Origin of the sequence: Photobacterium sagamiensis, assembly GCF_050337085.1 — a bacterium.
GTDB lineage: Bacteria > Pseudomonadota > Gammaproteobacteria > Enterobacterales > Vibrionaceae > Photobacterium > Photobacterium sagamiensis.
The window spans coordinates 57,672-104,950 of the sequence record NZ_JAKJSP010000027.1 but is presented as its reverse complement, the minus strand read 5'-3'; the positions used below and the strand labels follow the sequence as shown (position 1 = coordinate 104,950).

General features: G+C 47.8%; 45 protein-coding genes and 1 riboswitch (1 of these 46 only partly in view). Of the genes, 15 read left to right on the top strand and 30 right to left on the bottom strand.

What is annotated here, in order from left to right; genetic code table 11:
* The first annotated feature begins 394 nt into the window (after positions 1–394).
* Entirely contained in the window at positions 395–853 is a 459-nt protein-coding gene (locus tag L4D76_RS14325) for an RNA recognition motif domain-containing protein (protein ID WP_428441568.1), read from the top strand.
* On the opposite strand, the gene murI is transcribed toward L4D76_RS14325, so the two are convergent.
* The 3 genes from murI to L4D76_RS14310 all read right to left on the bottom strand — a co-directional run bounded on the left by murI (position 822) and on the right by L4D76_RS14310 (position 4,245).
* Complete coding sequence (gene murI / locus L4D76_RS14320; protein ID WP_428441573.1) at positions 822–1,613, bottom strand: glutamate racemase; 792 nt, start codon at positions 1,611–1,613, stop codon at positions 822–824. The genes L4D76_RS14325 and murI overlap by 32 nt on opposite strands.
* Before the next feature lie 88 nt (positions 1,614–1,701).
* Positions 1,702–2,364 carry a Dph6-related ATP pyrophosphatase gene (locus L4D76_RS14315; protein WP_428441567.1) on the bottom strand — a complete coding sequence of 221 codons (663 nt, stop codon included), beginning with the start codon at positions 2,362–2,364 and terminating at the stop codon, positions 1,702–1,704.
* 48 nt (positions 2,365–2,412) lie between these two features.
* A complete protein-coding gene (locus tag L4D76_RS14310) occupies positions 2,413–4,245 on the bottom strand; it encodes a TonB-dependent receptor domain-containing protein (protein ID WP_428441566.1) in 1,833 nt (610 codons plus the stop codon).
* Between the two features lie 37 nt (positions 4,246–4,282).
* A riboswitch (cobalamin riboswitch) is annotated at positions 4,283–4,506 on the bottom strand.
* A gap of 148 nt (positions 4,507–4,654) precedes the next feature.
* On the opposite strand from L4D76_RS14310, the gene trmA reads away from it, so the two are divergent.
* The gene (trmA, locus tag L4D76_RS14305; RefSeq protein ID WP_428441565.1) at positions 4,655–5,761 is read left to right on the top strand and encodes a tRNA (uridine(54)-C5)-methyltransferase TrmA; all 1,107 of its coding nucleotides are present in this window, start codon (positions 4,655–4,657) and stop codon (positions 5,759–5,761) included.
* A 94-nt stretch (positions 5,762–5,855) separates the two neighbouring features.
* On the opposite strand, the gene L4D76_RS14300 is transcribed toward trmA, so the two are convergent.
* Together L4D76_RS14300 and fabR are read right to left on the bottom strand one after the other, a co-directional pair.
* On the bottom strand, positions 5,856–6,230 hold the full coding sequence (locus L4D76_RS14300; RefSeq protein WP_428441564.1) for a YijD family membrane protein: 375 nt from the start codon (positions 6,228–6,230) through the stop codon (positions 5,856–5,858).
* Positions 6,231–6,253: 23 nt separating this feature from the next.
* A complete protein-coding gene (fabR, locus tag L4D76_RS14295) occupies positions 6,254–6,886 on the bottom strand; it encodes an HTH-type transcriptional repressor FabR (protein WP_428441563.1) in 633 nt (210 codons plus the stop codon).
* A 345-nt stretch (positions 6,887–7,231) separates the two neighbouring features.
* On the opposite strand from fabR, the gene sthA reads away from it, so the two are divergent.
* Positions 7,232–8,641 carry a Si-specific NAD(P)(+) transhydrogenase gene (gene sthA / locus L4D76_RS14290; protein ID WP_428441562.1) on the top strand — a complete coding sequence of 470 codons (1,410 nt, stop codon included), beginning with the start codon at positions 7,232–7,234 and terminating at the stop codon, positions 8,639–8,641.
* An 81-nt stretch (positions 8,642–8,722) separates the two neighbouring features.
* Here sthA and cysQ read toward each other — a convergent pair whose 3' ends face one another.
* The 14 genes from cysQ to gspC form a co-directional block, all read right to left on the bottom strand.
* Complete coding sequence (gene cysQ, locus L4D76_RS14285; RefSeq protein ID WP_428441561.1) at positions 8,723–9,556, bottom strand: 3'(2'),5'-bisphosphate nucleotidase CysQ; 834 nt, start codon at positions 9,554–9,556, stop codon at positions 8,723–8,725.
* Positions 9,557–9,565: 9 nt separating this feature from the next.
* Positions 9,566–10,117: an ADP compounds hydrolase NudE gene (nudE, locus tag L4D76_RS14280; protein ID WP_428441560.1), complete on the bottom strand. Its 552-nt coding sequence runs from the start codon at positions 10,115–10,117 to the stop codon at positions 9,566–9,568.
* Positions 10,118–10,234: 117 nt separating this feature from the next.
* Positions 10,235–10,993 (bottom strand): type II secretion system protein N, encoded by a 759-nt coding sequence (locus L4D76_RS14275; protein WP_428441559.1) that lies wholly within the window; start codon positions 10,991–10,993, stop codon positions 10,235–10,237.
* 2 nt (positions 10,994–10,995) lie between these two features.
* Complete coding sequence (locus L4D76_RS14270) at positions 10,996–11,472, bottom strand: type II secretion system protein M (RefSeq protein WP_428441558.1); 477 nt, start codon at positions 11,470–11,472, stop codon at positions 10,996–10,998.
* The gene (gene gspL / locus L4D76_RS14265; protein ID WP_428441557.1) at positions 11,469–12,743 is read right to left on the bottom strand and encodes a type II secretion system protein GspL; all 1,275 of its coding nucleotides are present in this window, start codon (positions 12,741–12,743) and stop codon (positions 11,469–11,471) included. Before gspL ends, L4D76_RS14270 begins: the two co-directional genes overlap by 4 nt.
* Complete coding sequence (gspK, locus tag L4D76_RS14260; protein WP_428441556.1) at positions 12,712–13,719, bottom strand: type II secretion system minor pseudopilin GspK; 1,008 nt, start codon at positions 13,717–13,719, stop codon at positions 12,712–12,714. The genes gspL and gspK overlap by 32 nt, the downstream gene beginning before the upstream one ends.
* Positions 13,719–14,393 carry a type II secretion system minor pseudopilin GspJ gene (gspJ, locus tag L4D76_RS14255; RefSeq protein WP_428441555.1) on the bottom strand — a complete coding sequence of 225 codons (675 nt, stop codon included), beginning with the start codon at positions 14,391–14,393 and terminating at the stop codon, positions 13,719–13,721. Before gspJ ends, gspK begins: the two co-directional genes overlap by 1 nt.
* Positions 14,380–14,739 carry a type II secretion system minor pseudopilin GspI gene (gene gspI, locus L4D76_RS14250; protein WP_428441554.1) on the bottom strand — a complete coding sequence of 120 codons (360 nt, stop codon included), beginning with the start codon at positions 14,737–14,739 and terminating at the stop codon, positions 14,380–14,382. Before gspI ends, gspJ begins: the two co-directional genes overlap by 14 nt.
* The gene (gene gspH, locus L4D76_RS14245; protein WP_428441553.1) at positions 14,736–15,317 is read right to left on the bottom strand and encodes a type II secretion system minor pseudopilin GspH; all 582 of its coding nucleotides are present in this window, start codon (positions 15,315–15,317) and stop codon (positions 14,736–14,738) included. The genes gspI and gspH overlap by 4 nt, the downstream gene beginning before the upstream one ends.
* A gap of 18 nt (positions 15,318–15,335) precedes the next feature.
* Positions 15,336–15,770, bottom strand: a complete 435-nt coding sequence (gspG, locus tag L4D76_RS14240) for a type II secretion system major pseudopilin GspG (protein ID WP_428441552.1) — start codon at positions 15,768–15,770, stop codon at positions 15,336–15,338.
* A 23-nt stretch (positions 15,771–15,793) separates the two neighbouring features.
* Positions 15,794–17,014 (bottom strand): type II secretion system inner membrane protein GspF, encoded by a 1,221-nt coding sequence (gene gspF, locus L4D76_RS14235; RefSeq protein ID WP_428441551.1) that lies wholly within the window; start codon positions 17,012–17,014, stop codon positions 15,794–15,796.
* Positions 17,014–18,516 carry a type II secretion system ATPase GspE gene (gene gspE, locus L4D76_RS14230; protein WP_428441550.1) on the bottom strand — a complete coding sequence of 501 codons (1,503 nt, stop codon included), beginning with the start codon at positions 18,514–18,516 and terminating at the stop codon, positions 17,014–17,016. Before gspE ends, gspF begins: the two co-directional genes overlap by 1 nt.
* Positions 18,516–20,522: a type II secretion system secretin GspD gene (gene gspD / locus L4D76_RS14225; RefSeq protein WP_428441549.1), complete on the bottom strand. Its 2,007-nt coding sequence runs from the start codon at positions 20,520–20,522 to the stop codon at positions 18,516–18,518. Before gspD ends, gspE begins: the two co-directional genes overlap by 1 nt.
* A gap of 41 nt (positions 20,523–20,563) precedes the next feature.
* Positions 20,564–21,457, bottom strand: coding sequence for a type II secretion system protein GspC (gspC, locus tag L4D76_RS14220; RefSeq protein WP_428441548.1), 894 nt, complete (start codon positions 21,455–21,457; stop codon positions 20,564–20,566).
* 296 nt (positions 21,458–21,753) lie between these two features.
* Between gspC and hslR the strand changes: the two genes are divergently transcribed.
* From hslR to pckA, 3 genes are all read left to right on the top strand, one after another.
* Positions 21,754–22,161 carry a ribosome-associated heat shock protein Hsp15 gene (gene hslR / locus L4D76_RS14215; protein WP_428441547.1) on the top strand — a complete coding sequence of 136 codons (408 nt, stop codon included), beginning with the start codon at positions 21,754–21,756 and terminating at the stop codon, positions 22,159–22,161.
* A gap of 20 nt (positions 22,162–22,181) precedes the next feature.
* The gene (gene hslO / locus L4D76_RS14210) at positions 22,182–23,060 is read left to right on the top strand and encodes an Hsp33 family molecular chaperone HslO (RefSeq protein WP_428441546.1); all 879 of its coding nucleotides are present in this window, start codon (positions 22,182–22,184) and stop codon (positions 23,058–23,060) included.
* 322 nt (positions 23,061–23,382) lie between these two features.
* On the top strand, positions 23,383–25,014 hold the full coding sequence (gene pckA / locus L4D76_RS14205) for a phosphoenolpyruvate carboxykinase (ATP) (RefSeq protein ID WP_428441545.1): 1,632 nt from the start codon (positions 23,383–23,385) through the stop codon (positions 25,012–25,014).
* Positions 25,015–25,022: 8 nt separating this feature from the next.
* Here pckA and L4D76_RS14200 read toward each other — a convergent pair whose 3' ends face one another.
* Positions 25,023–25,247, bottom strand: coding sequence for a hypothetical protein (locus L4D76_RS14200; RefSeq protein ID WP_428441544.1), 225 nt, complete (start codon positions 25,245–25,247; stop codon positions 25,023–25,025).
* On the opposite strand from L4D76_RS14200, the gene L4D76_RS14195 reads away from it, so the two are divergent.
* Positions 25,216–27,261, top strand: a complete 2,046-nt coding sequence (locus L4D76_RS14195; protein WP_428441543.1) for an AsmA family protein — start codon at positions 25,216–25,218, stop codon at positions 27,259–27,261. The genes L4D76_RS14200 and L4D76_RS14195 overlap by 32 nt on opposite strands.
* Here the strand turns inward: L4D76_RS14195 and L4D76_RS14190 are convergent.
* From L4D76_RS14190 to L4D76_RS14180, 3 genes are all read right to left on the bottom strand, one after another.
* Positions 27,216–28,136, bottom strand: a complete 921-nt coding sequence (locus L4D76_RS14190; protein WP_428441542.1) for a bifunctional GNAT family N-acetyltransferase/hotdog fold thioesterase — start codon at positions 28,134–28,136, stop codon at positions 27,216–27,218. The two genes, L4D76_RS14195 and L4D76_RS14190, sit on opposite strands and share 46 nt — an antisense overlap.
* 122 nt (positions 28,137–28,258) lie before the next feature.
* Positions 28,259–28,696: a D-aminoacyl-tRNA deacylase gene (dtd, locus tag L4D76_RS14185; protein WP_428441541.1), complete on the bottom strand. Its 438-nt coding sequence runs from the start codon at positions 28,694–28,696 to the stop codon at positions 28,259–28,261.
* Entirely contained in the window at positions 28,693–29,658 is a 966-nt protein-coding gene (locus tag L4D76_RS14180) for a virulence factor BrkB family protein (protein ID WP_428441540.1), read from the bottom strand. The genes dtd and L4D76_RS14180 overlap by 4 nt, the downstream gene beginning before the upstream one ends.
* A 105-nt stretch (positions 29,659–29,763) precedes the next feature.
* Between L4D76_RS14180 and L4D76_RS14175 the strand changes: the two genes are divergently transcribed.
* Entirely contained in the window at positions 29,764–30,405 is a 642-nt protein-coding gene (locus L4D76_RS14175) for a DUF2959 domain-containing protein (RefSeq protein ID WP_428441539.1), read from the top strand.
* Between the two features lie 4 nt (positions 30,406–30,409).
* On the opposite strand, the gene L4D76_RS14170 is transcribed toward L4D76_RS14175, so the two are convergent.
* On the bottom strand, positions 30,410–30,943 hold the full coding sequence (locus L4D76_RS14170) for an AAA family ATPase (RefSeq protein ID WP_428441538.1): 534 nt from the start codon (positions 30,941–30,943) through the stop codon (positions 30,410–30,412).
* 225 nt (positions 30,944–31,168) lie between these two features.
* Positions 31,169–32,998 (bottom strand): translational GTPase TypA, encoded by a 1,830-nt coding sequence (gene typA / locus L4D76_RS14165; protein ID WP_428441537.1) that lies wholly within the window; start codon positions 32,996–32,998, stop codon positions 31,169–31,171.
* A gap of 576 nt (positions 32,999–33,574) precedes the next feature.
* Between typA and glnA the strand changes: the two genes are divergently transcribed.
* From glnA to add, 6 genes are all read left to right on the top strand, one after another.
* Positions 33,575–34,984 (top strand): glutamate--ammonia ligase, encoded by a 1,410-nt coding sequence (gene glnA / locus L4D76_RS14160; protein WP_428441536.1) that lies wholly within the window; start codon positions 33,575–33,577, stop codon positions 34,982–34,984.
* A gap of 111 nt (positions 34,985–35,095) precedes the next feature.
* Positions 35,096–35,656: a DUF4124 domain-containing protein gene (locus L4D76_RS14155; RefSeq protein WP_428441535.1), complete on the top strand. Its 561-nt coding sequence runs from the start codon at positions 35,096–35,098 to the stop codon at positions 35,654–35,656.
* Between the two features lie 141 nt (positions 35,657–35,797).
* Entirely contained in the window at positions 35,798–36,853 is a 1,056-nt protein-coding gene (gene glnL / locus L4D76_RS14150) for a nitrogen regulation protein NR(II) (RefSeq protein ID WP_428441572.1), read from the top strand.
* Positions 36,854–36,923: 70 nt separating this feature from the next.
* Positions 36,924–38,339 (top strand): nitrogen regulation protein NR(I), encoded by a 1,416-nt coding sequence (gene glnG, locus L4D76_RS14145; protein WP_428441534.1) that lies wholly within the window; start codon positions 36,924–36,926, stop codon positions 38,337–38,339.
* Positions 38,340–38,515: 176 nt separating this feature from the next.
* On the top strand, positions 38,516–41,086 hold the full coding sequence (locus tag L4D76_RS14140; protein WP_428441533.1) for a bifunctional diguanylate cyclase/phosphodiesterase: 2,571 nt from the start codon (positions 38,516–38,518) through the stop codon (positions 41,084–41,086).
* A gap of 61 nt (positions 41,087–41,147) precedes the next feature.
* Positions 41,148–42,149, top strand: a complete 1,002-nt coding sequence (gene add, locus L4D76_RS14135) for an adenosine deaminase (RefSeq protein WP_428441532.1) — start codon at positions 41,148–41,150, stop codon at positions 42,147–42,149.
* A 113-nt stretch (positions 42,150–42,262) separates the two neighbouring features.
* Here the strand turns inward: add and hemN are convergent, their stop codons facing one another.
* The 5 genes from hemN to L4D76_RS14110 form a co-directional block, all read right to left on the bottom strand.
* Positions 42,263–43,636 (bottom strand): oxygen-independent coproporphyrinogen III oxidase, encoded by a 1,374-nt coding sequence (hemN, locus tag L4D76_RS14130; protein ID WP_428441531.1) that lies wholly within the window; start codon positions 43,634–43,636, stop codon positions 42,263–42,265.
* Positions 43,637–43,798: 162 nt separating this feature from the next.
* Positions 43,799–44,281 carry a DUF2489 domain-containing protein gene (locus L4D76_RS14125; protein WP_428441530.1) on the bottom strand — a complete coding sequence of 161 codons (483 nt, stop codon included), beginning with the start codon at positions 44,279–44,281 and terminating at the stop codon, positions 43,799–43,801.
* A gap of 3 nt (positions 44,282–44,284) precedes the next feature.
* The gene (gene yihI, locus L4D76_RS14120; protein ID WP_428441529.1) at positions 44,285–44,827 is read right to left on the bottom strand and encodes a Der GTPase-activating protein YihI; all 543 of its coding nucleotides are present in this window, start codon (positions 44,825–44,827) and stop codon (positions 44,285–44,287) included.
* Positions 44,827–45,468 (bottom strand): class I SAM-dependent methyltransferase, encoded by a 642-nt coding sequence (locus tag L4D76_RS14115; protein WP_428441528.1) that lies wholly within the window; start codon positions 45,466–45,468, stop codon positions 44,827–44,829. The genes yihI and L4D76_RS14115 overlap by 1 nt, the downstream gene beginning before the upstream one ends.
* Before the next feature lie 740 nt (positions 45,469–46,208).
* Positions 46,209–46,826: a c-type cytochrome gene (locus tag L4D76_RS14110; RefSeq protein WP_428441527.1), complete on the bottom strand. Its 618-nt coding sequence runs from the start codon at positions 46,824–46,826 to the stop codon at positions 46,209–46,211.
* Between the two features lie 157 nt (positions 46,827–46,983).
* Here L4D76_RS14110 and yihA point away from each other — a divergent pair, with 157 nt between their 5' ends.
* A protein-coding gene (yihA, locus tag L4D76_RS14105) for a ribosome biogenesis GTP-binding protein YihA/YsxC (protein WP_428441526.1) crosses the window boundary here: on the top strand, positions 46,984–47,279 show its start. Its footprint extends 382 nt past the window's final position; 296 of the gene's 678 nt are visible here — the first part of the coding sequence; it begins with the start codon at positions 46,984–46,986; its stop codon lies beyond the right edge, outside the window.

The window sequence follows — 47,279 nt, the reverse complement described above, 5'->3', positions numbered from 1 at the left end:
TAAATTGACTGTGTCATCTTGCGATGATTAAGGTCACTCAGTTCATTGATAAATCTTTCGACGAATCATTTCACGAGTGCCCACACAGATTGCATGGTCAAATTGTTAAAGAACATACTGACTGGTTACCGGCTTAAGTTGCCGCGCTCCGTGTCAGTGAGGCCGCATTATAGAGACTTCGATCACTCTGACAAGCGTTTTTTTTCAAAAAAAACTTCGCTTGATGATTATTTCATCTAATGTGAACTTATAGCTTGTAATTACAACATTAGAGGACCGTCACATTCACTAACTGGTAATTACAAGTCAATGAAAGTAATATCAATGTGACCTTGTTGTTAAAATAACCAATCACGCATTCTCTCTTACCCTTTATGACGATGTAGTTTTAAATATGAAATTTTCCAATCAAACAATAATGACGGTAATAGCTATTGCCATTATCGGTACTCTAGTTTTTAACTTCGTATCCGTTCCACCAGCGGTAGCATTTGCTATTGGCGTAATCATTACAGGCCTGGCTATACATTTTATGCCAGATTCACAGCCATCATTTAAAGATTCAATAGATTCATCCCAGAGCAGCAAAACCATCTATGTAGGCAACCTACCTTATCGTGCAAACGAAAATGATGTGAAAAACCTTTTTGCCGAACATGGTGAAGTGTTTGCCGTGCGTTTGATGAAAGATAAGCGTACCGGTAAACGTAGGGGGTTTGGCTTTGTTGTAATGAATAGTCAGGATGCGGATACCGCTATCCGCAATCTCAATAATAAAGAGTATGGTCAGCGAACTTTAAAGATTCGTGAAGCCAATGAACCTAAAAGTTTGGAAGATGAAGAGATTGAATAATCCCTAACTGCATTTTTCCTAAACTGTAATTTAGTGCCGCTGCATCTTTTGTCGCGGCACTGTTATATGTAAGGTTTTCAATCATCTCACAGGTCTCAACACACTCACCGAGTAACAATTTAACTCGGTTGGCAATTGCCTTTCCTGAATCAACAATTTGTACAGACGACTTGAAGGCTAATGCAATATCTTCTTTTATAATGGGAAAGTGAGTACAACCTAGAACGATACTGTCAACTTTACCTTGCCATGGTTGTAAAATCTTACCGAGCTCTTCTAACGACACGCTTTGGCCACGTAGCTTTTCTTCTGCCATTTCAACTAATCGTGTTGAACCAATCATCAGAACGTCACAATCACAGGCAAATTGCTGAACAAGATCATGAGTATAAGTACGCTTAACGGTTGCAGGTGTGGCCAGTAAACCAATCACTTTCTTTTTACTGATTGCGGCTGCTGGTTTTATCGCGGGCACCACACCAACAACAGGTATGGATAATGATTCACGTAGCGAAGGTAGAACGATAGTGCTCGCGGTATTACAAGCAATAACGACTAAATCGATATCATGACGAGCGACTAACAGAGAAACGATATGATGAGTGCGTTGGATTAACACATCTTCAGCTAACTCCCCATAAGGAAAAGCTGCATTATCAAAAGCATAGACATATTGAACTTGTGGTAAAAGAGCATGTATTTCCTGATAAACCGATAATCCGCCAACACCAGAATCAAAAACAAGTACTCTTTTCACTATTCACCACAGACCAGAAGTTATTATCAGGGCGCTTATCATACTGCGTTCTGCACCAGATAAAAAACATCTCCTGATAATGAGGTGATTATTAGAGTAACTGGTATCTCTGATAATGGAACCTTTCCTGTCGCTCACATTCCGTCTTGCAGATAGCCAGCTCACCGGAAAAGCACGGTGCTTTCACTACCAGGGTATGAAATTCACCTTCTTCACCGCAGGGATCAACACCATCAGGTAAACCCGCAATAAATTCAGCCGTATACCACTCGCCACAGTAACAGCCATCAAGTTGACTGGTATCAATTGTTGTCACCAGCGTTTTGATCCCGCACTCAATGATCTCTTGCGCCAGCTCTTTGCTGTCCCGCCCGAGTAATGGAAATACACATTGCCAGCCTGCGGGTTCAATATAGCTACGACGGTAATCGGCAATGCCGTTACAGAACATATCGCCAAACGCGACGGCTTCCACCTCTAACCCGCTTGTTTTTAATCCTTCAATAACTAACGACTGGTAAACGTCATTGGCGGGAAATACTTCGGGTAGCACAATAGTGACTAACGGTAATCCTGTTAGCCGGGCTTGCTGCTTAACCACCTCAATCGGTGTTGCCTGGAAAGGCACTTCATCTTCAAGATAAGTGGTATATAAACCAACCACCTCGTAGGCTGGGTCATTGAGCAGTTTTATGAGGGTTAACGTGGAGTCTTTGCCGGAAGACCAGCTGACAATAACTTTGATTGGATTCATAACGCCTCAATAAAGAAAGCCACCTGATGGTGGCCTTCTCTTAGTTGATTAGAACTGGTATGTCATTGTGGCGTAGTAGCTACGCTCCTGAACATTGTAAGTATCTTTTGCTACATAATCTTCATCAAACAGGTTCGCAATTCGTCCACGAACAGCCAGGTTATCAGTAACAAAATAACTCGCCGCGACATCTACTAGAGTATAAGCATCAAGCTCTTTCGTATTTGCTACATCGTCATAGCTCTTACCTTTATACAAGGCACTGACATCGAGCTGCCACTGTTCCGCCAGATAGGAAACATTCCATTTGGCGCTGTGTTCTGAACGACGCGCCAACTGTTTGTTTGTCTTTTTGTCTTCAGTATCCAGGTAGTCGTAGCTCAGATCATGGTACAGCAGACCTGTGGCAAAACCTGCCGTTAATTCAAGCCCTTTAATTTCAGCTTCATTCACATTCATTGGGATCCAGTTACTAAATGGATCACTTGCATCTTCAGGTGCCCATGCAATTAACTTATCAATATCTGACTGATAAGCTGTTGCCCGCCAATCCAAAATCTGATGAGCGCCAGTTAGAGAAACTTCATAGTTCTTTGACTCTTCAGGCTCTAAGTCCGGGTTACCGGCACCAGGCCAGTAGAGATCATTAAATGTTGGCGCTTTAAAACCGGTTCCTGCGTTAGCAGATAACTGCAATTCTGACGTGATGTTATAAGCCGCTGCGAGTTGCCAGGTATTATTGGTACCATAACTATCGTTATCATCGGTACGCACACTACCTTCAACCTGCCAATCATTGACCCGGTAAATCGAGGTCAGGTAAAGCGCAACGTTATCACGTTCGTCCTCAGCATAGTTTGTACCGGTACTCGAAACAGAGTCTCGATACCACTCAACACCGCCGCCGAACTCAACTGCGTTATTTAACTGATAATGGTTTTGCCAGTTAATAACTGTACGATCTGTTTTGATCGTATCGCCGTCGCTGATATCGCTATAGTCACGTGCCTCATCCTGATTCTGCGCAATCGTTAACTCACTGATCAAGTCAGATTTTGAGTAACCCGCTTTAGCCGCAACATTATAAAGTGAATTCTCTGTTTGTGAGTTCGGAATGATATTGCCGGAGAAATCATTACTGTCATAGTCACTATCACCATCATGATAATAACCTTGCAGGCTTAGCTTCCAGTTATTGCCAACATGCGTCCCAATCTCGGCGACAATGTTCTTATTCTCAAAACCATCATCATCTTGCTCAAACGGTTCTTTTCGAGCAGAGAAACCATCTCCACCTTCACTTTTCAGTGCCACTTTCCCCCAGCCAGAATCACCAATTCCCCCAGCAACAGAACCTCCTGCCTGGTAATAACCATCGCTACCACCACCAACAGTCAGTTCAGCCACTGTTTCTCCAGGCTGATAAGCAGTAATAATATTCAGAACACCGCCGATAGCATCGGAACCATACAGTGCCGCACGAGAGCCACGAATAAACTCAATACGTTCAATCCCCGTTAGCGGGATCTGACTGAAATCAGCACTTCCCAGAGTGGCACTGCCAATCCGCACACCATTGATCATCACCAATAAGTGTCGAGAGCTCGTACCACGAACATAGACTTCTGTTGATTGGCCATAACCAGCCGAAACAACTTGCACACCAGGAAGACGACGTAATACTTCAGCCAGAGATTTCGCCTGAATGGCATCGATCTCTTCTTTAGTCACGATCGAAATTGGGGCGATAACATTTTTGACTGGCTGTTCAAAGCGGTTAGCCGTAACCACCATGACTTCATCAGGAGAAGTTTCTGCTGCAAAAGCATAAGATTGAAGGCACAGCGGTGCTAATGCCACTGCTAGAAGCGTTTTTTTCATTTTGGGGATACCTTAAGTCGCGTTTATTGCTCAGCAATTATTGCTTGATACGCTGGACGGTCTTCGGACTTAAGAGCATGGTTGAACAACCACCTAAGGCACAACTTCCCACTTCCGGTTGATTGCATTGCGCAATGCTAAGAAGCAGTGTTTGGAACTTACGTCCGTGTGCTTTCGTTCTCTATTACCGCTGCGCGTCAGTCACGGAATCTCACCGTGTTCCCTGGCTATATTTAGCAAACCAGCGCACCGCAAATGCTAGTTATCAATGTGCTTCATGTCCAGCTTTTGTTTGCGATTGCTGATCAATAATTGGTTCCAACTACACTTTTATCAGGGACAACACTGGACATCGGTCACCAATACAATAGAATCTGCGCTCTTATTTTGAGCAGTTTGAGGCACACTAATGGCATCCACAGCAATTAACACCGCTGATTATCAACAGCAACTGGATGAAAAAGCAGAGCGTATTCAAAACATCTTTGAAGATTTTGAAACTCCCGAGCTTGAGGTGTTCGCCTCTCCTGCCGAGCATTACCGTATGCGCGCAGAGTTCCGAGTATGGCATGAAGGCGAAGATCTCTACTACGTCATGTTCAACCAGGAAACACGTGAAAAATATCGTGTTGATCAGTTCCCTGCAGCAAGTCGTTTGATCAACGATTTAATGCCACTGCTTATTGAAGCACTGAAGCCAAGTCATACGCTACGTCATAAACTATTCCAGGTGGATTTCCTCTCAACGCTTAGCGGTGAAATTCTGGTATCGCTGCTCTATCACCGCCAGTTAGATGAAGCATGGGAAGCAGAAGCAAAAGCACTGAAACAGCGTCTTAATGATGAAGGCTTTAACCTGAATATCATTGGCCGCGCCCGTAAGATGAAAATCATCATCGATCGTGATTTTGTGATTGAGAAGCTGAATGTCTTTGATCAGAGCCTGACCTACAAGCAAGTCGAAAACAGCTTTACCCAGCCAAATGGCGAAGTCGCCCAGAAGATGCTGGAATGGGCGGTTGATTGTACTCAGGACAGTGAAGGTGATTTGCTGGAACTCTATTGTGGTAACGGTAATTTCTCTTTAGCACTGGCTAAGAATTTCGATCGTGTTCTGGCAACAGAGCTTGCCAAACCATCGGTAGATTCAGCGCAGTACAATATCGCCGTGAATGATATTGAGAATGTACAAATTATCCGAATGTCTGCAGAAGACTTTACCGATGCGATGGAAGGTAAACGTGAATTCCGCCGCTTAAAAGATCAGAACGTCGATCTGCAAAGCTATAACTGCAATACTATTTTTGTTGATCCACCACGCTCTGGCATGGATGAAGGCACTTGTCGTATGGTGCAGGGATATGAGCGCATCATGTATATCTCATGTAACCCTGATACATTAAAAGAGAATCTGGATATTTTATCTCAGACTCACCGTATTACCCGTTTTTCGCTATTCGATCAGTTCCCGTATACCCATCATATGGAAGCCGGTGTATTTCTTGAACGTAAGTAATACCTGGCAGCGTTTGCCTACAAGCTGATTTAGCCGTAAATCAAGGCAACAAAAAAGGCGCTTAATAGCGCCTTTTTTATATGAAATCAGAAAATTATGCTTCCTTTGACTTCTCTGATTTATTCATAATACCCATTTTGTAAGCCACCCAGAACAACAGAGCCAGGGCAATCATAAGCGGCAGGAAGTTTGACCCCATATCTGGCAGTTGAGCACGTAAGAAGGCTGAATAAGCAAATCCACCTACCAGAAAACAGGCGAATGCAATTGCCGGTGTCCCTTCAGCCAGCGGCTTACTCAGGTACTCTTGATACAGGCAGTACACTGCCATACCAAATGCGATAATAGGGAAGACTGAAAATGCCACATGGCTAGACGTAAATACGGCTAACGTTGCATTACCACATAAGCCCGCTAACAAAGAAAGAATCAATGTCTTACGTTCCGATTTTACTTGTTCCTTGTCCATATCCTTCCACCAACACAATAAGGTTATAGTTTCTGCCTGAGCTCACGACGCTCACGCTCTTTACGGTACCAATAGGCACCTTTAGCAATCATTCTTAATTGCAATATCAATCTTTCAGCATGCTCAGCACGAGCATGAGTGTCAAGATCCAGCGCATCCGCCCCGGAACTGAATACCAGCGTCACTGATGCCTCAGCCTGAATGTAGGCCTCTTCATAAGTAACGCCCGTTTTGGCTTCCAGATACTCGCTCAACTCGGCAACAAAGTGCTGGATCTCACGGGCAACTGCGGCACGAAACGCCGTCGATGTACCGGAACGTTCACGCAATAACAACCTGAAGACGTTCGGGCTGCTTTCAATGAATTCCATAAATGTTTCAACAGAAGTACGAATTACGCTGCCTTCTTCAGCAATGCGCTGTCGCGCCTGTCGCATGAGCTGACGGAGGATCAAACCACCTTCATCCACCATAGTCAGCCCTAATTCATCCATATCTTTAAAATGGCGATAAAAAGATGTCGGTGCAATACCAGCTTCACGTGCAACTTCACGTAAGCTGAGGCTGGAAAAACTGCGATCTGCACTTAACTGACTAAATGCAGCATCGATAAGTGAGCGGCGGGTTTTTTCTTTTTGTTGAGCCCTGATCCCCATGAATCTACTGCTTCTCTATGATCTTTTTTGCAACTATACGCTGTTTTATCTATCGCTTCAGCGTGAATCGCCATTTTCCATATCCATCAGAGCATAGTAAATCCTGATAGAAGCTGAATCAAAGCAGTAATTGTGAATTTTAACTACCGGCTCACAAAGTCACTCACCAGAGAATTAAAGCCTGAAACAGCGTAATAAGCTTGCCAGTGGCGAATTTTCACTCAATTTCCAGTGAACAACGTGATCATCACCTAGCTATCGCGTACCTCTGATTCTACCAAACACGGGAAAAAGTTAAACTGTAGCTATGGTAATGTTGCACTGATGATAATAAAAGGCCAACCAATGACGAAGAATAAAAAATCACTCCACTTTGATGCCATCATTATTGGCAGCGGGCCAGGTGGAGAAGGGGCGGCCATGGGGCTTACCAAAGCCGGATTGAATGTTGCGATTATCGAGCGGGAAGAAAGTGTTGGCGGCGGGTGCACCCACTGGGGCACAATTCCATCCAAAGCATTACGTCATGCTGTCAGCCGTATCATTGAATACAACCAGAACCCACTGTATTGCAAAAATAATTCCAGCTTGCATAGTACGTTTAGTCAAATCTTAGGCCATGCTCAGGTTGTGATAAACAAACAAACCCGAATGCGCCAAGGGTTTTACGATCGCAACCAATGCAGCATCATCTTTGGTGAGGCCCGTTTTATTGATAGTCACACCGTCCGGGTCAAAAATCGTGACGGCAGTACTGAGACTTACAGTGCCGATAAATTCGTCATTGCAACCGGCTCTCGACCATATCGCCCGGATGGTGTGAATTTCAATCACCCGCGTATTTACGATAGTGATTCTATCTTGCAGCTCCAGCATGATCCTCGCCATATTATTATTTATGGCGCAGGTGTCATTGGCAGTGAGTATGCTTCTATTTTCCGTGGCTTAGGGGTTAAAGTCGATCTGATCAATACCCGCGATCGCTTGCTGGAGTTTTTAGATAACGAGATTTCCGATTCGCTGTCATACCATTTGTGGAACAGCGGTGCGATGATTCGCAATGGAGAGACCTTCAAGACAATTGAAGGAACTGAAGATGGCGTCATACTGCATCTTGAATCAGGTAAAAAAATGCGTGCTGATTGCCTGCTGTATGCCAATGGCCGAACCGGTAATACCGATAAGCTGAACCTGGCTACCGTCGGTCTGACCCCAGATTCCCGAGGCCAGCTCGCAGTCAATAAAAACTACTGCACCGAGGTTGATCATATCTATGCAGTAGGTGATGTGATTGGTTACCCGAGCCTTGCCAGTGCGGCCTATGATCAGGGGCGTTTTGTAGCACAAGCCATTACCACCGGAGAGGCACAAGGCAGCCTGATCGATCATATTCCGACCGGCATTTATACCATCCCGGAAATCAGCTCCGTCGGTAAAACCGAGCAACAGCTGACGGCAGAAAAAGTCCCTTACGAAGTCGGCCGTTCGCAGTTCAAACATCTCGCCCGCGCTCAAATCGCCGGTACCGATGTGGGAAGCCTGAAGATCCTGTTCCATCGTGAAACCAAAGAGATCTTGGGGATCCACTGCTTTGGCGAACGTGCTGCGGAGATCATCCATATCGGCCAGGCGATCATGGAGCAAAAGGGTGAAGGCAATACGATCGATTACTTTGTCAATACCACCTTTAACTATCCGACAATGGCTGAAGCCTACCGTGTTGCGGCACTGAATGGATTAAACCGCTTGTTTTGACGGTTTGGGTTTTAGCCAAATAAAAACGGAGCCAGCAGGCTCCGTTTTCGTTCAATCGTGGTTTAACACTTATCTAAGCAATCACTTCTCATCCAGCAAGCGATTATCTGGCGTCAAAATCGTCGCCCAAGGAAGCGATATATCCCCTAAGGCAATAAAATTAGGGTTTTCCAGCGTGTCACGCTCATTGTATGACAGGGGATCAAGATGCGTATTGAGAATACGCCCGCCCGCTTCTTCAACAATGCATTGCGTCGCCGCAGTATCCCACTCACCGGTTGGGCCTAAGCGTAAATAACAGTCTACCGCGCCTTCTGCTACCAGGCACGATTTCAACGCGGCCGATCCCAATGGGACCAACTCATAATTCAATGAAGGATCAAGACGTTCCGTAATCGTCCGAACATCCTGGCGACGGCTGATCGCAACCGCTATCGATTGTGTTGGCAACTCATGCGTATGCGTCGCGATACGTACCGTTTCACCTTCGGGGGTGATCTTCCAGGCGCCTTGACTGCGGTAAGCATAATAAACCACACCAGAAACCGGCGCATATACTACGCCCATAATTGGCGTGTTACCTTCGACTAAAGCAATGATCGTCGCGAAATCACCGCTACCAGCAATAAATTCCTGGGTGCCATCCAGCGGATCCACCAGCCAGTAACGCTGCCATTGACTGCGCTCTGACAGGGGTACTTCTGCATCTTCTTCTGATAACACCGGAATATCAGGAGTCAGTTCAGTTAATCGCGCCACCACCAGTTTATGTGCCGCTAAATCAGCGCTGGTCACAGGCGTATTATCTTGTTTAATTTCCTTTTCAAACTGGCCACACTGGTAAATATCGAGGATCACTTGCCCAGACTCACGAGCAATATCAATCACCGATGGTAAAAGATTCGATAACTCCATAACTCGCTCCTAGTTTGAAAGTTGCTTTAACGCGAGGAAAAGTGCCGTGATACTTCGGGCTTCAGCAAAGTCGAGATGGCTGATCAGCTCTTCGCCCTGATTGACAGGCCAGCGAACAATTTCTAATGGCTCCGGTTCATCACCTTCCAGCTGCTCCGAATACAAATCTTGTGCTAAGAACAAGGTCATCCGGCTGGAAAAATAAGAAGGAGCCAGGACCACTTCCTTAAGAAGCTGTAATTGTTTCGCACCAAAGCCAATTTCTTCTTTCAGCTCCCGATTGGCTGCCTGCTCAGCGCTCTCTCCGGCATCGATCAGGCCTTTGGGGAAGCCAAGCTCATAGCGATCAGTCCCTGCAGAATATTCTCTGATCAGCAACAAATCACCGTCAGCAGTAACAGGCACGACCAACACAGCATGATGATTGCTGGGTTTCATCCGCTCATAAGTACGTTCAACGCCATTGGAAAAACGTAAGCCAAGAGACTCGATTTTAAACAGTTGTGATTGGGCCACAACTTCGGTCGATAAGATTTCGGGTTTGTTTTTGCCAGCCGCCATGCCGTTTTCCTGTATCACCATAGTATGGCTATTTAAGGGCAATAGCCGGGTGAAATAAAGTAATTTCTTTGGAAACCTTTAACCTTGTTAAAATGTCAGCCGATCTCGGTACGATTATTATAAGCGCCCGCTATAGGCTATTTTGTAACGTCCTTTACTATCGGGGTTACCTAACCACTTTAATTGCTGGCCTAATTGAGGCGGAAATTCAGCGCCGGGCTTAAACCAGCCATTTAAGCTGTAGCTCTGGTTGACCGCTAACGATGCTTGCCAGTCGCTGGATATATCTGCTGAAGATTGGCTTGCCTGCGCTGTCAGTTGACCTTGTTCGCAGCCCAGATCCGCAATAACAGGGCCGGGATTGATCTCGCCCAGGGGAGAACGAATATTGGCGGATGTCCACGCCAGTGAGCCATCTAACGCGGAACAATAAGGAGCCTGATACTGATAATCACGAACGGTCAGTTCAAGATTACCTGTCACCGTTGCCGGAATAGGTGCACGAGCATATTTCAGGATATTCTGAGCCGGTACCGATACCAGTAAATTTTCCGCAAATGCACCGGATGTGCCGTAACCCACCGTCCCCCGACCATCGAACGCCAGATCGCTGCCCTTCCCGAAACGCACGGCAAATGAAGCTTTACCTGTCAGCAGAGCAGCCAGGCTCATGTCCCACTGCACTCGCCCCAGATTCTGCTCTTGCCATCTGACTTGTGATGCCACTCCCTGCCAGGGCGTACCACTGATCCCCGCAACCATTAATCCTTTAACTGGCGGCATCTGCTGCCATAACCAGCTGGCCGGAACATGGGCAATTAAGCTACCGATTAAGACGGCACCAAAGGTGGTACCTAATGCTAATTTAAACTTCACGTTTATCCTCGCCCAAGCTGTAGGCGGTTCACTTCGACCATACCATTTGCATCTGTTTTAGAAACATCCAGAAACTGCGCTTCGATACCATGCTCTTCGCGTAAAAAAGAGAGCCAGTTGACTAATGTATTAAATGATAAAGGTTTAACCCACACTTGTACTGCCTCGCTGCGAGGCTGCATACGAATAAGCTCAATACGGAAACGGTTAGTGGTTTCATTAACAACCTGGTTAAGACCTTTATTGCTAACTGCCACTGCCGAGCCGGATGCACCTTTCAGGCGGACTATCTGCTCGGCTTTTCCTTCCACCCAGCTAAGTAACTGACGCTCAGCCTGAATACGTGTTTGTGCCATTTCTGCCCGGTTCGCCAATGGCTGCCACAATCCCCAGTAAATAACCGCAAGAACTAATGCACCGGCACCACCCAACACCAGACGTTGCTCGCGCAGACTTAAGGCTTTCCACCACGCGTTCATGATTTTCTCCTTAATACCACGGCACCATTAACCTGATTTCCTTCTTTATTCAACTGGCCTTGCTCCACCTCAAATTCCTTCGCCAGTAAGGTGCGCAGTTGCTCGAAATGCTGAAATTCTGCGGCACTTGCCTGAAGACGTAATTCACCACGATTCTGATCATACTTCATATTCAGAATCGTCATTTGCGGCACCTTACTCAGCACCGGTTTAAGTTGCAGCAGCCACGGTAGTAACCCCTGATCACTGCCACCGCCACCAAGACGGGCGATCGCACTGTTCATCTGGTTTTTAAGGTAACTTTGTGAAGGAATACGTTTAAATTCAGGTAACACCTGACGGAAAATACGCTCGCTTTCAGCCCGATAAGCCTGCGCCTGCAGTTCCAGCCTTTGCACTGACACAAAGTGTTCAACGACGACAGTCGTCAATACCAATCCCGCAGCAATCGCCACCTTACGCCATGGTTTCAGATGTTTTCGCCATGCCGATTGTGGTTTATATGGCCCGGACAACAGGTTAACTTTACTGCTTTCAGCACCTTCTGCGAGCAACTGCATGACCAGCTCAGGGGGTTCAGGTTGCCATTTACCCGGCATATTCTCTGGTGCCGGCGTAAAGTGATGAATGGTTAATACCGGGGAACCGTCTGCTTCTTCAGCTCCTGCCTCTTCCTCAGTCTCTTGCTCTTCGCTCTCAACGACATCGGTAGCAATCGGCGCTTTTTGTGCCAGCAACCAGCTAGCCAGCCATGACGGCTCCGCACAAATACCCTCAGCTTCAGACTGACGGACCAACCATTGCCGCTCAAGTTCAGCAGCACTATAACCATCACCGTATAGTGGCAGACACAAACAGTCTGGCACCAGCTTTTTCACTTCCATGCCCGCCTGGGCTAACTCACTCAGCCATTGCTCAATTTTTTTGTGTTCGATAATAGCGACATTGGCAATATCACCTTGACGCTTTATCAGATGCACATGCAGTGAATCAACATCCTGTGCCAGCTCTTCTTCTAACAGGTAGGGTAAAACTGCTGCCAACTGACGCCCGCTGCCGGCAGGAATAACAACCTGAGTTAACAGCAGCTCACTGGCAGGAACAAGCGCAATAACCGGACGCTGCGCCGCATACTCAGCCAATTCATTCAATTGCGTCATATCGGCCAACTGGCCTGATGCAATGACTTCGTTTTGCTGTGGCGACCAGACCAGCCATTGCACCGGCTGTTCACGCCGGCTACTTAGCCTTATTGTCAGAAATTCGCTCACTGATCCCTCCATAACGGCGACGAATCACTGTCACCTCTTCTTGAGCATCACGTTTAAGTAATGCAACTAACCTAAGCCTGGCTCGATCGACCAATACTTCTGTATCTAATTGAAAATAATTGCTGCTCACCGCCAAGTGACTTTCAGCACGCTTTATGGTTGCGGCATCAATCCGGCTGATCGTCGGCTCGTTCTTAAAATCATCAACACTTTGCCAGCCATCATAGGGACGAGCAGCAATTAACGTCTCGGCATCTGATAATGATAACGCCGGGGTAAATAAACCCACTAGCAGGGCGGCCTGCTTCTCATCAATGGTATTCACGTTCAGCACCATATCTGCGCTTGGCAGTGCACAAAGCAGGTGCTTGGCTTTATTGTAAATCTGGCCGGTGACACCATTTATGGCGCGAAACTCACTGACATCTGCCAGCCAGTCATTCGGGGGTAAATAAGGCGGGAGAAAACCTTCATAAGTGCTGTCTTCAGCACCAAACGACGACTGTACGACATCATCCGGATCGACGAATTCCCAGCTGGAATCTGCAACGACTTCAGCCTCATAGCTCTCGACGCCAACCTCTTCCAGCAGTGATTGCAGATAGCTCACTAAAAACGGCTTCTTGGTTCGATCCGCTTCTGGTTTTACACCACTTAATGCATTGAGGTTAAAACAGGCCTGGCGATCAACAATGTCGCCAATCGCTTCACCGTTATCTAAAGGGTAACGTTGCCCTTTGGTTGCCCATGCCTGGCTCAGGTTAACGGTATCACTGTCATCGATACCTTGCTTAATCGCCACCTTTGCCAGCTCTTCCATTCCCTGGGCATACCAGTAAGCCTGCTGATTCAGCACCTGGTTCTCAACCCGGTAGAAGTTAATATGTAATCGTTCGGTCATTTGTACAGCGAGCAGAGTCATCAAGGCTAATAGCAACAAGACAACGATCAGCGCAACGCCTTTTTGTTGTTTCATTAACTGTTGTCCTCCTGCCCAACCGTACTGAGCCCTGATACCGGTAACAGGTAAACGCGCTCAATGTCGCCAAAATCAGCCAGGGTCATTTTGACCATAATGCCTTCAGGTAACGCGGCGTCTTTCGACCACTCATCGACCCATTTTTTTTCGCTGTAATAACGGAAAGAGAGCTGGGTAACATCCGCTAAGGTTTCGCGTATTAAAGGCTCTGTACCCACCACCGTATCAGGGTAGCGGAACCACATCCGCTCCAGTCTGTCTTCTATGATCCGATAACCAACCCGGACATTTTCACCCCGCGGAAACATCTGCTGCGGGTTCTGCCAGCCGGCACGAGTAAATATGATGCCCTGGCTTTCTGAATCAAGCAGGTACTCACCTGACAGCAACAGCTTCTCTGAAGGTTCTTCACCCTGATTGCGCACCCTGCGCGCCACGATCTGACGGAAATCGTTATCCATCATAACCATGGCTCGTTGAATCGACTTCAGTCGTTCATTATGTTCACGAGACAGCTGATCACTCAGTTGTACCCCGCTCAGTACCTGATAGGCCGACAAGCTCAGCATGGCGAATACCGCAATGGCCACCAAGACTTCTAATAAGGTAAAGCCCCCTTGCTGCGTACCAGTACGTCGGTTCAAGGGACGGCGGCTATTAATTCGCAACATAAGTTCTGACCGTGACCACCGTTTGTTTCCTCTCAGCATCCGTTGCCACCGTGGCATCCAGCGCTCTTAAAAAACCGTCTGCCGTTTTAGTATTTTTAATGCTCCAGTACCATTCGCGTCCGGCCAGCTCAGACTTGCCGCGCTTCTCAGAAGCAGGGATCTGTCCCGACAGGCGGATCTTCGCCAACTCGTTATCTGCCACCATAACGGCAAAGGTTTTCTGCTCTAAGTAGCCCAGAGTGTTTAAATGCTGACTTACCGCTTTCATAACACTGAGCGCCGCCGTGGCAAACACCGCCAAAGCCACCAGCACTTCTAACAGGGTCATCCCGCGATTACGCTTCATCGTGTTTTCCCTGTTTTTAGCTCGTCACTAGGGCGGAGTAAAAAGAGCTGTCCCAATTCATCAGCCTGGATACGCCAGAACTGGTTTACACCATCCACTTCAAATGCCAGGGTAAACGGGGTGTATTCACCACTGGCCATCACCACAATTTGCGGCGGTTTAATCTTGTCTTTATCAGTTTGTTCAGCAAACAAGTCTTCATCGAACAGAGAGCCTGGTTTGAATAGACGATCTTTGTCTTGCCAGGAATAGCCACCCATTTCGACTCTCAAGTCGATATCGTCGCCGACTTCAACGTCAGTGAAAAAACGGGACTGGGCGATCGGCTGCCAGTCTTTACTGGTTAGCTCAAGAAACTGATAACTATGGCGCTCAATACGGATCCCGTAATCAACGCCATTGAGCAGGGCATCTTCACCCAGTAACTGAACCAGGTGATGAAAACGTGCAGCCTCTTCTTTTACCTTGTCTTCTTTGCTTTCCGGCAGTGTCATAATAACGGCCACAGCACTGGTTGCCAGCAGCACCAGTACCAACAAAATCTCAATTAAAGTAAAACCCGCTGCACGTTTATTCATGGTTATTTAATCCTGGACTTAGAAGTCCAGCATGTTCCAGTTACCAATATCGGTATTAACATCCTCACCGCCTTCTTGGCCATCGGCCCCCAGGCTGAAGATATCTATCGCACCATGCTCTCCGGGTATGACATAGTTATATTCATAACCCCAAGGGTCTTTAGGCAGACGTTTGATGTAACCACCGTTAGGATAATTACGAGGTTCAGGCGTTGATGATGGCTTCGACACCAGTGCATCCAACCCCTGATCAGTTGACGGGTAAACGCTGTTATCCAGCTTATACATATCCAGAGACTGCTCTAGTGCACTGATGTCAGTGACGACTTTTTGCTGATCGGCTTTTTCTTTGTTTCTCAACAGGTTTGGCACGACTAAGCTCGCCAACACACCTAAGATAACAATAACGACCATGACTTCTAGCAGCGTAAAGCCGCGTTGTTTGCGTTGCATTGAAAAAACCTCCAAAGGAAAAACTACATGCCTACCATGTCATTTAAGGCAATGATCGGCATTAAGGTGGCAATCACGATAAACATGACAATGCCTGCCATAAATACAATCAATAGTGGTTCAAAAATACCCAGCGCCATATTGACCTGAGATTCAAAATCCCGATCCTGATTATCAGCCGCTCGGGTTAACATCTGCTCCAACTCACCGCTGCGTTCACCACTGGCGATCATGTGCAGCATCATTGGCGGGAACAGTTTGGTTTTATCTAAAGAGACACGAAGACTCGAGCCTTCACGCACTTTATCTGCCGCTTCTAAAATTTGCTTATTGACCCAGGTATTGGTCATTACATCAGAGGCAACTTTCATCCCATCCAGTAACGGAATGGCACTGGAAGTACAAATTGACAGGGTACGGGCAAAACGTGAGGTATTCAGCCCGCGGGCCACTTTACCAATCACCGGTATCCGTAATACCCAGCGATCCCATCTCATTCTAAAGTCAGGCTTTTTCAGCGCGCTTTTAATCAGTGCGATAATCGAAACAATGACTATCACGATCACTATGCCCCAATTCTGCACAAAGTTACTGGCTGCCAGCAGGATTTCGGTAACCATTGGTAATTGCTGCCCCATCTGGACAAACTGATCAACAATCTTAGGCACCACAGTTGCCAGCAAAAACGCCACCACCAAAACAGCCACCAGAGTCAGCATGGTCGGATAGATCATCGCCTGCTGTAGCTTGCTGCGCATCTGCTGGCGGTTTTCAGTATAATCCGCCAGGCGATTGAGCACGGTCTCTAAGTGACCTGATTTTTCACCCGCCGCCACCATGGCACGAAATAGCTGATCAAACACATGGGAATACTCCGCCATGCTGTCTGACAGGGTATATCCTTCAACCACCCGAGAACGCACCGCCAGCAACATATTTTTCAGCCGCGGCTTTTCACTTTGCTCTGCGACGGCTTTTATACATTCTTCCAGAGGCATGCCAGCCTGAACAAGCGTCGCCAGCTGACGGGTGATCAATGACAGTTCATTCGCGCTAATACCACGACGAAACTGAAAACCGGTACCGGCCTGCTTTTTCTCTCGGCCCTGAGTTTGTACCACTTCTACCGGTACGAAACCTTGTTCGCGCAGTTGCTGACGTACCTGACGGGCATTATCCCCTTCCAGTACGCCCTTTTTCTGGCGACCTTTAGCATCAAGCGCTTTGTATTCGAATGCTGCCATTAGCCCTCCTTGGTCACTCGCATCACTTCTTCAAGGGTAGTGATACCTTTTTCGACCTTGAGCAAGCCGTCATCACGGATACTTGGCGTGTATTGTCGAATGACTTTTTCAATCGCCTGCTCACCCGCTTCAGCGTGGATCAGCTCCTGCACTGTGTCATCGATCAATAACAGTTCATGAATACCGGTACGGCCACGATAGCCTTTGTTATTGCAATGCTCACAACCCACTGCACGGTATAAAGTGAGTGGATCATTCTCACCCAGCTGGAACAGCTTTTTCTGCTCGGCATCAGCTTCATAGGGCTGACGACATTCAGTGCATAAGGTACGCACCAGACGCTGAGCCAACACCCCAAGCAAAGAAGAAGATACAAGAAAAGGTTCAATCCCCATATCGCGTAAACGGGTGATCGCACCGATCGCGGTATTGGTGTGCAAGGTCGACATTACCATGTGCCCGGTCAGTGAGGCCTGAACCGCTATAGAAGCCGTTTCCAAATCTCGAATTTCACCGACCATCACGACATCCGGATCCTGACGCAAAATAGCACGCAAACCTCTGGCGAAGGTCATATCGACTTTGGCGTTAACCTGAGTCTGACCAATACCATTGATATCAAACTCGATCGGATCCTCAACCGTTAAGATATTACTTTCCTGACTATTCAGCTCTTGCAAACCCGCATACAGGGTGGTGGATTTACCGGAACCGGTCGGACCGGTAACCAGGATAATACCGTGTGGACGCTGAATAATATGACGGAAGGTTTTATGGTTCTCAGCTGTCATCCCCAGACTATGCAAATCAAGGCGGGTTGCATTTTTATCGAGCAAACGCAGTACCACACGCTCGCCGTGTGACGACGGCATGGTTGAGACACGGACATCCACCGCCCGGCCACCGATACGCAGTGAGATACGACCATCTTGCGGCACACGCTTTTCAGCAATGTCAAGACGGGCCATCACCTTAATACGCGATACCAGCAAGGGGGCCAGCTTACGGCTCGGCTGCAACACTTCCCTCAATACACCATCAACCCGGAAACGGATCGACAGCATTTTTTCAAAGGTTTCGATATGGATATCAGAAGCCGCTTCTTTGATAGCCTCAGCCAGCATGGCATTGATCAATTTAATGATCGGTGCATCATCTTCTGATTCCAGCAAGTCTTCGGTTTCCGGCAACTCTTCGGCCAGCGAGAAGAAATCATCATTGTCTGAACCCAAATCTTCCATCAGCTGACGGGCTTCAGATGAATCCCGCTGATAAGCCTCGGTTAATTTCAGCTCAAACGCTTTCTCCGCCAGCTCAACCGGGGTAAAACTTCCGCTGGCAACACGGCGCACTTCCGCTAACACCACCGCAGATAGCTGACCACTGTAAAACAGTATCAAGCCTTGCTCGCCGGCTTCCAGTACCACACGGTGACGCCGGGCAAATGAAAAGGGCAAGCGGAACAAGGTGAGCACGTCGCCTTCCATGTTAACCGCAGCCATTACAGATCCTCCAACTGGGCAACAAAGGCGCGCACTTCAGCCGGCAGCTCAATATTATCACCGAATTTAGGCAAGACCGGTGGCATGGTATCGGGCATTAATTTCAGCCCCTGATCGGCCTTGTAAAGCTGTTCGGCACGAATGTAATTATATTTACGCTGAGTGATACCATCAGCCGTCACACCGTCGCGGATAATCGTCGGCTTAATAAATATCATCAGATTTCTTTTGGTGGTCGTGGTATTAGTTGACTTAAACAGATGGCCCAATATCGGAATATCACCTAACAGCGGAATTTTCGATTCACTTTCATTGGTTTGTGTATCGATCAAGCCGCCCAGCACGATCATCTGGCCATCTTGCACCAGCACGGAGGTGTTCAGCTGACGCTTGGCAAAACGGACATCCACAGCACCGTTCGCCCCGATCACACTGGATACTTCCTGTTCAATTTTCATCTGTACCGAATCGCCTTCATTGATCTGCGGGATAACATTTAACTTAATCCCCACTTCTTTACGTTCAACGGTCTGAAATGGATTGTCATTACTGGAGCTTGACGTCGAGCCCGTGACCACCGGAACTTCTTCACCCACAATGAATGAGGCTTCACCGTTATCCAATACGGTAATACTGGGTGAAGAGAGAATATTGGAGTTGGTATCTGTGGCAACGGCATTAACCAGCATGGTCCAGTCCCCCATCATCACCCCCAACATTGCACCATTCACACCACCGAGGGCACTGGCCAGGGTACTGTAGTCACCTTGCGTATCTGGATTTTGAGTTACAACTCCACTTTCAGATACGACAGTTGTACCTTCCACATCCTCTGCTTCTTTGAGGCCGATCGCATACTGGGAAATCGGAAGTCCTGAATTGGCAAACTGCACCACCCCATTATCCAGTGAGCCCCACTGCACCCCGAGGTTGACACCGTCACCTTCGGCAATCTCGACAATCATCGCTTCAATCAGCACCTGAGCACGGCGAATATCCAGCTGGGCAATAATATTTTCCAGTGCCCGCATAATATCAGGCGGGGCAGTCACGATCAGCGCATTGGTATCAACATGCGCCGATATCATGACTTCTGATTTGCTAGCCGATTTTTTACCGCCGCCTTGTTTTTCAGCCTGTAAATTTTCAGACACACCCTTAAGCACGTCGACCAGATCTTCCGCATTGGCATATTTCAGATATACCACACGGTTATTTCCTGATGTCGCCATCTCTCTGTCCAGCTGACGGATCAGGCGGGTCAGGCGGGCACGCACTTTCGGATCGCCAGACAATAATACCGTATTGGTACGCTCATCGGCCACCAGCTTTGGCTGCAGGAATGCCGGTGTACTTTTGGCGTTTGTGGTTTTGTTCAGCGCATCAACTATCCGTACCATTTCTGCCGCCGACGCATTGCGCAACTCGATCGCGACAACTTCTTTGTCACCGGCACGGTCAACCCGTTCAATGATTTCAGCGAGTCGATTCACCACGGCTGCCCGGCCGGTGATCATGATGATATTGGCAGGATCATAGTGAACCACATTACCTGCACCGGCGTTATCATTAAGCTGGCGTAACAATGGCGAAAGCTCACGAACAGAAACATTGCGAACAGCAATCACCCGGGTGACCACGACATCGCCTGTCACCTTATCGTCAGCACCAATCACAGGAATGGCAGAAATTTTCGCATCTTTGTCACGAATAACTTTCAGTATCCCGTTTTCCATCTCGACCACAGCAAAGCCGTACACTTCCAGTACATTGAGGAAAAACTGGTAATATTGCTCATCATTCAGTAAGTCGTAACTGCGCACATTCACCTGACCACGCACCGCGGGATCGACAATGATCGTTTTCTCCAGATTACGCCCGACGATATTAATGAATTCCTGAATATCAGTTCCTTTGAAGCTGGCACTAAAGTCACTAGCCATCACTGAGCTGCATAGCAAGCTACTTGCCAACCACAGGGCGCTCTTACCCATCCATTTTTTCACAAAAAACTCCTGCGCTTAATCGCTTGTTCGCTGCCGAATCACTACTGCAATTCAATATAAATATCGTGTAATTGACCTTCTCGCTCAACCGTTAACGTAAAGTCAGTCGCTTGGGACAATTCCGTCCACAGTTTAGCCATGACGGTTGGGTCGGTTAAATCATTGCCATTAAGGCTGACCGCCAAATCATCTGCTACAAGACCAACGGCATCAAATAACACACGGTCCTTACCCGGGTTAACGCGGTAGCCCACTAACTCGCCATCCTTCTTCACTTGCGACAAACGAATATAGCTAAACAACGTTTGCGGCTTGTCGAGTATCTCCTGCTTAATTTTAGTCAATTGGGATGTTGCCGGCGATTTAGAAGAACGACTTGGAGCCGGTTGACGGCTGGAGGATTGAGACTGAGATTTTGAAAACTTCAACCCATCAAGCATCAGGGTTTCATCACGACCACTGTTACGGATAATCACCCGATCAACATAAACCGCCTGTAAGGTTGCACGCGTTCCTTCAATGGCTTCGTTAAGACCATAAGTATTTTGCTTACCGCCTTTAGTAATAACCGCAAGGCTGGTTTCAGGACGCGAACTCGCGACCACGCCCACCAAGGTTAAATTCAGCCTGGTTTGCGGAGCATCTTGCTTAACCGGTTCTTTTTTTATGATCGGCGCATCTTGCTGATAGCGACCGAATAAATTCATACTCAGTACATCAGAGAGCGGAAAGGCCGATGTCTTGCCACCAGAAGCTGATGCCACTTGTGCCTGCCAGGGAGTAACATCTGTCGCGGGCTTCACAAATGACCACGCCAATCGTCCCAGAAGCCATGCCAACATCACGACCAATAGCCACGTCATTATTCGTGTCACTGTTTGTGCCGACAGCGGACGCTTGGAGTAAAGTGCTCCAAACCACTTTGTTGCAACCATTCTTAAATCCATTATTCCTGAGAATGCATATCGTGCGATTAGCCAACCTGATCACATAGAATACTCTTTCTGAAGATATTAAGGCAGTAGAGCAGGGCTGAAATCATTCAATATAGCCATCCAGATCACGTAAAAAACACAATTACTATCAATAGACTAGATCTATCCGGGAATTAATTCTCTTATTAATGTTGAAATTTCGACCCGATAACACCATTAACTAGACTTAACCCGCTGCTGACGCAGTCAATGCATTATGCTATTTTTATCGCCCAATTTTGGGTAAGGAGCCCGTTGTGAGTCGTCAATCATCGAATTCAGACCCTCTTGAGGTCCGTCTTGATAAATGGCTATGGGCAGCGCGTTTTTATAAAACTCGCTCAATTGCCCGAAACATGGTCGATGGTGGCAAAGTGCACTACAACGGCCAGCGTTCCAAGCCAAGTAAAATTGTCGAAGTCGGCGCTGAAGTCAGAGTAAGACAGGGCAACGAAGAAAAAACGATCATCATTGAGAAGCTGTCAAGTGCACGCCGGGGAGCGCCGGAAGCACAAACCTTATATAAGGAAACGGCAGACAGCCTTAAGCAACGCGAGCAACATGCACAAATGCGCAAGCTTAATGCTTTTGACAGTCCCTGCCCTGATAAGCGCCCTGATAAAAAGCAACGACGCGATATAATTAAATTTAAGAGCAGTAACTAATTGCTGGAGAAGACAAGCTAATGACAAACGATAATCTGTACCGTTACCTATTTGAAGGTGTATCTGTACGTGGTGAGCTCGTCCAATTAGGCGACACATATCAACACATCATTTCCAGCAAGGAATACCCGGCACCCGTGCAGAAGCTATTAGGCGAACTGCTTGTCGCAACCAGCTTGCTTACGGCAACGCTGAAGTTTGAAGGTTCGATCACGGTACAGCTGCAAGGTGACGGCCCGGTAAAGCTCGCTGTCATCAACGGTGATCACGATCAGAAACTACGTGGTGTGGCTCGTTGGGAAGGCGACGTTCCTGCTGAAGGCAATATCCATGATCTGATGGGTAAAGGCCACCTGGTGATCACCATTACCCCAACGAAAGGTGAACGCTACCAGGGCGTCGTGGGCTTGGAAGGCGACAGCCTGGCACACTGCCTGGAAGGTTACTTCGCAAATTCAGAGCAACTGAAAACCCGTATCTGGTTACGAACGGGAGAGTTTGCCAATAAAGCGACAGCGGCGGGTATGCTGCTTCAGGTATTGCCTGACGGCCAAGGTACCTCTGGTGATTTTGAGCACCTTGAACAGCTCACCGACACCGTAAAAGACGAAGAATTGTTTGGCCTTGAAGCACAAGACGTGCTTTTCCGCCTGTACCATCAGGAAGAAGTACAATTATTCGATCCTCAACCGGTTGAATTCCATTGCGGTTGTTCACGAGAGCGCAGTGCCTCTGCAATTTGCTCGATTGACCGCGCTGAAATCGAGCATATCCTGGCCGACAAAGGGAAAGTCTCGCTGCACTGCGACTACTGCGGTACCTGCTATGACTTTGATAGTATTGATGTGGCTGCGCTACTAGAGAGTGCATCTGAAGGCGATAACAGCCAAGTACACTAATTAATTCTCATCCCGTATAAACACCTGAAAATAGAAAAATAGCCGAATCCATTTCGGCTATTTTTTTACCTGAAGCACACTTTACCCCCCGCCGTTACACTCTCTTTCATGCTCTTTCCCCGGCTTTTTTTTAGAGAAATATTAATCTCATCCACTAGCGCAAACGTTTTACATCACTGTAAACTACCACCCACACAAGCTTTAAGACTTTTACTTAAGCTTAACATTTCAGTGGTTATTTTTTGATAAACATCCCTGAATTAGCCCTTTAGGGTTGCTAGCATGGTCAACAGTTAAACATCATCTTACCCAAGGAGCACCTATGACTGTCATCAACGTCGAAAAAAAGGTTGCAAAAAGCGTGGATCTGTCTAAATACGGTATCAATAATGTTACAGATATCGTGCGTAACCCTTCGTACGAAGCTTTATTCGAAGAAGAAACCAAGCCTAGCTTAGAAGGATATGAAAAAGGTATCGTAACCGAGCTTGGCGCAGTGTCTGTTGATACCGGTATTTTCACCGGCCGTTCGCCTAAAGATAAGTTCATCGTTAAAGATGATACTACCCGCGATACCCTATGGTGGGCAGACCAAGGTAAGAACGACAACAAAGCGATCGACCAGAACGCCTGGGATGATCTTAAATCACTGGTAACTAACCAGCTTTCCGGCAAGCGCCTGTTTGTGGTTGACGGTTACTGTGGTGCCAACCCAGATACCCGCCTGTGCACTCGCTTTATCACAGAAGTTGCCTGGCAGGCTCACTTCGTGAAAAACATGTTCATCCGCCCGACGGAAGAAGAGCTTGAAAGCTTTGAACCTGATTTTGTGGTCATGAACGGCGCGAAGTGCACCAATGAGAAGTGGGAAGAGCATAGTCTGAACTCTGAAAACTTCACAGTCTTTAACCTGACTGAAAAAATGCAGCTTATCGGCGGTACCTGGTACGGCGGTGAGATGAAGAAAGGTATGTTCGCAATGATGAACTACTTCCTGCCCCTTAAAGACATCGCATCGATGCACTGCTCTGCCAACATGGGCGAAAACGGTGATGTGGCAGTATTCTTCGGGCTATCCGGTACAGGTAAAACAACCCTGTCGACCGATCCTAAACGTGCCCTGATTGGTGATGATGAGCATGGCTGGGACGATAACGGTGTCTTCAACTTTGAAGGCGGCTGCTATGCGAAAACCATCAACCTGTCTAAAGAAGCGGAACCCGATATCTATAACGCCATCCGTCGTGATGCGCTGCTAGAAAACGTGACCGTTCGCGGTGACGGTGCAATTGATTTTGACGACAACTCGAAAACTGAGAATACCCGTGTTTCTTACCCTATCTACCACATTGAAAACATTGTTAAGCCAGTGTCGAAAGGTGGCCATGCAAACAAGGTGATCTTCTTGTCTGCTGATGCATTCGGGGTGCTCCCTCCGGTATCAAAACTGACACCAGAGCAAACTAAGTACCACTTCCTGTCGGGCTTTACCGCAAAACTAGCCGGCACTGAACGTGGTATTACTGAGCCAACGCCAACGTTCTCGGCGTGTTTCGGTAATGCGTTCCTGACCTTGCACCCTACCAAATATGCTGAAGTACTGGTGAAGCGTATGGAAGCGGCAGGTGCAGAAGCCTATCTGGTGAATACCGGTTGGAACGGCACGGGTAAGCGTATTTCGATTCAGGATACTCGCGGTATTATCGATGCCATTCTTGATGGGTCTATCGACCAGGCTGAAACTAAAGATATCCCAATCTTTAACCTGGAAGTACCAACATCACTACCAGGCGTTGATCCTGCCATTCTGGATCCACGTGATACTTACGTTGATCCTCTGCAGTGGGAGAGCAAAGCAATCGATCTGGCTGAGCGCTTCATTAATAACTTCGATAAGTATACTGATACTTCAGAAGGGGCCGAGCTGGTCGCTGCGGGTCCGCAGTTAGACTAATCTCACTACTATATTCTAAGCCCCTCACTTGAGGGGCTTTCTTTTTTTACTTCCGCAATACCGACAAAACCAAACATTCCAAGAAAAACGATCATCTCTATGAAAACCAATGTATTTCCTTGCAGCTCACCCGCTTTTACGCCACTCTGAGTAATGCCAAACTGACTCATATCCGCTTGGTATAAAAGAAGGAGGGCATCAATGCGTACAGTGGGGAAAATTTTCGCAACCATCGTGGTACTACTGCTATTAAGCTGTACTATTATTCTGACATTACTCCACACCCAGTACGCCACCGCCATCATCAGCCGTAGCATTAATACCTTTACTGACTATCAGCTTAAGGCTGATAACATTGCCTATCACATCAGCGATCCCTGGCACCTTCAACTAGAGCAGCCTCAGCTAAACTATCGCCAAGTTCCTGTGTTAAGAGCAGACCAGTTGCAGTTATGGCTGGCCCCTTTGCAATTATTCAAGCAAGGCTGGTATTTCGACAGCGTATTAATAGATGGTACGGAACTTCAACACTCCGTAAATCTTAAGGCTCTGCCCACTCTTTATATTTCGCGCCTGGCATTAAATAACCTGAATATCACTTCGCCAGCCATCAGCCTGCAAGATGCCCGCTTGCAGGTAGACAACTGGAATAGCCTGGCTCAGCCGTGGGGACAATTTAGTGGTGACTTCCAACTGTCAGCTTCCCAGCTCAGCTGGCAGAATATCATTCTGGATAATGTCCTCATTGATGGTGACTACTATGATCAAAAATGGAAATTGTATGGTTTTTCTTTTGACTGGCAACACGCCAGCCTTAACGGTCAGGCCGAGTACTTAGCTTCCGGCGCGCAACCTGACTCTCTCATTCTGCACCAACTCACTCTGACAGGATTACAATTACAGAATCCAGCTCTGCTTGAGCAATTCAAGGCACAACTTGCACAATTAAAGGCTACCGATTTCACCGTGAATATCAAACGTCTTGATATCCTGGAAAGCAGCGTGGAAGTGCCTGAGTATGCCTTAAATACAGTGAATTTATCGCTGCAAGACTGGCACTGGCCAGCGACTTACTGGCAGCAACAAAACGCTCACCTGTCCCTCAGTGCCAGCAGTATTCAATGGCAAGAGACTGTATTTGAAGAACCACTGGTTGAACTGTTTTTTGCACCGCAACAAATCACCATCGATGGCTTGTCGGGTAAAGTCTTGGACGGTTTTATCCAGACCGATGGCGCATTAACGCCTGATCTGCTGGCACTCAATCAAGTCACCATCAATGGCATTAAATGGCTGCGCCCCGAACAATGGCGCCAATCCGCCTCCACACTGAACAGGGTATTTGATGATATCAGCATAACAAAGTTGGATGTGGGCTACGCCCAGTTGACAGATAACAACCCATTATTCCCTATCCAGTTGACCGGGCTGAATATCAATGGCGAAGATCTGCTCCTCAAACGTCATGGACAATTGGGATTATGGCAGGGCGAACTGAGCGTCAGTGCCAGCTTTGCCAGTGTTAACCGAGTCACGATGATTGAGCCGTATATTATGATGCAAAGCCAGGCTGGAAACTGGCAGCTTACGCAGGCAATCGTCCCCTTCAAAAACGGCTTGCTGGACGCAACGGGGGAAATCCAGCTTGATCGGCCAGGTCAACCCTGGCAGTTATACCTCCAGGCAGACAGTATGCCGGCCAGCACTTTACCTTATTGGTTCCAGCTGCCTCTGCCGTTAAGCGGCGCAATGGATATCACATTATCAGCCACAGGACTGGCACAGCATCAGACCAGCCTGGCTTACAGTTTAAGCGGTGAGTTAACCGCCGCATTCCGGCAATTACAGTCGCGAGAACTGACGACTGAGCAGCTATGGCAACTCTGGAGTCAGCCCGGCAAAGAACTGACTGATATTGATTGGCAATCCCGCAACAGATCAGACAATTCATCAAGACACTTAGCAAATAACGCATCAAACAGCACGGCCGAAGCGTCAGCGCCGGTTCAGCCGTTTTCGGCAACACCATTGCAAATTACCGCCGATCGCGGGCGCTTGGTGATTGATCCAATGACGCTGAGCGGCAGCGGGATTGAAGCAAATATACAGGGAAAATGGGATCTGGCCAATTCGGCAGAACAAGCCGTTAAGCTGGAGGCAAAGCAAGGCTGCCAGCAGCTCATCCGCGAGTGGCAAGGTGATCAACGACGGCTGTCGCTATCTTCCTGTAATGGAAACAACATATAAGTACCGGTAAATGTGGAAGCCCGTTGCTCACCACTGTAAACACTCACTTCGACCGTCACCCGACCTTTGCGGCCACTCGCCAGGCGATCAAAATCGCCGCTCAGGGTTTCGACGGAAGCCACGGCACGTGGACGCTCTTTCACCGGTGCGATATAACGGATATGGCTATCCACCAGCACAATGTCAGCCTGCAGTTTGCGTTCTTTAATCAGCATCCAGATAAAGCCCCAGCCCGCTAACGTCGCCATGGTAAAAATACTGCCGGCAAACATAAACTCACTCGGGTTGAGGTTAGCATTGATCAGTGCACTGACTTCAAAACGGTAACCGGTGTACTGGCTGATTTTAACCCCCATCTTTTCACTGATCGGGATTTGATATTGCCATAACTCCTGTAGCTCCTGACACCATTCCGGGTGGCGCACGACATCGGTTAGCGGGTCAAGGTGCTTCAGCATTTGCTGGTGACGCACCGGGCCGCGTTCATCACTTAACTCGCCCTGGCTGGCAAAGCTGTTTTTCAGATAAAACGGGATCGCATCTTCCCGGGAATTACAGACCAGACGCTTCGCGCCTTCCTGCCGTGCCAGCGACTCTAAGGCCATCAGGACCAATGCCCCCATGCCCTTATGACGAAATTCAGGGTGCACCGCCATGAATCGGATCTGCCCGTCATTATCCGGGGTCATATAAAGCCGACCGATAGCAATGGTTTCGCCTTTATCATCCACTATCATGCGATGGCAGCTCAGCTCATCGTAAGCATCCCGCTCAGAACCAACAGGCATGTGCCATGGTTCACGCAAAATACGCCAGCGAAAATTATAGTAGCTCGCTAACTCAGTATCCGTTTGTGGTGTGATCAGTCGAAACATGCCATCCCTCTCTCGCATTGCCCGGTAGGTTATCGTTATCCATCTCGAACCAGAACAGCCTGGCTAATAAATGATAGTTTGCCACTACCATTAAGCACAAAGCTTTATCAATCAGATTGATATTAAACCTGAAGCCAAAATGTCACTGGGCCATCATTCAATAATGCCACTTTCATATCAGCAGCAAAAATACCGGTTTCAGTCTGAATTTCTTTATCCATACAACATTCGACAAAATAATCGTACAAGCGTTCCGCATCAGCGGGGGCGGCACCGGCAGAAAAGCTCGGACGCATGCCGCTATTCGTGTCTGCAGCCAGAGTAAATTGCGACACCACTAAGACGCTGCCACCGGCTTGCTGGACATTCAGATTCATTTTTCCGGCGTCATCTTCAAACACACGATAACCCAAAACCTTATCACGTAAACGCTGCGCTTTTGCTTCATCGTCTCCTTTCTCTACCCCCAGTAAAACCAGCAAACCTTTTCCGATGGTGCCTGTTACCTGGCCATCGACAGTCACACTGGCTTCACTTACACGTTGAATTAGCGCAATCATTTACTTTGTTCCTTCTCACTTTTTGTTTCAAAATGGCTTGTTACGTCAGAATGTTTTTTAACGTCTGCACCATCTTTATCAGAGTGGGCAGGCTTTGCCTGGTCTGCAACCAGCCAATGTGTTCGCTCACCTAAACTGGCGGTAATTTCCGCCCCCAGCAGCACAATACACCAGCATAAATAGACCCAGACAAACAGGATCGGGATCACGGCCAACGCGCCATAGATCACCTGGTAGGAGGGAAAATTGGTGATATAGAGAGCAAAACCCTTTTTACTCAACTCAAATAGTACACTGGCCGTCAAAGCGCCAATCAGGGCATGGCTCAACTTCACCTTGATATTGGGCACCAGTAAATACAACCCCAGAAACGCACAGCTTGACATAATCACCGGCAGCCCGCGCAGCGTCTGTTGAAACAGGCCACTGACCGCCTCGCTGTCGAGCAAATTCAGCGACCCGAGGTAAGAGCTGACCGCAATACTGGAGCCGACCAGAATGGGGCCTAAGGTTAATACCATCCAATATATTGAGAACGAAATCACCGGACGACGCTTCTCATGAACTCGCCAGATATAATTTAGCGATTTATCAATCGATGACATCAGCATCATGGCGACGACAAACAATGCCCCCACACCGACCGCCGTCATCTTACCGGCATTGGCGACAAATTCATTGAGATACTGTTTCACCACCTCACCGGCGGCCGGCACAAAATTTTCAATGACGAAATTTTGCAATAAGTCCCCTAAACCGACAAAAACCGGAAAAGCAGACAGCGCCGATAACACCACGGTGATCATCGGAACCAGTGACAACAAAGTCACATAGGCCATCGAGCCCGCAGTGACGGTGAGCCGATCATGGCCAATACGCCGGTGCAGATAGGTAAAGTAGGCAAAGCCAACCTTGGCCTGCCGGAGCAATTGCATCTTGCCAGTTATTTTATTGTCAGCCATATTCATTTAATCTATTGGTATATATTTCAAAGTCTAATACGGATTGCTCAATGCGGTTAGGAACCCTATCCCCGTGACGGACTCACCCCAGACAAGGAACCGGACATGCCTTACCTGCTTGCCATCTTATTAAGCACCACCCTGTTATCAGGCTGCCAGAGTGCCTACTATTCCGCCATGGAACAAGTCGGCGTCCATAAACGTGAGATTATGGTGGACCGGGTTGAAGACGCCACCGAAGCGCAACAAGATGCCCAAACCCAATTTACCAGCGCCCTCGATGCCTTAAAAGCCCTTAACCAGTTTGACGGCGGTGAACTGGAAGCCACCTACGACCGAATCAATGAACAGTATGAAGCCAGCGCTGATGCCGCCGAAAAAGTGAGCGAGCGTATTGCCGCCATCGAAGATGTCGCGGATGCACTGTTTGACGAATGGCAGGATGAACTAGCGCTATACACCAGCGCCAACCTCAAACGCGACAGTGAAAAGAAACTCAAAGCCACCCGGGCGTCTTACCAGAGAATGTTAACGGCAATGCACCGTGCCGAGAAGAAAATGACGCCGGTGCTCAATACGCTGCGAGATAACACCCTATACCTGAAACATAATCTCAATGCTGCTGCAATTGGCTCTTTGCAAGGTGAGTTTACATCACTGCAAAATGATATTCAGCGAGCCATTATCGACATGCAAACCGCCATTGATGAGTCTGAACGCTTTGTTTCGAAGCTGAAGAACACATAACACCTTAAGCCTTTAGCGACATGCGGGCCAGCACCCAGCTGGCTCGTTCTTCAATACTTCCCCACGGCACCGTCATCACCTCATAACCCAGGCTTTCATAGGTCGTGATCAGCTGCTCATGGATCGCCTGTGCTTCCGCAAAACTATGGGGACGCTCTTCATCCTGACAATACGTCGTATCATGGGGCGTACAAAAGAACACCTGTTTGGCATAACCCGATGAGGCATCAATATAAGGTTGGCTGACAGGCTCTCCGCCGATGGTCAGGTAAGCGCAAATATCCGGGACAGCCCGATCAACAAAAGCCGGCATGGTGCCTTTTTCAGCAAAACGACGTTGCTCTGCCATCATCTCCAGACACAGTTCGGCAAAGGCCGGTAGGTTGGTCCAGGGTAACACGCCATTCGTCAGAGCGGCTTGTTCCTGAATTAAGGTACGAGATACTTCAGGGAAGACTAAATAGCCTTTGTTTCCCAACGCATTGAGTAAGGTGGTTTTACCCGCGCCCGGACCGCCGGTAATAATAATTGGCTGCATACTGCTTCGCTCATCGTGCATTAAGCAACCAGTATACTGTAAAGTGGGCAGGCTGTGGAAAATCAAACCTGTGATACCAATCGGGACAATGACACCCATTCGATTAATTTCAGTTCAGAGCATTGCCAGCCGTTTGATATACCTGGATCAAATGGCTTCAGATACAAAAATCCCGCCATGGCAAAGCCAATGGCGGGATTTTTTTAGCTTACGCTTCGTGGCCGATTACTTCGGTGCACGGCCCGCACGCTTACGATCGTTTTCAGTAAGAAGTTTCTTACGGATACGAACGCTTACTGGCGTAACTTCTACTAGTTCATCATCATCAATGAATTCTAGTGCTTGCTCAAGCGTGTGCTTGATAGCAGGAGATAGCGTTTGCGCTTCATCAGTACCAGATGCACGAACGTTAGTCAGCTGCTTACCACGAAGACAGTTGATAGTCAGATCGTTAGCACGGTTGTGAATACCGATAATCTGACCTTCATAAACTTCATCACCGTGCTCAGAGAACAGACGACCACGTTCTTGAAGGTTAAACAGTGAGTATGTTACTGCTTTACCTGTACCGTTAGAGATCAATACGCCGTTTGAACGTTGACCGATAACGCCACCTTTGTGTGGACCGTAGTGATCGAAAGAGTGGTAGATAAGGCCAGAACCAGAGGTCATTGTTAAGAACTCTGTTTGGAAACCGATAAGACCACGAGAAGGCATCATAAAGTCCATGCGAACACGACCTTTACCATCTGGTGCCATATCTTTCAGCTCACCTTTACGGATACCGATGCTTTCCATAACACTACCTTGGTTCTCTTCAACCACATCGATAGTTACCATTTCAAACGGTTCCATTAGCACACCATCAACAGTTTTGATGATTACTTCTGGACGAGATACTGCTAGCTCGAAACCTTCACGACGCATGTTTTCGATCAGAATAGACAGGTGAAGTTCACCACGACCTGAAACACGGAAGCGATCTGGACTGTCAGTTTCTTCAACACGTAATGCTACGTTATGAACAAGTTCTTTCTGCAGACGCTCAAGAATGTTACGTGAAGTAACGAACTTACCTTCTTTACCAGCAAACGGTGATGTATTCACCTGGAAAGTCATGGTTACTGTTGGTTCATCTACAGAAAGTGCAGGAAGAGCTTCAACTTCGTTCACGTCACAGATAGTGTCTGAAATTTTCAGCTCACCAAGACCTGTGATAGCGACGATATCGCCCGCTGTAGCTACTTCAACTTCGTTACGCTCAAGACCAAGGTAACCAAGAACTGTACCGATTTTACCGTTACGCTTCTTGCCTTCAGCATTGATGATAGTCACTTGCTGGTTTGGCTTAACAGAACCACGAGCGATACGAGCAACACCGATAACACCTACGTAAGAGCTGTAATCAAGTTGAGATACTTGCATCTGAAGTGGGGCGTCAACATCAACATATGGTGCTGCAACATTATCAACAACCGCTTGGAACAATGGTTCCATGTCTTCGCCAACAACGCCATCTTCCATTGTTGCCCAACCGTTTAGTGCAGATGCATAAACAGTTGTGAAATCTAGTTGCTCATCAGTCGCACCCAGGTTATCAAACAGATCAAAAATTTGATCCATAACCCACTCAGGACGTGCACCAGGGCGGTCAATCTTGTTGATTACAACAATTGGCTTAAGACCGTATGCGAATGCTTTTTGCGTTACAAAACGCGTTTGTGGCATAGGGCCATCAACGGCATCAACGATAAGCAATACTGAGTCAACCATCGACATGATACGCTCAACTTCACCACCGAAATCGGCGTGTCCCGGGGTATCGACGATGTTGATGCGGTAGTCATTCCAGTTAATTGCTGTGTTCTTAGCAAGAATGGTAATGCCACGCTCTTTCTCGATATCGTTAGAATCCATAACACGTTCTTCGGCTTCGCCGCGCGCTTCTAACGTGCCAGATTGCTGTAGTAGTTTATCAACCAGGGTAGTTTTACCGTGGTCAACGTGAGCAATAATTGCGATATTTCTTAATTTATCGATCAGTTGATTAGACATGGATTTCACATTCACTCAGAACATGCAGCGACCAACGGTGGGTAGCTACTTGGTTAAAAAAACGGCTCATAATCTAACAGATTTTACGCTAAAACCCACGTAATATGTGATTTATATCACCGGTTTTTTTTTAACCCGAGCATAAGCCTTCATCTCCCTCACTGTTTATGCATGCTTACAGCCGATAAAAGACCGTGCCCACAACCGCTCAGCGCCACCCGCAAGCTGTGGTTATCGCGAGTCAGCTAAATATCATCGCTGTCTTTGAAACTTCCGATTAATCCAAAAAAACAGCGTGATTATGCAGTGGTCAGATTGACAATATAATCACATAGGCTAATAGTAGGGGCGCACCAATATCGAGAATACCAGCTCAAATGCACCATACCGGTGCGGTAATTCACCATAATGGTGCAAAAAAGGATTCCCTTAGCCCCCAATGCGCCGTAAGTGGGCGATTTTGGGGCTTTAAAAAATTGGCACGCTTTTCGCAATATCTTATTTAGATTCGCTCTGCACAGAGCAATGAAAATTTTTGCGGCCAGTTGCCCAATCTAACACCGGAGGTTACTCAAGATGTCAGTAGAAAATGTACTAGCACTGATCCAGGAAAATGAAGTTAAGTTTATTGACCTACGCTTTACCGATACCAAAGGTAAAGAACAGCACATTTCTATTCCTTCTCATCAAATCGACGCTGACTTCTTTGAAGAAGGCAAAATGTTCGATGGCTCGTCTGTTGCTGGCTGGAAAGGTATCAATGAATCAGACATGGTGATGATGCCTGACGCTACAAGCGCAGTGCTGGACCCATTCACAGAAGACGCAACGCTAAACATTCGTTGCGACATCCTTGAGCCTGCAACCATGCAAGGCTACGACCGCGACCCTCGTTCAATCGCTAAGCGTTCTGAGGAATTCATGCGCTCGACGGGCATTGCAGATAACGTGCTAGTTGGCCCTGAGCCAGAGTTCTTCCTGTTTGATGACGTTAAGTTCAATACCGACATGTCTGGTTCTTTCTTCAAGATTGATGATATTGAGGCGGCCTGGAACACAGGTGCTGACTTCGAAGGTGGTAACAAAGGTCACCGTCCTGGTGTTAAAGGCGGTTACTTCCCGGTCGCACCGGTAGATTCATCACAAGATATCCGTTCTGCCATGTGTCTTATCATGGAAGAAATGGGTCTGGTCGTTGAAGCGCACCACCACGAAGTGGCAACTGCTGGCCAGAACGAAATCGCGACGCGTTTCAACACCCTGACAGCGAAAGCGGATGAAACCCAAATCTATAAGTACGTTGTTCATAACGTTGCTCACGCATTTGGTAAAACAGCCACTTTCATGCCTAAGCCACTTGTCGGTGATAACGGTTCTGGCATGCACGTTCACATGTCTCTAAATAAAGATGGTCAGAACCTGTTTGCTGGCGATAAGTACGGCGGCCTTTCTGAGATGGCGATCTACTACATCGGCGGTATCATTAAACACGCTCGTGCCATCAACGCATTTGCAAACCCGGCAACTAACTCGTACAAGCGCCTGGTTCCTGGTTATGAAGCACCTGTTATGCTGGCATATTCTGCTCGTAACCGTTCTGCTTCTATCCGTATTCCAGTGGTATCAAGCCCGAAAGCACGCCGTATCGAAATTCGCTTCGGTGATCCGGCCGCTAACCCGTATCTGGCATATTCAGCAATGCTGATGGCTGGCCTTGACGGTATCCTGAACAAGATCCACCCGGGTGAAGCGATGGATAAAGATCTTTACGATCTTCCGGCTGAAGAAGCGGCGGAAATCCCAACCGTTGCAGAATCACTGCAAGGCGCACTTCAAAGCCTGAACGAAGACCGTGAGTTCCTGACTGCGGGCGGCGTATTCTCTGATGATTTCATTGATTCTTACATCGCACTGAAGTCTGTAGACGTTGAGAAAATCAACATGACCACTCACCCTCTTGAGTTTGACCTGTACTATTCAGTATAAGTAATTAACAAGTTACTGAATAACTAAGACTTAGGCCTGCTTCACAAGCAGGCCTTTTTGATCTTGCCGTCTGTCACCAAGCTGAAAAACTAACAAGTTTTGGAGGCCGATATGCACACACCATTTATCATGATCTTGGTAACCCTATTGGGCCTTCTGATCTCCCCGGGTCTGTGTGCCACCACCATCTACTCCTGGGTAGATAGCGACGGTGTCGTTCACTTCTCTGATCAACCCACCGCTCAAGCGACAGTCTATCAGTTCGATTCCCTGCCGGGTGCAGCATCTGTGGCCAGCCCCACCGCCTCTGAACTCACCCCCTCAGAACCAACCAAAACACCTGATGCCACTCCCCCGCCCAGCATTCGTCTGCTGTCTCCGGTGCATGAACAAACCCTCCGCGATAACGAAGGGATCATTGCCATCTCTGCCATCGCCAACCGTGAAATGGATCAAGGCCACAATGTACAGTTATTGCTTGATGGCAAAGCATACGGTCGACCACAATCCAGCCTCAGCTGGCGTTTAATCAACATCGATAGAGGCAGCCACCAGCTGCAAATACAACTTCTTAAATACGGCAAGGTTATTGCATTATCAGAGAGTATTACCGTTTACCTACACCGGGCTTCCGTGATCCAGCGTAAACCACCAGCGGTGGAAGCCAAGTGATCACGCAATACTGATTTTTGGTGCACTATTGTAGGCAGGCAGGTTACACTTGATTGCACCAACATGGTGCACAATATCAATCCTCTTCACGATAACGGTCATTGATCAAAAAAGTGATGCGTATTGATATCAACAAGGATGATGATCGTGACAGCTACTTTTACCCCTATAATTCTGGATAATTTAGTCACAGCGGTACTGTTGCTCGACGAGAAGTTAACCATTCGTTACGTTAATCCGGCAGCAGAACAACTGCTGTCGTACAGTAAACGCCGTTTACTGAACACCTGTTTCCCCGAATTATTGCAACACTCATCCCTGGATATCGGCCTGGTGCAAGCCACACTTCAGAGTGGTCAGGGACTGGCTGATAGCGATGTCACCTTTGTCATTGATGGTAAACACCATACCTTAGAGCTCAATGCCAGCCCGATATCCTGGCAAAAAGAACTGCTGATCCTGCTGGAGCTCAAACCTATCGACCAGCAGCGACGTATCAGCCAGGAACTCAGTCAGCATGCTCAGCAACAGGCCGCCAAAGAACTGGTACGCGGCCTGGCCCATGAAATTAAAAACCCGTTGGGCGGTTTACGTGGCGCGGCGCAATTATTAGAAAAAGCCCTCCCGGATCCGAGTTATACCGAGTACACCCAGATGATCATCGAGCAAGCTGATCGGCTACGTAATTTAGTCGACCGCCTGCTCGGGCCGCAACGTCCGGGACAGCGGCAAGTTGATAATATTCATGTGGTGTTAGAGAAAGTACGCCAACTTGTTAGCCTCGACTGTGGTGAAAGTATTCAGATCCACCGCGACTATGATCCCAGCCTGCCCGACTTCACCATGGATCAGGAACAGCTGGAGCAGGCCATTCTCAATATCGTCAATAATGCTGCGTTAGCGTTGCAACAAATCAATGGCGGTAATATCACCCTGAAAACCCGTACTGCACATCAAACCTTGATTCATGGCCAGCGCTATCGAATTGCCGCAAAAATCGACATCATCGATGATGGGCCGGGCATTCCGAGAGCGATCCAGGACACCTTGTTTTATCCTATGGTAACCGGAAGAGAGGGAGGAACCGGGCTAGGCTTATCTATCGCCCGCAACCTGATCGATCAGCACCAGGGTAAAATTGAAGTCGTCAGTTGGCCGGGACATACCAAATTTACAATTTTCTTACCCATAATCTGACCTGATGACCACACACCCGTCACACATCAGTGTATTCACCCGATTTCTATCACTAAAGGGGACCGACAATATGAGCAAAGGATTGATATGGGTTGTTGACGACGACAGTTCTATTCGCTGGGTATTAGAACGTACCCTCAATGCCGCCGGATTAAAATGTGAAACCTTTGCCAATGCCGACAGTGTCATTGAAGCACTCGAAAGCAGTGTACCCGACGTATTGGTGTCTGATCTTCGCATGCCGGGTACCGATGGGCTGACGTTGCTTAAATCGCTGCAGCAGGATCACCCCTCCTTACCGGTCATCATCATGACAGCCCATTCCGACTTAGATGCCGCCGTTAACGCCTATAAGGAAGGGGCCTTCGAATACCTGCCGAAGCCGTTTGATATTGACGAAGCGGTCAGTTTGGTAGAACGAGCTGTCACCCATAGTCAGGAACAGAAACGTCAGCAGCAGCCAGAACAAACCGTGAAAGCCGTGCCGGAGATCATCGGTGAAGCGCCGGCCATGCAGGAAGTCTTTCGCGCCATTGGCCGTTTATCCCGCTCTTCCATCTCGGTATTGATCAACGGTGAATCGGGTACCGGTAAAGAGCTGGTTGCCCATGCCCTGCATCGCCATAGCCCACGTAGCAAGAAAGCCTTTATCGCCCTGAATATGGCAGCAATTCCGAAAGATTTAATTGAGTCTGAGCTGTTTGGCCATGAAAAAGGCGCTTTCACCGGGGCTAACAGCGTGCGCCAGGGGCGCTTTGAACAAGCGAACGGCGGTACTCTGTTTCTCGATGAAATCGGAGACATGCCACTAGACATTCAGACCCGCTTATTACGCGTACTGGCTGATGGCCAGTTTTATCGGGTTGGTGGTCACTCACCCGTCAATGTTGATGTCCGGATCATTGCCGCCACCCACCAGAACCTGGAGCTTCTGGTCACCAACGGCGATTTCAGGGAAGATTTGTTCCATCGCCTGAATGTGATTCGCGTCCATATTCCGGCGCTGAAAGATCGCCGTCAGGATATTCCGCAGCTGACACATCATTTTCTTCAGAGGGCCTCTGATGAACTGGGCGTCGAGGTCAAAACCTTGCATCCGAGCACTGTCGAACTCATCACAGATCTTGACTGGCCGGGCAATGTCAGACAGTTAGAAAACACCTGCCGCTGGTTAACCGTTATGGCCAGTGGTAATGAAATTTTACCCTCAGATCTGCCACCGGAACTCCTGACGACAGACACTCCGCCAGCAGGTGATCCGGCTCACTCACACTGGCATCAGGCTTTACAGAAATGGGCAAAAGGCGCACTTCAGCAAGGTAACCATAATCTACTGGGCGAAGCCTTACCGGAGTTTGAGAAAATTTTATTGGAAACCGCCCTGGAGTACACTCGTGGCCACAAACAAGAAGCGGCCAAACTATTAGGCTGGGGAAGAAATACCCTGACGCGCAAACTCAAAGAACTGAATATGACGCTGGATTAATCGCCATCCGCCATTAATACCGTTCAATACCCGTCCGGTGATGCTGCCAGGCGCTTATTACGGTAAAGTAGCTTAGCGGGTGTGATATGCACCGAAGCATTTTTTGCATGTGCATGCAATTTACCTGATTATCTGTTAGATATAATACAGTACGACGTATTACAACAATAAAAATAATGATTAAAACCAGACCGCTCACACTTCGGTTTGCGGTCATGTTGCCGTTTGCCCTGCTGCTCTTACTTACCGTAGGAGTGATTGCTATTGCCCAACATAACAGCTATGAACGCATGCTGTCAGAAGTCAGCAGCAAGCTGTTGTCGTCGTACACCCAAAATGTCAGTAATGACTTACGCCGCTTTCTTGATGGCCCCTTTAATGTCAACCAGACTCTGGCTGACAGCATCCAGCGTCACCAACTCTATCAACCTCCGCGCCTGACTCAACTGGAAGACTACTTCAGTGCGGCAATCTCTAAACTGTATGCCCACCAGCAACAGATAGGGACAATCGGCTTTGGTAGTGAAGAGAAGTACTTCATCGGTTTTCGCAAGAATGCGGATAATAATCTGGCATTGCTATTGAAAGATGAGCGCACAGGCAATGATCTGCACATTTATCAGGGACCGGACCATAACAATAACACCAGTCACCAAATCAGCGATTACGATCCGACAGAACGTCCCTGGTATTTGCCATTCGCCCAATCACGACAATCTGGTTGGTCAGAGATCTACACCAACCTGGATGAACGACAGACCCTCACCATTTCAGCCGTTACCCCAGTTCTCGATCACCGGGACTTACTGGGCGTAATGGTGACAGACATTAACCTCAGCCACATTGCAACATTCCTGGAACGTGAAAGCCAGCTATTCTCTGGAATCACTTATATCATTGATAATCAAGGACGACTGGTTGCCAATTCCGCACAAACCCCCATCATCACCGCAGATAACCGTCGCCTGCTAGCAACCCAAAGCACCAATGCCTTAATCGCCGCCAGCGGACAATATGTCAGCCGTCATCCATTTAAGAATGACGTGCCGCCAACCACTTTCGAGTTTATTCAGGACAACACCCGCTATTTCAGCCGCATCACTAGCTATCGTGATAGCTATAACTTGCAATGGCATATCGTGGTGACCATTCCAGAACAAGGATTAGTCGGTCAGTTACCTAAACAGCAAGAATCCGGCCTAGTCGCGGCATTCATTATCGGTTTTCTGGGCTTGATCATCGGCCTGTACATTTTAAATATCATTACTCAGCCGATCATAGATATCGCCCAGGCGTCGCAAAATCTGACCGAAAATAATTGGGACGTCCCGATCCGCCCGGGCATCAAACTCCACGAAACGGCCCAGCTGATCGCTGCATTCAAGTCGATGTCATCGCGTCTGCAACGCTCGTTCAGCTCACTAAGACAGCAGATCTTATATGACGACCTTACCGGACTACTGAGCCGGGAAGGACTGGCTGACATTACCCGGACTACCTACCATAACCAGCAGGGCGTGGTTGTTCTGATTGGCCTTAAAACATTTCGTCACATCAATGACAGTCTCGGTCATCACCGGGGCGATCAACTGCTCATTGCCATAGCCCTGCGCCTGCAGCAAAGCCTGCCCGACGAGGTGCTATTGAGCCGGATTGGCCGGGATGAGTTTGCAGTCTTCAGCCCGCACTTCACCGATCAAGCACAATCCGATAATTTTGCCAGGCAACTGTTAGAACAGTTTTACCTGCCATTTATGGTCGATGGCACCGAAGTCATGCTGAGTGCCTGTGCCGGCGTGATCAGCGGCCAGCTGGCCGAATCCGATATCACCGAATGGCTCCGCAATTCCAGCCTGGCCCTGAGCCAGGCGACGCAACAGGAATCGGATCCCGTCTGCCATTATCAACCCTATATGATTGAAGCGTCACAGGAAAAAACCCGCCTCTCTGCTGAATTGCAGCGGGCTATCAATCATCATGAATTTGAAGTGCACTACCAGCCGATCATCAATCTGGCCAGCGACAGTATCAGTGGTGCGGAAGCCTTAGTACGCTGGCGAAGTCCTACCCGGGGCATGGTGCCGCCAATGCAGTTCATCCCGTTGGCGGAAGAAAATGGCATGATCATCGAAATCGGGCAGCAGATCCTGTCGCAGGCCTGCGAAGATACTCAAAAACAGATTGCTCGGGGGCAATGGCCACAAGATTTTGCCCTGCATGTTAACCTGTCAGTACGTCAGTTATTACAGGCTGACTTTGTCAGCCAATTAAAAACGACCCTGGCGCGCTCCGGGTTACCAGCAACCAATCTGACCCTGGAAATTACCGAATCACGCTTAGTCAGTCAGCCTCTTCTCACTTTTGATATTCTCGATCAACTGCGTCAGCTCGGCATTCATATTGCCATTGATGACTTCGGTACGGGATACTCATCGCTGGCCTACCTCACCCAGTTACCTTTTGACAGTCTGAAAATCGACCGCTCATTCGTCAATCAGATGCTGGAAAGCGATGACTACAGCACAATCATCGCAGCCATTATCACCATGACTCAAAACTTCAATGCTGACATTGTCGCTGAAGGGGTAGAAAACGCGGAACAGGCACAGCGTCTGAAACAGTTAGGTTGTGGTTTTGCCCAAGGGTATTTTTATGCCCGCCCAGAGCCATTAAGCAAATGGTCAACAGATCCAGTAAACATCCATTCAGTTTCTGCTGACATCGAAGAATATCCGCTCGGACTATAATGATTGTAATTTGTTCTTTCCGTATACTGACGCACCAGTTTCTATAGACGCACCAATAATTATGATCACTAAGCACCTTCCTTTAACCGATCTTCACCGCCATCTTGATGGCAACATCCGCATTCAGACTATTTTAGAACTTGGTCAGAAGTTCGGTATGGCACTGCCAGCGACCGATATTGAAGGGCTGCGCCCTCATGTCCAAATCGTCGAAGCTGAGCCAAGCTTAGTTGCCTTCCTGTCGAAGCTTGATTGGGGAGTTGCGGTACTGGGTGATCTCGATGCGTGCCGCCGCGTAGCGTATGAAAACGTCGAAGACGCGCTGAATGCCCAGATTGATTATGCTGAACTGCGTTTTTCCCCCTACTACATGGCTATGAAGCACAACCTGCCCGTCGCAGGTGTGGTAGAAGCGATCGTTGACGGTGTGGCTGCAGGCTGCCGTGACTTCGGTATTCAGGCGAACTTAATCGGCATTATGAGCCGTACGTTTGGCCAGCAAGCCTGTCAGCAAGAGCTGGATGCACTATTAAGCCAGAAAGAAAAACTGGTTGCTATCGACCTTGCCGGCGATGAGCTAGGCCAGCCAGGCGATCGCTTTATCAGCCATTTCAAGCAAGTACGAGATGCTGATCTGCGCGTAACCGTTCATGCCGGTGAAGCTGCCGGACCGGAAAGTATGTGGCAGGCAATCCAGGAACTCGGTGCTGTACGTATCGGACATGGCGTAAAGGCGGTACACGATCCTAAACTGATGGACTATCTGGCCGAACATAAAATCGGTATCGAGTCATGCCTGACATCGAATATCCAGACCAGTACCGTTGAGTCTTTTGAATCACATCCCATTAAGCAATTCCTCGACCACGGTATTCTGGCGTGCCTGAACACCGATGATCCGGCAGTTGAGGGCATTGAATTACCGCACGAGTATGAAGTGGCGGCACCGAAGGTTGGCCTGAGCCAGGAGCAAATTCGCCAGGCACAAATCAACGGTCTTGAGCTTGCGTTCCTGTCTGATGCTGAGAAACAGGCACTTAAACTGAAAACGGCAAATCGTTAGATCAAGGTGCTCAAAACCATGTGAACTGATTGCTCACTATCAGGACCAAATAAAAAGCCGCTGATTTAATCAAGCGGCTTTTTGCTATTAATTAACAGATTGAAAGGTGAGGCTTAAATCACCCGCGAGAACTGCTGCTGACGGGCACGATCACGCAGATATTTATCGAAGCACATGCAGATATTACGGATCAGCAAACGTCCTTTTAATTCAACCTGAATTACACGCTCATCGACCGTTACCAACCCATCATTAATGAAGGTTTGCAATAACTTCAGATCTTCAGCAAAGTATTGTTTAAAGTTCAGATCAAAACGTTCTTCAATCGCGGTCATATCAAGCTGGAAGTTACAAATCAGCGCTTTGATCACTTCCCGGCGTAGCAGATCATCGGCATCAAGCGACACCCCTTTCCACAATGCCTGACGTTTATTGTTCACATCCGCATAGTAAGCCTTCAGCTCTTTCTGATTTTGGGCGTAGCAATCGCCAATCATCGAAATGGCAGAAACACCCATCCCCAGTAAATCACAGTCACCCTGGGTGGTATAACCCTGGAAATTACGGTGCAAAATACCGTTGCGTTGTGCGACGGCTAATTCATCATCAGGTAAGGCAAAATGATCCATTCCGATAAACTGGTAGCCTGCGCCAGTTAGTGTACCAATGGTATCTTGCAAGATACCCAGCTTTTCATTTGCACTCGGCAGAAGCTCGTCTTTAAGCTTACGCTGAGCAGAAAACAGGGCTGGCATATGGGCATAGTTAAAGACAGACAAACGGCCCGGCTTCATCGTCAGCACTTGTTCTAAGGTTTTAGCAAACCGCTCACGGTTCTGCGTTGGCAGGCCGTAAATCAAATCGAGATTCGTTGAACGGAAACCTAATTCTTTGGCACGCTGTACCATGGCAAAAATGAACTCTTCATCTTGCTCACGGTTAACCAGTTTCTGCACTTCTTTATTGAAGTCCTGCACCCCGATACTGAGGCGGTTAAAGCCTTCAGCACGAAGAAGATCCAGCACATCCAATTCGATTTCACGCGGGTCTACTTCAATACTGATTTCCGCATCCGGGTCAAAGTTGAACTGATCACGCAACAAACTCATTAGACGACTGATTTGTGGCTTAGTCAGGAATGTGGGTGTACCGCCCCCCCAGTGAAGCTGACTGACCTGTCGGTCACCAAGCAGCGTGGCGCGCTGACGAATTTCCTGTTCTAACACATCAAGATACTGATCTGCTTTATGCTGATGGCGGGTAATAATTTTATTACAGCCACAGTAATAACACAGCTTATGGCAGAACGGGATATGCACATACAGTGAAAGTTTGCGCTCAGGATACTGCGCACAAGCCATATCAAATTCCGCTGGCGTAAATGCCTCATGAAACTCAAGGGCGGTCGGATATGAGGTATAACGGGGGCCTGAATAGTTATATTTTTCTATCAGTGCCTGATCCCAAATAATCTGCTCATTTGACATGACATACTTCCGCTATTTGTAATTGTTGGGGGGATAAACGATCATCAAGTGTGCCACACCTAAATAAAGATGTAGACTACTTACTCGTTAATGGTGACAGAAATGCCACCTGGATCGAGTCGACCCAGGTAGTCGTTTATAACCCGCGGCTTATGCCTCTGGTTATTCAGCTTTCATTGACAGGATATCTTCCAGCTCAAGCTTGATGCTTTCTTGCAGGCGAGCTTCCGCTTTCATCCGCTGCAGATCGAGCTTCATGCGCTCTTTTTTCTGTATCGTTTGACGGTCATCACCACGCGGCATCTCTCTTACCACCTGGTAAAGCTCGTACATAGCGGGGTATTTACCGGAAAAATCAATGTGTTGTTCCGCTTGCAAAACTTCCATCAGCTTATATAAGCGAATGGTAATTTCTGACATATCACACTGTTCTTGCTTACCCGCGTTGGCAATAATAAACACGCTGTCCATAATATGGTCATTGCGTTCTTTTATTTTCTCTGCCTGTTGAAGCTTAGCTCGCTCCAGAAATGCTTTATGGCGTTGATGTTGCTGATACAGCTTAAACAACAAATACCCCGCATAAATGGCTAGCACGGCAATAACAATACCGGCCAAACCTAACCAAAGCGTCTTATCCTGCAACGGTTACTCCTTATCGAACGAGTCTAAATCCATGTTCTCAAACTGATCAAGTAGGTCTTCATCAGTTTTTGCACCCTTGCGTACCGGCGCTTCTTCGTTAACGTCAGGCTCTTCTTCTTCAAGCAGGCCTAAGCGTCCCATTAGATGTTCGATACGGTCTAACTTCTGGTCAACTTGCTTCTGCAAGCCTGAACCGAGCTTTTCACCCGCTTCGATACGATCTAACAACACCATCAATTGCGCATCATTTTCCAACATAGCCAGTTCTTGCTCTGCACTCAGGCGTCGCTCTTTCTTGGTTGTTGGTTTCGCATCAACCACTAATGGTACCGGCTTTTTACTGCCCAGACGCGGGTCTTTCTTTTGACCATTTGCGCGATTCGCTGAATCCAGGCCTGCCGAATGGCGGCTTCCTGATTTCAAGCCTTTACGCTTTTTGTCTTTCTGGCTTTTACGCGCTTCAAGATCAATTTGTGAGGTCGATTTTTCGCGGTATACAGCAGGACCTTCAGATCCTACACTGCGACTTCTTTTCTTACGGGTCATTACTGGGTTTTCCTCAGTAAAATCACATCATTTCCAACAAACTCGACTTCCAGACCGTCACGTTCCGCTAAATAACGGAAAGTATCCTGGCTGAAGAAGCTCACGTGGGTTGGGTCGTTTTTGTAATACCATTGCGCAAAGGCATCTGTATTAATTACTAACTTCGTCATGATCCCCAGCCATCCGCCAGGTTTTACCATGCTAAGCAGTAGCCCCCATTCCTTCGCAGGCGTGTAAAAATGTTCAATAGCCTCGGTACAGGTAACAAAATCATATTGTTTTTCTAATACCGAAGGGGTTTGAGCAAAATATGGGTCATATATCGCCATATTATACCCCATCTCGGTCAACATTAGGGATAATGTCGGGCCGGGGCCACTACCGAAATCCAGCCCTTCACCCGGTTTGTCACCGACTCGCTGGGCTAACGGCGCGGCAAGACGATTGAGAAAACGGCGATACCTTTCGTCTTCCGGGTTATTTTCATGTTGATCGTAAACGTTTTTTTCTTCTTCAGGTGACAGTCGAGACGCCGGATCTGCAAAGATAATTGCGCAATCTTCACAGCGAAAATACGCGCGACGTTTATCTTGAGAAAAGTCACTGGCCGAATGGCCATTGCATAGTGGGCATGTCTGCATCGTTCTGCCTCCGAAAAATGAAGCCGAAACATAACAGAAAGCCAATAAAGAAAAAAGCGACAGGTATACACCTGTCGCTCTATGGGGCAGCCATTGATTGGCTTGTAATTCTGTCTAGTCAGTCCTTAACCAGTAAATAAACATCCCGGTTTGACAACAATCCTTTTGTTATTAGTGCTTTCCTTGCAAGACTTATGGTTCTTCATCACCCTGATGAATTTTCGTCTTCCGTGCCACACTCCGTGTTAATGCGGTTTATCCTTAACCGGCTTATCCATTAAGCACGTTATCGTCCTGATAACTGAAATCACCATCCATGTGGCTAGTTCGGGCTTCATGCCCATGCCATCCTGGCGCTTTCCTATCCTTCGCCGCTCTCCCTGTCGACAAGGCATACTTTACGCTGATTCAGTTGGCATACAAGGTAGCTGACATACGCCTTTTTTCTGAAATATTATTTCAACATGGCTAAGCGGCTGATCCATCGAACATTGACAACTAAACCCTGATTATCTTTCATCAACATTCACCATCACGAATGGCAGATCTCTTACACGCGGCTCAGCATTTATCGATTTTCCACTATTTGTCCTGGTCTTTTTGTTGCTAACTTGCATTTATTGCAGTTCGCGGCTACGTCTAACCATAAGCACAATCTGCAGGCGCCCTTTGCCGCGGGACAAGTAGCAAAAAGGCAGCGGAAAGCTGCCTTTTAAATTCCAACACTGAAATGTGAGCACTTAGTGTAGACCACCCACATACTGAGATAGAGAGGTGATTTCATCATCTGACAGTTTTGCCGCAACCGAGCGCATCATCTCGTTCATATCATTATTACGCTGGGCGGAACGGAATTTCTCAAGTTGAATTTTCACGTATTCAGCGTGCTGACCCGATATTTTCGGGAAACCCGACAGGCTGGTGCCATTACCGCGAGGACCATGGCAGGCCGTACAGGCTGCAATGCCGCGTTCAGGATCACCAAAACGATAAAGCTGCTGGCCAACGGCTACCGAAGATTCCGGCGTGATGTTATCCGATATTGATAATGTTGAAAAATAAGCGGCTAAATCTGCCATGTCTTGCTCAGACAATGGCATTGCCATACCGCCCATCACCGGATCGTTACGGCCTTGCTTACCACCCGTAGACATCGCTAACTTGAATTCCTTGAGCTGCTTTTCAAGATAGCCAGAGTGCTGGCCAGCAATTTTAGGATATTGCGCAATCATGCTATTACCATCGGCGCCGTGGCAAGCGGCACATACTGCAGCTTTCGCTTTTCCAGCTTCTGCATCTCCCTGGGCCCAGGCTGAGCAACTGGCAAGAAGAGTCAATATCAGTGCTAATTTCTTCATGACATTCCGTTTATAATTATAGAGCTTCCAGTACCACAAGTAATGCTCAGTAACATGGTATACAATGCGGCCACAAACCGAGCACGGTTTGGTACATTTTACACAATTTCACATAAAAGTAATCAGTCGACTACATGAAGACTTGACGGAGTTAACAGTGAATCAACCTCTCAACTACAGAAATACAGGCTTCATCACAAGTGCACCAGATATTCGCCACTTGCCACAAGATACAGGCGTTGAGATCGCATTTGCTGGCCGCTCCAATGCAGGTAAGTCAAGTGCACTGAACCGCATTACCGATCAGAAAAGCTTAGCGCGTACATCGAAAACCCCAGGACGGACACAATTAATTAACATGTTTGAGGTAACTCAAGGATGTAATCTAATCGATTTACCGGGCTACGGTTTTGCTCAAGTGCCATTAGAAATGAAGATTAAATGGCAAAAAGC

Excerpts from the sequence above, each read along its gene's own strand:
- L4D76_RS14325 (WP_428441568.1), top strand. The coding sequence starts at position 395 with ATGAAATTTTCCAATCAAACAATAATGACGGTAATAGCTATTGCCATT.
- L4D76_RS14315 (WP_428441567.1), bottom strand. The coding sequence starts at position 2,364 with ATGAATCCAATCAAAGTTATTGTCAGCTGGTCTTCCGGCAAAGACTCC.
- L4D76_RS14310 (WP_428441566.1), bottom strand. The coding sequence starts at position 4,245 with ATGAAAAAAACGCTTCTAGCAGTGGCATTAGCACCGCTGTGCCTTCAA.
- trmA (WP_428441565.1), top strand. The coding sequence starts at position 4,655 with ATGGCATCCACAGCAATTAACACCGCTGATTATCAACAGCAACTGGAT.
- L4D76_RS14300 (WP_428441564.1), bottom strand. The coding sequence starts at position 6,230 with ATGGACAAGGAACAAGTAAAATCGGAACGTAAGACATTGATTCTTTCT.
- fabR (WP_428441563.1), bottom strand. The coding sequence starts at position 6,886 with ATGGGGATCAGGGCTCAACAAAAAGAAAAAACCCGCCGCTCACTTATC.
- sthA (WP_428441562.1), top strand. The coding sequence starts at position 7,232 with ATGACGAAGAATAAAAAATCACTCCACTTTGATGCCATCATTATTGGC.
- cysQ (WP_428441561.1), bottom strand. The coding sequence starts at position 9,556 with ATGGAGTTATCGAATCTTTTACCATCGGTGATTGATATTGCTCGTGAG.
- nudE (WP_428441560.1), bottom strand. The coding sequence starts at position 10,117 with ATGGCGGCTGGCAAAAACAAACCCGAAATCTTATCGACCGAAGTTGTG.
- L4D76_RS14270 (WP_428441558.1), bottom strand. The coding sequence starts at position 11,472 with ATGAACGCGTGGTGGAAAGCCTTAAGTCTGCGCGAGCAACGTCTGGTG.
- gspK (WP_428441556.1), bottom strand. The coding sequence starts at position 13,719 with ATGAAACAACAAAAAGGCGTTGCGCTGATCGTTGTCTTGTTGCTATTA.
- gspJ (WP_428441555.1), bottom strand. The coding sequence starts at position 14,393 with ATGTTGCGAATTAATAGCCGCCGTCCCTTGAACCGACGTACTGGTACG.
- gspI (WP_428441554.1), bottom strand. The coding sequence starts at position 14,739 with ATGAAGCGTAATCGCGGGATGACCCTGTTAGAAGTGCTGGTGGCTTTG.
- gspH (WP_428441553.1), bottom strand. The coding sequence starts at position 15,317 with ATGAATAAACGTGCAGCGGGTTTTACTTTAATTGAGATTTTGTTGGTA.
- gspG (WP_428441552.1), bottom strand. The coding sequence starts at position 15,770 with ATGCAACGCAAACAACGCGGCTTTACGCTGCTAGAAGTCATGGTCGTT.
- gspF (WP_428441551.1), bottom strand. The coding sequence starts at position 17,014 with ATGGCAGCATTCGAATACAAAGCGCTTGATGCTAAAGGTCGCCAGAAA.
- gspE (WP_428441550.1), bottom strand. The coding sequence starts at position 18,516 with ATGGCTGCGGTTAACATGGAAGGCGACGTGCTCACCTTGTTCCGCTTG.
- gspC (WP_428441548.1), bottom strand. The coding sequence starts at position 21,457 with ATGGTTGCAACAAAGTGGTTTGGAGCACTTTACTCCAAGCGTCCGCTG.
- hslO (WP_428441546.1), top strand. The coding sequence starts at position 22,182 with ATGACAAACGATAATCTGTACCGTTACCTATTTGAAGGTGTATCTGTA.
- pckA (WP_428441545.1), top strand. The coding sequence starts at position 23,383 with ATGACTGTCATCAACGTCGAAAAAAAGGTTGCAAAAAGCGTGGATCTG.
- L4D76_RS14195 (WP_428441543.1), top strand. The coding sequence starts at position 25,216 with ATGCGTACAGTGGGGAAAATTTTCGCAACCATCGTGGTACTACTGCTA.
- L4D76_RS14200 (WP_428441544.1), bottom strand. The coding sequence starts at position 25,247 with ATGGTTGCGAAAATTTTCCCCACTGTACGCATTGATGCCCTCCTTCTT.
- L4D76_RS14190 (WP_428441542.1), bottom strand. The coding sequence starts at position 28,136 with ATGTTTCGACTGATCACACCACAAACGGATACTGAGTTAGCGAGCTAC.
- dtd (WP_428441541.1), bottom strand. The coding sequence starts at position 28,696 with ATGATTGCGCTAATTCAACGTGTAAGTGAAGCCAGTGTGACTGTCGAT.
- L4D76_RS14180 (WP_428441540.1), bottom strand. The coding sequence starts at position 29,658 with ATGGCTGACAATAAAATAACTGGCAAGATGCAATTGCTCCGGCAGGCC.
- L4D76_RS14175 (WP_428441539.1), top strand. The coding sequence starts at position 29,764 with ATGCCTTACCTGCTTGCCATCTTATTAAGCACCACCCTGTTATCAGGC.
- L4D76_RS14170 (WP_428441538.1), bottom strand. The coding sequence starts at position 30,943 with ATGCAGCCAATTATTATTACCGGCGGTCCGGGCGCGGGTAAAACCACC.
- typA (WP_428441537.1), bottom strand. The coding sequence starts at position 32,998 with ATGTCTAATCAACTGATCGATAAATTAAGAAATATCGCAATTATTGCT.
- glnA (WP_428441536.1), top strand. The coding sequence starts at position 33,575 with ATGTCAGTAGAAAATGTACTAGCACTGATCCAGGAAAATGAAGTTAAG.
- L4D76_RS14155 (WP_428441535.1), top strand. The coding sequence starts at position 35,096 with ATGCACACACCATTTATCATGATCTTGGTAACCCTATTGGGCCTTCTG.
- glnL (WP_428441572.1), top strand. The coding sequence starts at position 35,798 with ATGATCGTGACAGCTACTTTTACCCCTATAATTCTGGATAATTTAGTC.
- glnG (WP_428441534.1), top strand. The coding sequence starts at position 36,924 with ATGAGCAAAGGATTGATATGGGTTGTTGACGACGACAGTTCTATTCGC.
- L4D76_RS14140 (WP_428441533.1), top strand. The coding sequence starts at position 38,516 with ATGATTAAAACCAGACCGCTCACACTTCGGTTTGCGGTCATGTTGCCG.
- add (WP_428441532.1), top strand. The coding sequence starts at position 41,148 with ATGATCACTAAGCACCTTCCTTTAACCGATCTTCACCGCCATCTTGAT.
- hemN (WP_428441531.1), bottom strand. The coding sequence starts at position 43,636 with ATGTCAAATGAGCAGATTATTTGGGATCAGGCACTGATAGAAAAATAT.
- yihI (WP_428441529.1), bottom strand. The coding sequence starts at position 44,827 with ATGACCCGTAAGAAAAGAAGTCGCAGTGTAGGATCTGAAGGTCCTGCT.
- L4D76_RS14115 (WP_428441528.1), bottom strand. The coding sequence starts at position 45,468 with ATGCAGACATGCCCACTATGCAATGGCCATTCGGCCAGTGACTTTTCT.
- L4D76_RS14110 (WP_428441527.1), bottom strand. The coding sequence starts at position 46,826 with ATGAAGAAATTAGCACTGATATTGACTCTTCTTGCCAGTTGCTCAGCC.